This is a genomic window from Streptosporangium sp. NPDC006007 (assembly GCF_040614315.1).
Taxonomy (GTDB): Bacteria; Actinomycetota; Actinomycetes; order Streptosporangiales; family Streptosporangiaceae; genus Streptosporangium.
In genome coordinates, this window is sequence record NZ_JBEXUG010000019.1 from 1 (window position 1) to 57,047 (window position 57,047).

At 71.9% G+C, this 57,047-nt stretch carries 50 protein-coding genes and 1 pseudogene (1 of these 51 running past the window's edge); 40 read left to right on the forward strand and 11 right to left on the reverse strand.

All coding sequences use genetic code 11. The annotated features are described in order from the left end of the window. Positions 1-956: 956 nt before the first annotated feature. Positions 957-1,571: a hypothetical protein gene (locus ABZ194_RS16720; RefSeq protein WP_355597015.1), complete on the reverse strand. Its 615-nt coding sequence runs from the start codon at positions 1,569-1,571 to the stop codon at positions 957-959. After that, positions 1,561-1,839: a type II toxin-antitoxin system HicA family toxin gene (locus ABZ194_RS16725; RefSeq protein ID WP_355597017.1), complete on the reverse strand. Its 279-nt coding sequence runs from the start codon at positions 1,837-1,839 to the stop codon at positions 1,561-1,563. The genes ABZ194_RS16720 and ABZ194_RS16725 overlap by 11 nt, the downstream gene beginning before the upstream one ends. Positions 1,840-2,428: 589 nt before the next feature. On the opposite strand from ABZ194_RS16725, the gene ABZ194_RS16730 reads away from it, so the two are divergent. After that, positions 2,429-2,740 carry a hypothetical protein gene (locus tag ABZ194_RS16730; protein ID WP_355597019.1) on the forward strand — a complete coding sequence of 104 codons (312 nt, stop codon included), beginning with the start codon at positions 2,429-2,431 and terminating at the stop codon, positions 2,738-2,740. A 378-nt stretch (positions 2,741-3,118) separates the two neighbouring features. Here the strand turns inward: ABZ194_RS16730 and ABZ194_RS16735 are convergent, their stop codons facing one another. After that, a complete protein-coding gene (locus ABZ194_RS16735) occupies positions 3,119-3,505 on the reverse strand; it encodes a VOC family protein (protein ID WP_355597021.1) in 387 nt (128 codons plus the stop codon). An 11-nt stretch (positions 3,506-3,516) separates the two neighbouring features. On the opposite strand from ABZ194_RS16735, the gene ABZ194_RS16740 reads away from it, so the two are divergent. From ABZ194_RS16740 to ABZ194_RS16860, 25 genes are all read left to right on the forward strand, one after another. Then, on the forward strand, positions 3,517-4,101 hold the full coding sequence (locus ABZ194_RS16740) for a DNA-processing protein DprA (protein ID WP_355597023.1): 585 nt from the start codon (positions 3,517-3,519) through the stop codon (positions 4,099-4,101). Positions 4,102-4,375: 274 nt separating this feature from the next. Then, positions 4,376-6,442, forward strand: coding sequence for an ATP-binding domain-containing protein (locus tag ABZ194_RS16745; protein WP_355597025.1), 2,067 nt, complete (start codon positions 4,376-4,378; stop codon positions 6,440-6,442). Between the two features lie 733 nt (positions 6,443-7,175). Further along, complete coding sequence (locus ABZ194_RS16750; protein ID WP_355597027.1) at positions 7,176-8,678, forward strand: phage tail sheath C-terminal domain-containing protein; 1,503 nt, start codon at positions 7,176-7,178, stop codon at positions 8,676-8,678. 10 nt (positions 8,679-8,688) lie between these two features. Next, entirely contained in the window at positions 8,689-9,219 is a 531-nt protein-coding gene (locus tag ABZ194_RS16755; protein WP_355597029.1) for a phage tail protein, read from the forward strand. Positions 9,220-9,227: 8 nt separating this feature from the next. Next, positions 9,228-9,863: a hypothetical protein gene (locus ABZ194_RS16760; RefSeq protein WP_355597031.1), complete on the forward strand. Its 636-nt coding sequence runs from the start codon at positions 9,228-9,230 to the stop codon at positions 9,861-9,863. Next, the gene (locus tag ABZ194_RS16765; RefSeq protein ID WP_355597033.1) at positions 9,860-10,594 is read left to right on the forward strand and encodes a hypothetical protein; all 735 of its coding nucleotides are present in this window, start codon (positions 9,860-9,862) and stop codon (positions 10,592-10,594) included. The genes ABZ194_RS16760 and ABZ194_RS16765 overlap by 4 nt, the downstream gene beginning before the upstream one ends. Continuing rightward, positions 10,591-11,778, forward strand: coding sequence for a Pvc16 family protein (locus tag ABZ194_RS16770; protein ID WP_355597035.1), 1,188 nt, complete (start codon positions 10,591-10,593; stop codon positions 11,776-11,778). The genes ABZ194_RS16765 and ABZ194_RS16770 overlap by 4 nt, the downstream gene beginning before the upstream one ends. After that, the gene (locus tag ABZ194_RS16775) at positions 11,775-13,898 is read left to right on the forward strand and encodes an ATP-binding protein (RefSeq protein WP_355597037.1); all 2,124 of its coding nucleotides are present in this window, start codon (positions 11,775-11,777) and stop codon (positions 13,896-13,898) included. Before ABZ194_RS16770 ends, ABZ194_RS16775 begins: the two co-directional genes overlap by 4 nt. Next, positions 13,895-14,122: a hypothetical protein gene (locus ABZ194_RS16780; RefSeq protein ID WP_355597039.1), complete on the forward strand. Its 228-nt coding sequence runs from the start codon at positions 13,895-13,897 to the stop codon at positions 14,120-14,122. Before ABZ194_RS16775 ends, ABZ194_RS16780 begins: the two co-directional genes overlap by 4 nt. After that, positions 14,119-14,799 carry a hypothetical protein gene (locus ABZ194_RS16785; protein ID WP_355597041.1) on the forward strand — a complete coding sequence of 227 codons (681 nt, stop codon included), beginning with the start codon at positions 14,119-14,121 and terminating at the stop codon, positions 14,797-14,799. The genes ABZ194_RS16780 and ABZ194_RS16785 overlap by 4 nt, the downstream gene beginning before the upstream one ends. Continuing rightward, positions 14,799-15,113, forward strand: coding sequence for a LysM domain-containing protein (locus tag ABZ194_RS16790; RefSeq protein ID WP_355597043.1), 315 nt, complete (start codon positions 14,799-14,801; stop codon positions 15,111-15,113). Before ABZ194_RS16785 ends, ABZ194_RS16790 begins: the two co-directional genes overlap by 1 nt. Continuing rightward, entirely contained in the window at positions 15,103-16,212 is a 1,110-nt protein-coding gene (locus ABZ194_RS16795) for a hypothetical protein (RefSeq protein WP_355597045.1), read from the forward strand. The genes ABZ194_RS16790 and ABZ194_RS16795 overlap by 11 nt, the downstream gene beginning before the upstream one ends. A 9-nt stretch (positions 16,213-16,221) precedes the next feature. After that, a complete protein-coding gene (locus ABZ194_RS16800; protein WP_355597047.1) occupies positions 16,222-16,809 on the forward strand; it encodes a phage baseplate assembly protein V in 588 nt (195 codons plus the stop codon). Positions 16,810-16,823: 14 nt separating this feature from the next. Continuing rightward, positions 16,824-17,168, forward strand: coding sequence for a hypothetical protein (locus ABZ194_RS16805; RefSeq protein WP_355597049.1), 345 nt, complete (start codon positions 16,824-16,826; stop codon positions 17,166-17,168). Continuing rightward, a complete protein-coding gene (locus tag ABZ194_RS16810) occupies positions 17,165-17,533 on the forward strand; it encodes a GPW/gp25 family protein (RefSeq protein ID WP_355597051.1) in 369 nt (122 codons plus the stop codon). Before ABZ194_RS16805 ends, ABZ194_RS16810 begins: the two co-directional genes overlap by 4 nt. Continuing rightward, complete coding sequence (locus tag ABZ194_RS16815; RefSeq protein WP_355597053.1) at positions 17,530-20,121, forward strand: putative baseplate assembly protein; 2,592 nt, start codon at positions 17,530-17,532, stop codon at positions 20,119-20,121. The genes ABZ194_RS16810 and ABZ194_RS16815 overlap by 4 nt, the downstream gene beginning before the upstream one ends. A 207-nt stretch (positions 20,122-20,328) precedes the next feature. Next, a complete protein-coding gene (locus tag ABZ194_RS16820; RefSeq protein ID WP_355597055.1) occupies positions 20,329-22,827 on the forward strand; it encodes a putative baseplate assembly protein in 2,499 nt (832 codons plus the stop codon). After that, positions 22,824-24,890 (forward strand): phage tail protein, encoded by a 2,067-nt coding sequence (locus tag ABZ194_RS16825; protein ID WP_355597057.1) that lies wholly within the window; start codon positions 22,824-22,826, stop codon positions 24,888-24,890. The genes ABZ194_RS16820 and ABZ194_RS16825 overlap by 4 nt, the downstream gene beginning before the upstream one ends. A gap of 10 nt (positions 24,891-24,900) precedes the next feature. Continuing rightward, entirely contained in the window at positions 24,901-26,223 is a 1,323-nt protein-coding gene (locus ABZ194_RS16830; protein ID WP_355597058.1) for a DUF6519 domain-containing protein, read from the forward strand. Positions 26,224-26,232: 9 nt separating this feature from the next. Next, entirely contained in the window at positions 26,233-30,450 is a 4,218-nt protein-coding gene (locus ABZ194_RS16835; RefSeq protein ID WP_355597060.1) for a DUF4157 domain-containing protein, read from the forward strand. Positions 30,451-30,575: 125 nt separating this feature from the next. Then, entirely contained in the window at positions 30,576-30,764 is a 189-nt protein-coding gene (locus tag ABZ194_RS16840) for a hypothetical protein (RefSeq protein WP_355597062.1), read from the forward strand. Positions 30,765-30,823: 59 nt separating this feature from the next. Further along, a complete protein-coding gene (locus ABZ194_RS16845) occupies positions 30,824-31,579 on the forward strand; it encodes a BTAD domain-containing putative transcriptional regulator (protein ID WP_355597064.1) in 756 nt (251 codons plus the stop codon). Positions 31,580-31,987: 408 nt separating this feature from the next. Continuing rightward, positions 31,988-32,308, forward strand: a complete 321-nt coding sequence (locus ABZ194_RS16850; protein ID WP_355597066.1) for a hypothetical protein — start codon at positions 31,988-31,990, stop codon at positions 32,306-32,308. Beyond that, the gene (locus ABZ194_RS16855; RefSeq protein ID WP_355597068.1) at positions 32,305-32,829 is read left to right on the forward strand and encodes a hypothetical protein; all 525 of its coding nucleotides are present in this window, start codon (positions 32,305-32,307) and stop codon (positions 32,827-32,829) included. Before ABZ194_RS16850 ends, ABZ194_RS16855 begins: the two co-directional genes overlap by 4 nt. A 416-nt stretch (positions 32,830-33,245) precedes the next feature. Next, entirely contained in the window at positions 33,246-33,425 is a 180-nt protein-coding gene (locus ABZ194_RS16860; RefSeq protein ID WP_355597070.1) for a hypothetical protein, read from the forward strand. 129 nt (positions 33,426-33,554) lie between these two features. Here ABZ194_RS16860 and ABZ194_RS16865 read toward each other — a convergent pair whose 3' ends face one another. Together ABZ194_RS16865 and ABZ194_RS16870 are read right to left on the reverse strand one after the other, a co-directional pair. After that, positions 33,555-34,760 (reverse strand): FAD/NAD(P)-binding oxidoreductase, encoded by a 1,206-nt coding sequence (locus ABZ194_RS16865; RefSeq protein WP_355597072.1) that lies wholly within the window; start codon positions 34,758-34,760, stop codon positions 33,555-33,557. Positions 34,761-34,831: 71 nt separating this feature from the next. Beyond that, a complete protein-coding gene (locus ABZ194_RS16870; protein ID WP_355597074.1) occupies positions 34,832-36,202 on the reverse strand; it encodes an MBL fold metallo-hydrolase in 1,371 nt (456 codons plus the stop codon). 121 nt (positions 36,203-36,323) lie between these two features. Between ABZ194_RS16870 and ABZ194_RS16875 the strand changes: the two genes are divergently transcribed. Genes ABZ194_RS16875 through ABZ194_RS16885 form a run of 3 tightly spaced genes read left to right on the forward strand, consistent with a single transcriptional unit; the run spans position 36,324 to position 38,409 of the window. After that, on the forward strand, positions 36,324-37,118 hold the full coding sequence (locus ABZ194_RS16875; protein ID WP_355597076.1) for a GntR family transcriptional regulator: 795 nt from the start codon (positions 36,324-36,326) through the stop codon (positions 37,116-37,118). Continuing rightward, positions 37,115-37,474 (forward strand): rhodanese-like domain-containing protein, encoded by a 360-nt coding sequence (locus tag ABZ194_RS16880; protein WP_355597078.1) that lies wholly within the window; start codon positions 37,115-37,117, stop codon positions 37,472-37,474. Before ABZ194_RS16875 ends, ABZ194_RS16880 begins: the two co-directional genes overlap by 4 nt. Then, positions 37,471-38,409 (forward strand): sulfite exporter TauE/SafE family protein, encoded by a 939-nt coding sequence (locus ABZ194_RS16885; protein WP_355597080.1) that lies wholly within the window; start codon positions 37,471-37,473, stop codon positions 38,407-38,409. The genes ABZ194_RS16880 and ABZ194_RS16885 overlap by 4 nt, the downstream gene beginning before the upstream one ends. A gap of 97 nt (positions 38,410-38,506) precedes the next feature. Here ABZ194_RS16885 and ABZ194_RS16890 read toward each other — a convergent pair whose 3' ends face one another. Continuing rightward, on the reverse strand, positions 38,507-39,025 hold the full coding sequence (locus tag ABZ194_RS16890; protein WP_355597082.1) for a DUF4396 domain-containing protein: 519 nt from the start codon (positions 39,023-39,025) through the stop codon (positions 38,507-38,509). A 296-nt stretch (positions 39,026-39,321) separates the two neighbouring features. On the opposite strand from ABZ194_RS16890, the gene ABZ194_RS16895 reads away from it, so the two are divergent. Continuing rightward, on the forward strand, positions 39,322-39,690 hold the full coding sequence (locus ABZ194_RS16895; protein WP_355597084.1) for a BlaI/MecI/CopY family transcriptional regulator: 369 nt from the start codon (positions 39,322-39,324) through the stop codon (positions 39,688-39,690). Between the two features lie 16 nt (positions 39,691-39,706). On the opposite strand, the pseudogene ABZ194_RS16900 reads toward ABZ194_RS16895, so the two are convergent. Continuing rightward, positions 39,707-40,423, reverse strand: a pseudogene (locus ABZ194_RS16900) (DUF305 domain-containing protein). 133 nt (positions 40,424-40,556) lie between these two features. Here ABZ194_RS16900 and ABZ194_RS16905 point away from each other — a divergent pair. The 5 genes from ABZ194_RS16905 to ABZ194_RS16925 all read left to right on the forward strand — a co-directional run bounded on the left by ABZ194_RS16905 (position 40,557) and on the right by ABZ194_RS16925 (position 46,300). Beyond that, on the forward strand, positions 40,557-41,558 hold the full coding sequence (locus ABZ194_RS16905) for a hypothetical protein (RefSeq protein WP_355597086.1): 1,002 nt from the start codon (positions 40,557-40,559) through the stop codon (positions 41,556-41,558). A gap of 246 nt (positions 41,559-41,804) precedes the next feature. After that, a complete protein-coding gene (locus tag ABZ194_RS16910) occupies positions 41,805-43,772 on the forward strand; it encodes an amino acid transporter (protein WP_355597088.1) in 1,968 nt (655 codons plus the stop codon). A gap of 85 nt (positions 43,773-43,857) precedes the next feature. After that, entirely contained in the window at positions 43,858-44,790 is a 933-nt protein-coding gene (locus ABZ194_RS16915) for a Ppx/GppA phosphatase family protein (protein ID WP_355597090.1), read from the forward strand. A 71-nt stretch (positions 44,791-44,861) separates the two neighbouring features. Continuing rightward, a complete protein-coding gene (locus ABZ194_RS16920) occupies positions 44,862-45,674 on the forward strand; it encodes a DUF1206 domain-containing protein (protein ID WP_355597092.1) in 813 nt (270 codons plus the stop codon). 164 nt (positions 45,675-45,838) lie between these two features. Further along, positions 45,839-46,300, forward strand: coding sequence for an ATP-binding protein (locus ABZ194_RS16925; RefSeq protein WP_355597094.1), 462 nt, complete (start codon positions 45,839-45,841; stop codon positions 46,298-46,300). 107 nt (positions 46,301-46,407) lie between these two features. Here ABZ194_RS16925 and ABZ194_RS16930 read toward each other — a convergent pair whose 3' ends face one another. Then, on the reverse strand, positions 46,408-47,676 hold the full coding sequence (locus ABZ194_RS16930) for a M20/M25/M40 family metallo-hydrolase (protein WP_355597096.1): 1,269 nt from the start codon (positions 47,674-47,676) through the stop codon (positions 46,408-46,410). A gap of 441 nt (positions 47,677-48,117) precedes the next feature. Between ABZ194_RS16930 and ABZ194_RS16935 the strand changes: the two genes are divergently transcribed. Both ABZ194_RS16935 and ABZ194_RS16940 read left to right on the forward strand, forming a co-directional pair. After that, the gene (locus ABZ194_RS16935; protein ID WP_355597098.1) at positions 48,118-49,089 is read left to right on the forward strand and encodes an ATP-binding cassette domain-containing protein; all 972 of its coding nucleotides are present in this window, start codon (positions 48,118-48,120) and stop codon (positions 49,087-49,089) included. Positions 49,090-49,235: 146 nt separating this feature from the next. Next, a complete protein-coding gene (locus tag ABZ194_RS16940; RefSeq protein WP_355597100.1) occupies positions 49,236-49,997 on the forward strand; it encodes an ABC transporter permease in 762 nt (253 codons plus the stop codon). Positions 49,998-50,026: 29 nt separating this feature from the next. Here the strand turns inward: ABZ194_RS16940 and ABZ194_RS16945 are convergent, their stop codons facing one another. After that, complete coding sequence (locus tag ABZ194_RS16945) at positions 50,027-51,454, reverse strand: DUF2079 domain-containing protein (RefSeq protein WP_355597102.1); 1,428 nt, start codon at positions 51,452-51,454, stop codon at positions 50,027-50,029. A gap of 231 nt (positions 51,455-51,685) precedes the next feature. Between ABZ194_RS16945 and ABZ194_RS16950 the strand changes: the two genes are divergently transcribed. Next, positions 51,686-52,009, forward strand: a complete 324-nt coding sequence (locus tag ABZ194_RS16950; RefSeq protein WP_355597104.1) for a hypothetical protein — start codon at positions 51,686-51,688, stop codon at positions 52,007-52,009. Positions 52,010-52,304: 295 nt separating this feature from the next. On the opposite strand, the gene ABZ194_RS16955 is transcribed toward ABZ194_RS16950, so the two are convergent. Beyond that, positions 52,305-53,432 (reverse strand): DUF5925 domain-containing protein, encoded by a 1,128-nt coding sequence (locus ABZ194_RS16955; RefSeq protein WP_355597105.1) that lies wholly within the window; start codon positions 53,430-53,432, stop codon positions 52,305-52,307. Positions 53,433-53,565: 133 nt separating this feature from the next. Further along, on the reverse strand, positions 53,566-55,176 hold the full coding sequence (locus ABZ194_RS16960; RefSeq protein ID WP_355597107.1) for a serine/threonine-protein kinase: 1,611 nt from the start codon (positions 55,174-55,176) through the stop codon (positions 53,566-53,568). A gap of 106 nt (positions 55,177-55,282) precedes the next feature. On the opposite strand from ABZ194_RS16960, the gene mtnA reads away from it, so the two are divergent. Further along, on the forward strand, positions 55,283-56,263 hold the full coding sequence (gene mtnA / locus ABZ194_RS16965) for an S-methyl-5-thioribose-1-phosphate isomerase (RefSeq protein WP_355597109.1): 981 nt from the start codon (positions 55,283-55,285) through the stop codon (positions 56,261-56,263). Positions 56,264-56,574: 311 nt separating this feature from the next. Next, positions 56,575-57,047: the 5' portion of an N-acetylmuramoyl-L-alanine amidase gene (locus ABZ194_RS16970; RefSeq protein ID WP_355597111.1), read on the forward strand. It continues 298 nt past the right edge of the window; 473 of the gene's 771 nt are visible here — the first part of the coding sequence; its start codon is at positions 56,575-56,577; its stop codon lies beyond the right edge, outside the window.

Genomic DNA, 57,047 nt, shown 5'->3' on the forward strand with positions numbered 1-57,047 from the left:
TTGGCCTCACGATCCAGTGGGGGGTTCGGGGTGGACATGATGGTCTCCGTAGTAGCCGGAGACCCGGGTGTCAACGATGTCTGTCAGTTTTAGAGGTAAGGCGCTGACCTCCTGTTACGACTTTCCATACGTGTTCAAGCCACCGCTGACGCGGTGGGAGCGCCGCCTCAGGTCGGGGGAGCGGGGCGAGGTGAAAAGGGGGAGGGGGACTCTTGGCGAGCGCTGGTCGGGGAAGCAGACGGAGGTTCGCAGGGAAGGGAACCCCGCCGAGGGGCGTGAGGGGTGCGGCGGGAGGCTGAGCGGGTCGTGAGGCTGTCGATCCTGGACACCGGGAGTCGAGTCGCGGGGTGGCACAGCGCAGCCCTTGATGCCATTCACGGCCTGCATGTCCAGAGAACCTGCCCGAAGCACACAGTGGTTTTGGGGGCCGCGCTCGCTCGCCGGCGGCTGCGGCTCTTCAGCCGGTCCGCCGGCGGCGGCGCGCCCCCGCGCCGCAAGCGACGCGGGGGTGATGGCGGCTGCCGATTGCTTGGTGTCGATGGAGTCTCTTCAGGGGTGAAGGGGGAGACGAGCACGAAGGACTGCCGGGGCCGGACATCAGGACTCGGAGAGCACGGCAGACGTCGAGGCGAAGAAGGAGAAAAGGGGGAGGTAAAGGCGGGGGGAAGGGCGGTAGACCTTGGGGCGCTGCCCCAAACCCCGGCCCGGCTGCGAAGATCGAGGGGGAGGGTGCAAAGAGTGCGGGCCGGGAGGGTCGTCGCAGTCATCTCCTTGCCGGTCACCACAAGGGATGCCAGACCGGCCCCACCAGGTCAAGCCGTCATCGTGCACGCAGGGCAACCAGTCGAGCTGGAAGGTCACCGGGGCAGGGACACGCGAATGACGGCCTGACCTGGCGTGTCCGGCCCGGTATGGCTACGCCTGCCCGGCAAGGAGATGACCACAACGCCCCACCCCTAGGTGTATGCCCTAGCAGGTGCTACCGCAGTAGATGTAACGATTTGGATGTTGCGCACGACCTCGGACAGAGTTGTCTCCAAGGTGTATGACTTGTTCGCGATGGACACCATGTCTTCGTGATCTTGAGCGTAGGCGAAGGGCATCGTGACGACCATCGAGTCTGCCACGGAGACAATCACGTTCGCAGTGTCTCCTCTCGAATCGAGCTGCTCCATGATCCAACCGATGGTGTCTGACATCACTCCACAGATGTAGACCACTTCTCCGACAGCGTTAGTTGGCGCAGACACCAGCCCTCTCGCTTGATCAGGATCTTGGATTGCTCGCCCAAGAGCTGCGTAGGCTGCTTGCCTGGCCTTGACGTGCTGATCGCAAGCTAGGCGAGTCACGAGCTCCCCATCAGCGATGTCGTAGTGCCGTTCGTGATGTTCCACAACCTCGAATGGGCCAGGTCGTTCAAGGTGGAAGCTTAAGACGTCTTGCAGACCAGCGCGAAGCTCTTTCAGGGTCGGACGGCCATACATCAGCCCGGGAGCTTGAGGGGAAGTCATGTATAGATCGCGATCATCTGGACCTATCCTGACGATCAGGTGAACGACCTCACTTGTCACCGCGCACCACCTTCAGTGCCTCGTCCTTGTCCAGCCCGACCTGCTTGATCAGTATGTCTCTTACCACTCCGGGGGCGATACTCACCCCATCATGGAACGCGAACGTCAACCGTGGCCTTCCCGCGCAGGTGAGCTTTCGATGGGAGCCGTTGCGGCCAGCTTCCTCGTAGCCCAGAGCGCGAAGGATGCTGAGCATCTGCTGTGTCTTCAGAGATGGGAACGGGTTCGGCACTCGTCTGAGCTCCTCCAGTAAGGACGACGAACTCATCTTCTCGCGCCCGAAGATCGCTTGATGTCAATCGTAGAAGTATGTCTCGAAGCCTGATCAAGTTGATCCTCCTGCCCCGTAAGGGCGGCTCAGACCGGAGCACTGCGCGACAACGGTCATGGACACCTGCGGACATCAGCGGACGATTCCATTAAGGCGAACACGGCTCCAGCGCCGATCAAACGGGTCTCTGAAGTGCTTTCCAAGCAGCAGGTCGATTGGGAACCAGGCGGGGACCACACGTCGTGCACACGGCCGAACAACCCGCACGTCACCAAACGCCACCCATGGCTACCTGAAGGCCGTTGAGCTGCTGAAATGTCTACCCCAACGTCCTGGGGGTCAAGGGGGCGCAGGTTCAAATCCTGTCGTCCCGACCACGTTTTCGCTGGTCGGTAAGGGTGTCTCTCGAAAGGGAGGCGCCCTTTTCGCTTCCTGGGTGACCAACTGAGTGACTATCGCTCCGTTCGTGTGAAGATCCGGTCCATCGCCTCCGCGCCGTTGAGGAGCACCGGGCGGAGCTGCTTCCGGTAGACCGCCTCTGTCGCCGTCTCGGCATGACGTCTCACAGTTTCCCCGCGAACCCGCCATGAGCGCCCGCCCTGCTCGCCGGGTGGCCATGGCCACCATCGACCGGGTACGTCGCTACTACGCGCCCACGCTGGAGCTGGCCGGGATCGTGGCCAACGACCACCGGGCCCAGACGGCCGAGGCCCGCACCCGGCTGGAGGAGCTGCGCGACACCTACGGCGAACTGGTGCGCGATGTGTGCCCGCACATCGAGGTCGTGACGAAGGCCGGCGGGGCGGCCGCGCCCGTGTCCGCCTACGGCGCCGAAGGAGCGGCCGCGGCCTCGTGGTTCCACACGTTCGCCAAGCGTGTGCTCGGCGGGGCGGTGTGATGCCAAGCCAGCCCCCCGGGCGGCCGCCGCAGGGGGCCGGGGCGTCGTGGGCCGGGACCGGCCGGAGAGCCGCAGCCCGGCCCGCGAACGGCCTTTATCTTGGGTCTTCGAGCGTTCTGGCTGGTCAGCGGACTAATGATCAGTAAGGCATGTTAGGCAAGTGGCTGGGCCAGGCACCGACTCGGAGACACCTCCAAGGGGCCGTGGTTGTCGTAGGGCGCTGATAGCGTCAGGCCTCCGCTCGTGGAGAAAGACCGGGATTATCTAGAGTTGGTGCGCGTTCTGGCTGGTCAGACGCATGAAACCGGTTAGGGCACCCCAGGCGAGGAGCCTGTCCCCGCCTGCTATGCGGGATGGGGGTAATCCAATTGAGGGACTTCATTTTTCCTGGAAAAGGCAGAACTCGTTGCCGTCGGGGTCGGCTAGGACGGTGTGCTCCTCATGGCGGATGCGAACGGTCGCGCCGAGTTCGATGAGGCGGAGGATCTCGGCTTCGGTGTCGGCGGCCAGTAGATCCAGGTGCATGCGGTTCTTGGTGCGCTTGGGTTCTGGGACGAGTTGGAACCAGAGGCGAGGGCCTGTTTCTCGTGGCTCCAGGAGCACGGTCGGGTCGTCTTGTGGGTCGGTGATTCCGTTCTCGCGCAGTCGAGCGAGTTCGGTCTCGTCGTATGGAGCGATGGAATAATCGTCTAGGGCTGCTGCCCAGAATCGGGCTGCGGTGGCTGGGTGCGCGGAATCGACGACGATGTCGTGAAGTCGGGCCATTTGGTCATCATGTGGGCCGCACCGGCGACCTGGCGACCGGCATGGCCGACGAAGAACGCATCGTCGTCTCCGGCGGCGCCTACGGCATCGAAGGAGCCGCACACCGCGCCGTGCTTGCGGCCGGAGGCCAGACGATCGCCGTGCTCCCGAGCGGCCTGGACCGCCCATACCCCGCCGCGCACAGCGACCTGCTGCGCCAGGCCGGGGATGCTGGCCTGTCGGTGACCGAGCTGCCACCGGGAGCAGCGCCGACCGAGCACAGGTTCACCGCCCGGAACCGGCTGATGGCCGCACTGTCGGGCGCAACCGTGATTTCCGGGGCCGGTGTACGATCCGGGCCAATCACCACTGTCCTTGTCGCCCGTGACCTCGGCCGGGATGTCGGCGCGGTGCCCGGCCCGGTCACCAGCGCCGCCAGCTCCGGGCCGAACGAACTCATCAGACAAGGCTTCGCCGTACTCATCACCCAGCCCAGCGATGTGACCGCCCTGCTCGACGCAGACGTAGTACCCGGCAAGGCTGTTGTGCGGCCCGTGATCGGATGGGAACTCACCAACCGAGGCCCATCGCGAGGCACGCCGGGACCCACATTGTGACCGCCCTGCCCGCATAGGCCCGATGTAGGTTCGTGCGCTCACCGCCCCTTGGCTGGACGCCATCTCGTCCTGAACGGACTGGAAAGGGGAGTGCCATGTCACCGCGCCGTCGCGACACGTCGAGAGGCCAGTGACGAGTTCTTCGCGTGTTTCCCACACCGGCTGACGCGCCCAAGTAAGTCAAGCCTTACTTTTCAGGTTTTTCCTTCACATACTGGATGGTCCGGGCGGTGAGGAGACAACGCGGATGCAGGTGGACAGTGGGCTGGCACGGGTGGGCGAGCAGCAGATCGAGGATGAGAGAGAGCGGGTGCGTGAGATGTATGACCGGCTCGATGTCGAGGTCGCTGACGCGCTCTCATCCCGTGCCTGCGCGCTCGCGGCTCCGGCCGAAGACCCGCAGGAGTTGTATGCCCGCGATCTCGAAGCCGCCCGCTTGACGCGCAGGGTCTCCGAGCTGCGGGCAGCAGACCGCGCCCTGTGTTTCGGCCGCATCGACAGCATGGCGGGCGAGTCGGTGCATATCGGCCGAATCGGGCTGCGCTCCGAGGATGGTGCGCTGCTGGTGGTGGACTGGCGGGCGAACGCAGCACGTCCATTCTATGCCGCGACGCCGGTCTCTCCGATGGGGACGCGGCGACGCCGCCACCTGCGGCTGCACGGACGCCGGGTGGTGGCGGTCAGCGATGAGATCCTCGACGGTTCCTCGCCCACGCCCGAGGACGTCGTCGGAGACAGCCCCCTCGTCGCCGCGCTCGACCGGGCACGGACCGGGCGGATGCGGGAGGCGGTCGCGACGCTCCAAGCGGAGCAGGACGCGATCGTGCGTTCCCCGCATCGTGGGGTGACCGTGGTCGACGGCGGTCCCGGAACCGGCAAGACGATCGTCGCGCTGCACCGCGCCGCCTATGTCCTCTACGCCTTCCCGAGCATCGCCGACCGCGGCGTCCTGGTGTTTGGCCCCAACCGGCGGTTCCTCGACTACGTCTCCGATGTGCTGCCCTCCCTCGGTGAGAACGACGTGCGTTTGGCGACGGTGGCCGACCTGATCGGCGTCGAAGCCACCGCGGTCGAGCCCGGGGTCGTCGCACGCGTCAAGGGACAGGCGCGCCTCGCCGCGGTTCTGGCTCGCTGGGTGCGCGACCGGCAACCGCACGGGACGCCGCTCAAGTTCAAGGTCGGTCAGGACACGCTCACCCTGGACGCGCAGACGGTGGATGCCGCGCACCGTCACGCCACCCAGGGCGGACTCGCCCACAACCCGGCCAGGGAGCTGTTCAAGGAATACGTGGTCGGCGACCTGGTGAACCTGCTGGAACAACGCACCGCCGAAGCGCTCACCGCGATGGACGACGAGATCGCCGCCCTGCTCGGAGTGGACCTCGATGAGTCCGTCGCCGAAGACCTGCGCTCACTCGGCCTGGATGACACCGTCACCGCCGGCGGCGATGCCGAAGTGGATTGGGACGCCCTCCGCGACGGGCTCCTCGATGACCCTGCGATCGACCTCGCCATCGATCAGGTGTGGCCGAGACTGCGCGCCACGGAGGTGCTCGCACGTTTCCTCGCCGACCCCGGTGCGCTGACGACCGCACTTCCCGAACTCTCCCGCAGCGACATCACGTCTCTCACCCAAGCCCGCCGCGCGGGAAACACCAGTGCCGACCTCGCGCTGCTCGATGAGACGCGGGCTCTGATCGACGGACCTCCCGAGCAGGTGTACGGGCATGTGGTGGTCGATGAGGCCCAGGAGCTGTCGGAGCTGCAGTGGCGGATGCTCATGCGCCGCTGCCCGGCACGCTCCCTGACCGTCGTCGGCGATTTCGCCCAATCCGGATCGGCCACGACCGTCCGATCCTGGGCCGAAGCCCTCACCCCGTTCGTCGGCGAACGGTTCGCGCACCACACCCTGACCGTGAACTACCGCACCACGGCCGAAATACTCCACGGCGCCGCGCCGCTGCTGGCGCGGATCGCCCCGGAGCAGCAGCCCTCGCGCTCGATCCGGCACGGCGAGCACCCACAGGTCATCCCGGTCGCAGCAGCAGAACGGGATGCCGTCATCCGCGAGTTGGTCGCCGAGACCGCAGCCGCTCACCCCGGCGAACTGGTCGGCGTCATCAGCCCCACCGACGATACAGCCCGGCTTACCAAGGCGCTCGACGGAACCGGAGCCGCGATCGTCGCGAGCTCGGAAGCCCGAGGACTGGAGTTCGACACCGTATTCGTCATCGACCCGACGGGGATCGAATCCGCCCGCGACGGCGGTATCCGCGACCTCTACGTAGCCGCGACACGCGCCACGAAACGTGTCATCACCCTCCGGTTGCGGACTCCCTGAACACGGCTCCCGGCGGTGACCGCACACGTGAAGCCTCACGACAGGCCGCACGCCATCGATCCCCGGCCCGTCATGCCTACCCCCGCACTCGTCAGCGATGCCGGTGGGCGAACTCGACTTTGAGCGTGGCGTTGAATGATTCGGCGGCGGCTTAGGGCAGATCTCCACGGTACGAGGGGAGAGCCATTCGCCCTGCTGACGATCCTGTGCGGGCGGGGGGTATCGGTGTCGCGGCTCCGTCGGGCGATGTAGCGGCGGATCACGCTGCACCGCTCGTGGCGGCCGGCGCGGCCGGTGCCGTTGCCTGAGACGATCACACCGGCCGAGGTGGGGTCTCGATCGGTGTGTCTCACGAGACGGGGCAGACCCGGGGTGATGCTGCGGTAGACGACCCCGCAGCCGGGGCGCCGTTCCGCGCCCGGACCTGCCGGCGCCTCGGGTGGACGGCGGGCTCCGGCGGCGCTACGGCACCCGGCCCAAAAACGATCACGCGCTCGCGGGCTGGCCGACCCGTCCCCCTGACGGAGCCGCGCCCGACGTGGAGACGTTCCCGACGGGACCGTGCGCCCCGTCTCACGTCACCGACCAGGGCAGGAGCTCGTCGGCCGTCGGTTGCGACGACGGTCCCGTGATGGCTGGGTGACACGCGGGTGACGGTTTGGATCGATCCTGGCGGCAGAGACTCTACGGCTACGGGGCTCTGCGGCTACGGGACGAGGGAGGCCGAAGGTCGATGGCGACGAAATTCACCTATCCCGGTGTCTATCTTGAGGAGGTCGAGAGCGCGGTCCGTCCGATCGTCGGCGTGGACACGTCCATCACGGCGTTCGTCGGCCTGGCCCTGGAAGGACCGCGCACCCCGACGACGGTCAACAGCTGGACCGAGTTCGACACCGTGTTCGGCGGGGTGTGGGCCGGCAGCGAGCTGAGTTACGCGGTCTACCAGTTCTTCCTCAACGGCGGCGCCAAGGCGATCGTCGTGCGGGTCGGCGCCGACACCCAGTACGCCGTCATCGATCTCGGCGACGGCGTCAAGCTGCGGGCGAGGGCGGCCGGTACGGCAGGCAACACGCTCACCGCGACCGTCAAGCACGACAGCGCGGACCCCAAGCACTACACCCTGACGATCAAGGTCTCCGGTACGGTGGCCGAGACCTACGAGGTGTCGGTCGACCCCAACCTGCGCGGCCGGTGGCTGGACCGGGCGCTGGACACCTCCCGGCTGGTCGGCCTGGCCGACGGCAGTCCGGCGGACAGGCTCCTGGCCGAGGTCACCGACAGGCCGGCGCCGGCGGTCGGTGACGTGACGCTCAATCCCGCCGACGTGATCGGCGACCCGGCCGGGCGCACCGGCATCCAGGCCCTGCTCGACGTACCGATCTTCAACCTGCTGGTGATCCCGCCGCAGCTCGCGCCTCCGGCGGCAGGGGCGGCCGACACCCGCGACACCCTCTGGGCTCCGGTGATCGACGCGGCGGCCCGGTTGTGCGTGGACCGCAGGGCGATGCTGCTGCTCGACCCGCCCTTCGCCTGGACCACCGCAGCCACCGCGACGGCCGGGGCGCAGGCGGGGCTGCCGGTCACCGGCGTCGCCGGGCGCAACGCGGCCGTCTTCTACCCGCGTGTCACGATCTCCGACCCGGCCGGAGGCCCCGACCTGACCGTGGGCCCCATCGGCACCGTGGCCGGGGTGTTCGCCCGCACCGACACCCTGCGCGGGGTGTGGAAGGCGCCGGCGGGAGTGGACGCCTCGCTGGCGGGCGTGCGCTCGGAGACCGTGGCGCTGACCGACGCGGAGAACGGCGACCTCAACCCGCTGGGCGTCAACTGCCTGCGCAGGTTCCCCGTCTACTCGCACGTGCTGTGGGGGTCGCGGACCTGCCGGGGCAGCGACGAGGTGGGCGACCCGTGGAAGTACATCCCGGTCCGCAGGCTCGCCCTGTTCATCGAGGAGACCCTGTTCCGCGCCACCAAGTGGGTGGTGTTCGAGCCCAACGACGAACCGCTGTGGGCGTCCATCCGGCTCAACGTCGGCGCCTTCATGGACGGCCTGTTCCGCCAGGGCGCGTTCCAGGGCCGGACCGGCCAGGAGGCGTACTTCGTCAAGTGTGACAGGGAGAACAACCCCCAGGCCGACATCGACGTCGGCGTCGTGAACGTCGACGTCGGCTTCCAGCCGCTGAAACCCGCCGAGTTCGTGCGCATCCGCATCCAGCAGAAGCGTCCCGACGCCTAGGAGCAGCGACATGGCCCAGTTCTCCGTCAACACCACCCGCCTGGACCCGTACAAGAACTTTAAGTTCCGGGTGAAGTGGGACAACAAGTACGTCGCCGGGATCAGCAAGGTCAGCGCCCTGCGCCGGACCACCGAGGTGGTCGAGCACCGCGACGGCGGCGACCACTCCAGCATGCGCAAGTCGCCGGGGCGCACCAAGTACGAGCCGATCACCCTGGAGCGTGGCGTCACCCACGACCCCGAGTTCGAGCTGTGGGCCGGCAAGGTGTGGAACTACGCCAACGCCCAGGCGGGCCCCGACCAGCGCGACCGCGAGGTGGCACTGGCCGCCTTCAGGAAGGACCTCGTCATCGAGGTCTACAACGAGGCGGGTCAGAAGGTGCTGGCCTACCAGGTCTTCCGCTGCTGGGTGTCGGAGTTCCAGTCGCTGCCGGACCTCGACGCCAACGCCAACGCCATCGCCATCCAGCACCTGAAGCTGGAGAACGAGGGATGGGTGCGCGACGTGAGCGTCCTGGAGCCCACCGAGCCGGACTTCTGAGAGGGGCCGTGACAGTGGTGGCCGGTGCTCCCGAGCTGCTCGACGCGTGGGAGGCGGGCTGGGACCGCACCCCGCTGGAGCGGGGCCTCGCCATGCTCGCGGCCGGTACGGGCCGTCCGGCGGCCGAGCTGGCCCGCCTGACCATCGGGCAGCGCGACCGGGCCCTGTTCGAGCTGCGCGCCGCGCTGTTCGGCCCCGCCCTGGACGGGGTCTCCAGCTGCCCGGACTGCGACACGGACGTGGAGGTGTCCTTCGACCAGGGGCGGCTGCTCGGCCCGCCGCTGCAGGCGCCGTACCCGCTGCCCACCAGCGCCGACGTCGCCGCCGCGCTGGCCGACGGCGACCCCTGCGACGCGCTCGTCGGCCGGTGTTCCGACGCCGACGCCGAGCAGGTGGTGGCCGCCTGGGCCGCCGCCGACCCGCTGCTGGACGTCGAGCTGTGCCTGTCGTGCCCCGACTGCGGCCGGGCCTGGGCCGAGTCCTTCGACATCGTCAGCTACCTATGGTCGGAGCTGGACGGCTGGTGCCGCCGGACCCTGCTGGAGGTGCACGACCTGGCCGCGGCCTACGGCTGGACCGAACCGCAGGTGCTCGCGCTGAGCGCCTGGCGGCGGCAGTGCTACCTGGGCCTGGTGAGATCATGAGCGGCCTGGTCCAGCGGCTGCTCGCGCGCAGCCGGGCACCGGTGAGCGGCGTCCGCCCCCGCCCGGCCTCGCTGTTCGAGCATCATCCGCCGGTGACCCGCGCTCCGGCCGAGCCACCCGTCCTCGACACGCCGCCCCCCGCCCCCACGCGCAGGCCGCCGGGCGTCCCGGCCGGGCAGGCGCTCCGGCGAACCGTCGCCTGGGACACGGCTCATCCGGCGGGCGAGGCGTACGGGGAAGGCGACTTCAGCGTGCGGCGGCTCCCGCACGGCCACAGTGACGGTGACGGTGACGGCGACGGCGACGGCGACGGCGACGGCCGGGGGCCCGCGTCTGCCGCCCCCAGGTCCGGCGCGCCGGACCCCGCCACCGCTGTCAGGCTGCCACCCGCCGAGCGTCCCCCCACTGCGCCCGCTCAGGACCCGGCGCCCGCGCCGCCGTCCCCTCCGCCGCTCCTGCCGTTCCTGACGCGGGCCGCCGAAGCCCGGCGCGGGTCGCCACCCCTGCTCCGGGTCGCCGCGGGGCCGGTACTCGCGGCGCCCGCGTCCGCTCCGCGCGCCCCGGACGTGCCGGACACCCCGCCGCCGGCGGTGGTCGAGATCTCGATCGGGCGGCTCGAAGTACGCACCCCGCCCGCCCAGGCCGCTCCGCCGCCCAAGCCGTCGCGCGGGGATCACGCATCGGTGCTGGAGACCTACCTGCGCAGGCGGGGGAAGGGGGAGCTGACATGAGCAACTCGCTCGCCGTCGCCGCCGTGACCGCCGCGCTGCGCGCCAGGGTCTTCAACCGGCTGGGCGGCCCGCAGGTGACCATCGTGCCGCCGGACCGCGCGGCCGAAGCGGTCAACGGCGACCACGTGAACCTGTTCCTGTACCGCGCGGACATGCACCCCTCCTTCCGCAACGGCGACCCGCCGGGCTCGCCGCCGGGGGAGTCGCCCAAGCCGCTGCTGCCGCTGGTCCTGCACTACCTGCTGGCGGCCTACAGCAACGACGAGGGCACCGCGCACCAGCTGCTCGGCGCGGCCATGCTGGCGCTGCACGACAGCCCGACCCTGTCCGGCGAGGAGATCCTGGCCGCCACGACGATCCCGCTGGCCGGCAGCGACCTGCATCTGCAACCCGAACACGTGAAGATCAGCTTCGAGTCGCTGAGCCAGGACGACATCGCCAAGATGTGGACCGCGTTCGCCACGCCGTTCAGGGTCTCCGCGTCCTACCAGGTGTCGGCGGTGCTCATCGACAACCCCGCCCCCGGCGCCGCGCCGCTGCCCGTCCTCAAGCGCGGCCCCGACGGCAGGTCACCGGTCACCCGCCCGGACGCCGCCTCGCCCTTCCCCGCACTCACCGGGATCCGGTACGGCGTGCCGGACCGTCCCGCGGCGCTGCCCGGCGAGACCGTCACGCTGACGGTGCGCAACCTCCCCACGGGGGTCCTCGTGGCACATCTCCGCCATCTGCGGGTGTCCGCCACGGCCACCGTCCAGGTACCGCCGTCCGGAGCCGCCGAGGTCGCCGTCGCGCTGCCCGCCACGGGACTGCCCGCAGGTCCCTGGGCGGTGTCCCTGAGCCCCTCGACCACGGGCACGCCGACGAACGAGGTCCCCCTGGCCGTCGCCTCCGAGATCGTCGCCCTCACCGCCGTCCCGGCCGGAGGCATCCCGCCCCGGACCACGGTGACCGTCATCACCGCCCGGCCGGTACTGGTCGGCCAGCAGGCGGCCATCCTGGTGGGAGGCCTGCACCTGCCCGTTCCCCTGCTGACCGCCGACACCACCGCCCTGTCGGCCACCGCCGAGATCCCCCCGGGCACCCACAAGGTCCGCCTGCGCGTCGACGGCGTCGACACCGACATCGTGGACCGCGCCACCGGCACCTTCAAGACCGGCCCAACGGCGGAGGTGGTGATCCCGTGACCGGCACCCCCGACTGGGAGAAGGCCAACAACACCTACCTGACGGCGTCGCTGGCCTGGCTGACCTCCCGCCTCGACGCCCTCACCCCGCGGCACCCCGATCCCGGCGAGGGCAGTGTCCCCGATCGGACCTCCGCCCCCGATCGGCCTCCCGCCGAACCGCCGCGTCGGGGGGAGACGGGGGAGCGCCGGGCCCGTGACCACTCCGCCGGCCCCCCTCCGGCGGATGGGGCGGACATCGGGGAGCTGGAGGTCGCGCGGGAGGCGGCCGCCGAGGTGGGTGAGGGGACGGCGCCGCCCGCCCTGGTGCAGGTCGCGGGGCGGCTGGGACTGAGCGACTTCGAACGGGACGTGCTGCTGCTGTGTGTGGCGCCCGCGATCGAGCCGCGGGTCGGCGGCCTGATCGCCGCCGCGCAGGGGGATCCGGGGGCGACCGCGCCCACCTTCGCGCTCGCGCTGCGGCTGTTCGACGACGCCCGCTGGGATGCGCTGTCGCCCGAGCGGGGGTTGCGGTTCTGGCGGCTGGTGGAGCCGGTCGGCGCCGGGGCGCGGCCGCTGGTGACCGTACCGCTGCGGGCCGACGACCGGATCGTCGATCTGGTCCGGGGACTCAACCGGCTCGACGAACGGCTGGCCGAGCTGGTCGAGCATCGGCCCGACCCGGCGGCGGGGCTCGACCTGCCGCCCTCGTCGCGGGCCGTGGCGGACGCCCTGGTCGGTGCCGCGCTGACCGAGACGCCCGACGGGCGATTCCCGGTGATCCAGCTGCTCGGCGGCGACGAGCAGAGCCGCGAGCTGGTGGCCGTACGGGCCATGGCGCGGTTCAACCGCGACCTGTACCACCTGCCGGTCGACGCGCTGGCGGGCGCGGGGGCCGACGTGGACCTGGTGGCCAGGCTGTGGCAGCGCGACAGCCTGCTGCTGCCGAACGCCCTGCTGCTCGACGCGACCGACGCCGATCCAGGGGGTGCGGTTGTACAGCGCTTCCTGTCGCATGTCGGCGGGCTCGTCCTGCTCGCCACGCGCGAGGTGTGGCCGATCACCGGCCGGGCCACCTCGGTCATCGACGTCACCCGGCCTTCCCCGGCCGAGCAGGCCGAAGTATGGGCGGTCGCGACCGGGCTGGCCCTGGAGGGGGCGCCCCGCGCGCTGGCCGGCCAGTTCCGGCTGAGCGTGCCCGCCATCCACCGCATCGCCACCGCCCTGCGCCCCACCCTCGGCCCGCGGCCCGCGGAGGAGGCGGGAGTCGCGGACGGGGAGGGGCCGGAGCGGCTCTGGGCCGCCTGCCGCGCTTCGGCGCGACCCCGGCTGGAGGCGCTCGCCCAGCGGACCGTACCGCGGGCCGAGTGGGATGAGCTGGTGCTGCCCGAGGAGCAGACGAGCCTGCTGCGGCAGCTCGTGGCGCATGTACGGCATCAGGCCACGGTGTTCTCCACCTGGGGGTTCGGGGAGCGCGGAACGCGGGGCAACGGGGTCACCGCGCTGTTCAGCGGCCCGAGCGGGACAGGGAAGACCTTCGCCACCGAGGTCCTCGCGCGCGAACTCGGCCTGGACCTCTACCGCGTCGACCTGTCGGCCGTGGTCAACAAGTACATCGGCGAGACTGAGAAGAACCTGCGCCGCGTCTTCGACGCGGCCGAGGACGGGGGCGCGCTGCTGCTGTTCGACGAGGCGGACGCGCTGTTCGGCCGCCGCAGCGAGGTGCGCGACAGCCACGACCGGTACGCCAACATCGAGGTCAGCTACCTGCTGCAGCGCATGGAGGCCTACGAGGGGGTGGCGGTGCTGGCCACCAACCTGCGTGCCGCGCTGGATCCGGCGTTCCTGCGGCGGCTGCGGTTCGTCGTCGACTTCCCGCTGCCCGCGCACGCGGAGCGCCGGCGATTGTGGTCGGCGGCCTTCCCCCCGGCCGCGCCGCTCGGCGAACTCGACCTCGACGCGCTCGTGGAACTGCCGGTCACGGGCGCGGCCGTACAGGCGATCGCGCTGGGCGCGGCGTTCCTCGCGGCGGGCGACGGCGAGCCCATCGGCACCCGGACGGTGCTGCGCGCCGCGAGGATGGAGTTTCGCAAACTGGGCCTGCCGCTGACGGTCCCGAACGGGGAGCGGGTGAGGCGATGACGCGCGTCGTGCTGCACATCGACAGGGTCGTGCTGGAGTCGGGGGCGAGGCAGGAGTTCCTGGACGCGCTGACCGAGGCCGTACACCATGCGATGGCGGGCAGCCCCGCCGGCCGCCCGTCGCGGCGGCGGTTGAGTGTGGACGCCGCCGACGGCTCCATGCCGGGGCTGGCGCGGGCCGTGGTCTCCGGGATCCGGGAAGCGGCGGGGGGTGGCGGGCGGTGAGCGCGCAGTTCGCGCCGGGGACGCCCGTGGTGCCGCGGGGCGGGCTCGTCCTGCTCGACCCCGGCACCGGCGTGGTCCTGAGGGTCATCACCCTGCAGTACAACCCGGACACCATCACCCGCACGCTCCAGCCCCAGGGTGTGGGAGCCGAGCCGGGTGATCGCAGCGAGGCGCTGCGGCTGCGGGGCCCGGCCCACGAGACCATCAGGCTTGAGGCCGAACTCGACGCGACGGTCCAGCTCGAAGACCCCTTCGCGCCGGGCAACGACGCCGTCGCCGAGCACGGCCTGCTGCCCGTCCTGGCCACGTTGGACCTGCTGGTGAACCCGGCGGCCGACGCGCTGCTGGCGCAGGACGACGCCGCGCGCAACGGCGCCTTCGAGATCGCCCCCGTCGAGTCCCCGCTCACGGTCTTCGTGTGGAGCAGGGACCGCGTGGTGCCGGTACGGCTCACCGAGTTCACCGTCACCGAGGAGGCGTTCGACTCCAACCTCAACCCGATCAGGGCCAAGGTGTCGCTGTCGCTGCGCGTCCTCACCATCGACGACCTGGGGTTCACCCACCGGGGGAGCGGCCTGTTCCTGGGCCACCAGCGCCGCCGCGAGCAGCTCGCCGCGCTGCACCGCTCCGACCCGCTGAGCGCCCTCGGCCTCACCGCCCCGCCAGGAGGCACCTGATGTTCGCCGCGACCAGCCGCTACCACGGGATCGAGACCGCGATCCACCGGCCGGAGGGCGGGGAACCGATCCCCTACGTCCGCCGCAGATTCCTGCCCGCGCGGCGGACGCTCACCGCGGTCGCCGTGCACCTGGTCCGCGACGGCGACCGGCTGGACCGGATCGCGGCGCTGTACCTCAACGATCCCGAGCGTTTCTGGCAGATCGCCGACGCCAACCCGGTGCTCGACCCCGCCGAGCTCACCGCCCACCAGGGGCGGCGGCTGGACGTCGCGCTGCCCGCCGCGACCACGGGGAGCCTCCATGGCTTCTGAGCTGCTGCTGTCGCTCAGGCTCGGCGCGCTGCTGGCCGAGCCGGTGCCGCGCGAGGTGGTGGACGCGCTGCTGTCGGTCCAGGTCAGCGAGGGCGTGGGGCAGCCGGGCGGCTTCCGGCTGTCGTTCGGGACCGGCAGGCGGTCGACGCTCTTTCGCGAGCTGCTGCCGCTGGGGGCGCTCGACCCGCCGGCCAGGGTGCAGGTGGTCGTGACGATCAGGGGCCGGTCCACGGTGCTGATGGACGGCGTCGTCACCCGGCACGAGGTGGTGCCGTCCGCCGAACCCGGCCAGGCACGGCTGACGCTCACCGGGGAGGACGTCTCCCGGATGATGGACGTGGTCGACCTCACCGGCGTGCCGTACGTCGGCCTGCCGCCGGAGGCGCGGGTCGCGCTGATCTGCGCCAAGTATCCGATGTACGGGCTCGTCCCGCAGGTCGTGCCGAGCGTCTTCCTCGACACGCCGAACCCGCTGGAGTCCACCCCGGCCCACCAGGGCACCGACCTGGCCTACGTCAAGGCGCTCGCGGCGCAGGCCGGCTACCAGTTCTACATCGAGCCGGGGCCGGTGCCGGGCGTCAACCTCGCGTACTGGGGGCCGCTGGTCAAGGCCGGGGCGCCCCAGCCCACGCTGTGGGCCAACGCCGACACGGTCACCAACGTCGAGACGCTGACGTTCACCTTCGACGGGTTCTCCGCGACCCGGCTCGTCGCCCTGGTCCAAGAGCCGAACACCAAGTTCCCCATCCCCATCCCGATTCCGGACGTCACCCCGGTCAACCCGCCGATGGGCGCCCGCGGGCCGCTGCCGCTGAAGGTGTCCGTGGTCCGCGGCCTCGCCAAGCTCTCCCCCGTCCAGGCGGCCGGGATCGCCCTGGCCAGGGCCGCCGACAGCTTCGAGGTGATCTCCGGGCGGGGCACCCTGGACGTGCTGCGGTACGGTCAGCCGCTGCGCGCGCGCCGTCCCGTCACGGTGCGCGGCGCGAGCCTCGGCTACGACGGCGCCTATTTCGTCAAGAGTGTCACCCACGACATCAAGCGGGGCGCGTACACCCAGCAGTTCACCCTGACCCGCAACGCGTTCCTGCCGTCGCCATAAGGAGTCGCTATGAACATGGACGACCTGGGGTACGTCGAGTCCCCCGGCTTCTTCGGCCCGGCCGAGCGCGAGGACGCCGACCCGCCGGGCAGCAGGCGCTTCTACGGCAAGTACCGGGGCTCGGTGCTGGAGAACCACGACCCGCTGGGCAGGGGGCGGCTGCTGGTCAGCGTGCCCGACGTGCTGGGCCTGCTGCCGTCGTCGTGGGCGATGCCGTGTGTCCCGCTGGCCGGGCTGCAGATGGGGGTGTTCGCCGTGCCGCCGCCGGGGGCGGGCGTCTGGGTGGAGTTCGAGCAGGGCAACCCCGACCACCCCGTCTGGGTGGGTTTCTTCTGGGGCGGCCCGGCCGAGACGCCCGCCACCGCCAAGCTGCTGACCCCGAAGGCGCCCGCCTTCCTGGTCGAGACCACCGGCAAGAGCAAGATCGCCCTGTCCGACGCCCCGGTGGCGCCCATGAAGGGCAGCGGCGTGCTGCTGCAGTCCCAGTCGGCGGCGATCACGGTCGACACCGCGGGCGTGACGATCACCGCGGCGAACATCAACCTCGTCGGGCTCGTCAACATCAACAACGGCGCGCTCATCGTGAAGCCGGCCTGAGAGGAGTGTTGACGATGCCGGGTTTCCTCCTGACCGTCGCGTCGCAGGTCACCTGCCTGCACCAGGGCAAGGCCACGCTCACCCCCGGCCAGACCCAGGTGCTGGCGGGGGGCGCTCCGGTGGTGACCACCGGCGACCTCGTCGCCGTCGCGCCCTGCGCGCTGTCCTCGGCCACCCCGCCGAGCCCATGCGTCAAGATCGACTTCTCCCTGGCGGCGTCCACCCGGGTCCTCGTACTCGGCAAGCCCGTCGTGCTGGAACCCGCGGGGCCGGGAGCGGGGCTGTGCCTGTCGGCCGCCCAGGCCCCCCAGGGGACCCCGGTGATCACCTCGGTACAGCTCAGGGCGGCGGGCGCGTGACCACCCATCTGGACTTTCCCTTCCACATCGACGCGCACGGCGGGTCGGCCACCACGACGGACGAGGACCACGTGCGTGACATGGTCGAGCAGCTGCTGTTCACCATCCCGGGGGAGCGGGTGAACCGGCCCGACTTCGGCACCGGCGTGCTCCGGCTGGTCTTCGCGCCCAACGGCGCCGAGCTGGCCGGGGCGGTCGAGTACACACTCCAGGCCGCCCTGCAGCAGTGGCTCCCCGACGACCTGCGGATCGAACGCGTGGACGTGCAGGCCGACGAGGGGATGCTGCTGGTGTCGGTCGCCTACGTGCTGCCGCTGACCGGAGAGTCCCGCTCGGTCCTCGTCGAACGGAGGACCGGCCCATGACGGCGGACCGGGGCTGCCCGCCCCGCGAGCGGCGGGAGCGGGACCGCGCCGCCGGGCTCGGCGGCATCGCCGGGGTGCGGGCCGACAACGCGGCGCGCACGCTGCGGCTGCTGCTGTTCGGCAAGGCCCCCGTGCCCGCGCCGGGCGTGGAGAACATCTCCGTCACAGGCCCCGGCCGGGCGGTGCGGGCCGTCGGCGTCGAGGTGATCGGGTCGCGCCTGACAGGCCGCTACGACGAACTGGTCGTCCACCTCGACCGGCTGGGGGACCGCTCGCCGTACGTGGTGGCGCTGGTCGGGGTGGAGGGCTTCGACCCCCGATACGGCCAGGCGGGCTTCACCTTCACCGGCGACCGCGGCCAGGAGGGTGACTGCGGCGCGACCGCGTCCTGCCCGCCGGGGGAGGAGGACCAGGCGGTCATCGACTACCTGGCCAAGGACTACGCGAGCTTCCGGCGGCTCATCCTGGACAGGCTCGCCCTGACCTCGCCCGCCTGGACCGACCGGCAGATACCCGACCTGGGGATCACCCTCGTCGAGCTGCTCGCCTACGTCGGCGACCAGCTCTCCTACCGGCAGGACGCGGTGGCCACCGAGGCGTACCTGGGCACGGCCCGGCTGCGCACGTCGGTGCGGCGGCACCTGCGTCTGGTCGACTACCGGATGCACGACGGCTGTAACGCGCGCACCTGGGTGCACCTGGAGGTCGAGGAGGCCGGTGTCCTGCCCGCGGGCTCCTACCGGTTCGCGACGGCCGTTCCCGCGCTCGACGGCCGCCCCATGGTGTCGGCCGGGGAACTGCGCCGCCTCGCGCCCGGAGGCCACCAGGTGTATGAGCCGCTGCTGGAGCGCGACCTGGCCGTGCGCCCCGCGCGCAACCGCATCCGGCTCTGGACCTGGGGCGGCGAGGAATGCCACCTGCCGCGCGGCGCGACGGCGGCGACGCTGGTGGACGGCTGGCGCGACGAGAAACGGTCGGAGCGGCTGCTCGGCCTGCGCCCGGGCGATGTGGTGATCTTCGAGGAGGTGCGCGGCCCGCTCACCGGTGTGCCGGGCGACGCGGACGTCACGCACCGGCAGGCCGTACGGCTGACCGGCGTGGACGAGATCGACGACCCGGTGTACGACCAGCCGCTGCTCCGGGTGAGCTGGGCCCGCGAGGACGCCCTGACGTTCGCCCTGTGCCTGGCCTCGGTGGGCGGCGAGGGATGCTGCCTCATCGAGGACGTGAGCGTCGCCAGGGGCAACGTGGTCCTGGTCGACCACGGTGGCACCGAACCCGGCGTGCTGGCCGTACCCGAGGGGGATCTCGGCGCGGTGCGCTGCGAGGGGCCGGGACGCCCCGGACGCGATCCGGTGCGGGCGCGCTTCGATCCGGTGCTGCCGCTCGCCCCCCTCACCCGCCGGGCGCCCTATCCCCTCCCGGCGGACATCGCCGCCCGCCAGGCCCTGGCGTTGGCCCGCACCCCCGCCGGGGCCGTACCGCGGGCACGCGAGTCGGCCCGGCTGGCCCGGCTGACCGCGCGGGCGCACATCGGCGTGCCGCTGGACGCCGCCGACGCCGCCGAGGTCGCCGCCACCTGGGGCGGCGACGCCGGGCTCGACCCGTCGGACCCCGCCCTCTCCGGTCCCGCGTCGGCGGCGCTCACCCAGGACCCGCGCACGGCACTGGCCCAGCTCCGGCTCACCTCGGGCGAGGAGACGTGGACGGTACGGCCCGACCTGATCGGCAGCGGGCCGGAGGACCGGCACGTCACGGTCGAGGTGGACGACGCGGGCGGCTCACGCCTGCGCTTCGGCGACGGCGAGTACGGCAGGCAGGTCACCCCGGGGCAGCGATTCGACCTGCGGCTGCGGGTCGGCAACGGGACGTCGGGTAACGTCGGCCCCGAGGCGGTGGCCCATCTGGTGGTCTCCCGTCCCACCGCGGTGCCGGTGACCGGCGTGCGCAACCCGCTGGCCGCCGTGGGCGGGATCGACCCCGAACCCGTCGCGGACGCCCGCCTGCTCGGTCCCACCACCTACCGGCACCGCCTGGAACGGGCGGTCACCGCCGAGGACTACGCCGCGATCGCCGCACTCCAGCCGGGGGTCCAGGGCGCGGCCACCGACCTCGCGTGGACCGGCGGCTGGTACGAGGCCGATGTGGCGGTCGACCCCCTGCGCGGCGGTCGCGGGGATGAGCCCACGCTGGAGAGAGTGCGCGCCCGGCTGGAGCAGGCGCGGCGGATCGGGCACGACCTGCGGGTCGACCCGCCCCGGCCGGTCGCCGTCGATCTCGGGCTCCGGGTCTGCGTGGCGCCGGCCGCGCCCCGCGCCGCCGTCATGATCGCACTGCGGGCCGGGCTCGGCGACGGGCCGGGTGGCGTGTTCGACCCCGACCGCCTCACCTTCGGCACCGGCCTGTACACGAGCCGGATCGTCGCCGAGGCGATGGCGGTGCCCGGGGTCGTGTCGGCGAGCGTCGTCCGGCTGGCCCGTGCGGCCTCGCCGGGCCCGGCCGTACCCGACGGTGGCGCCCTGGCCTTCGGCCCGCTGGAGATCCCCTCAGGGGGGACGTTGACGCTGGATCTCGTGGGAGGACGGTGAGCCGATATGAGCCGTGGTGAGGGGGGTGCCGCCGAGATGTCTCCGACATCGGCCGGATGCTGCGGACAGTGTGCGGCAGGGGTGTCTCCGGCTACGGACGGGTGCTGCGGGAGGTGTGCCGTCGGGACGCCGTCGGCGAGGGCCAATCCGCCCGGGCGGTCGAGTCTGAGCGTCCGCGCGGGCACCCGGGCGGCGTTCCTGGCGACGATGATCGAGCGGCTGGCGTCGTCCGAGCATCCGGAGCTGGCCGGGCTGACCACCCGCGCGCCCGGCGACCCGGCGCTCGCGCTGCTGGACGCGTGGGCCTGCGTCGGCGACGTCCTGGCCTTCTACCAGGAACGGATCGCCGACGAGGGTTATCTGGGGACCGCCAAGGAGCGGAGGTCGCTGGTGGAGCTGGCCGGACTCGTCGGCTACCGCCCCCGGCCGGGGCTGGCGGCCGGCGCCTGGCTGGCGTACACACTCGACCCCGACCCCGCCGACCCGGCCGTCCAGGTGCCGTACGGCAGCAGGGTCCAGAGCGTCCCCGACCCCGGCGGAAAGCCGCAGATCTTCGAGACGGCCGAGGACCTCCTCGCCCGCTCCTCCTGGGGCGCCCTGCGGCCCCGGCTGCGCCGTCCGATGTCGCTGACCCGCTGCAACGTGAGCGCCATACCGGTGGTGTACGTCGAGGGGGTCTCGACCGGGCTCGCGCCCAACGACCGCCTGCTGTTCCACTTCACCGACGGATCGCCCGTGCTGAGGGTCGTCGAGTCGGTGGAGACCGATCTGACCGCCCAGGTGACCGCCGCCACGCTGCGGTCGCTTCCGCGCGGCGCGGCCGGCGGCGACGGCGGTGACGAGGACGGTGACGACGGGGAGGCGGCGTTCGTCCGGCTGGAGGCGCTGCGGGTGAAGGCGGGCACCTTCGGCGCCGCCGCCCCGCTCAAACCGGTGCCGCCCGCCTCCGGCCGCCCGATCGGCGTCACGGCCGCGGCGGCGGACAACCCGGACTGGGAACTCGACGAGAGCCTGTACGACTCCGACGCGGGACCGCGCACCCTGCTCCCGCTCGACGCCGACTACCCGCGTGTCCTCGCCGGGAGCTGGATCGCGGTGGTGTCCGGCGACGGCGACGTGGACGTCAACCTGGTGAGAGAGGTGCGCACGCTGGGCCTGGCCCGCTACGGCGTCTCCGGCAGGGTCACCGCGCTCGTGCTGGCGTCGGCCTGGTTCCCCGCCCGGGACGGCGACGCCACGCGACACCTCACCGAACTGCGCGGCCACACCTTCCACGTCCAGGCCGAACCCCTGACACCGGCCGACGAACCGATCACCGAGCCCGTTGCCGGCAGCTCCATCGACCTCGGCGTGGTGATCCAGGACATGCCCGCCGGCCGCCGGATCATCGTGGCCGGGACGCCGCAGGAGGTGGGCCGGCTCGCCGCCGTGAGCGGTACGGATCTCCGCGCCGCCGCGGACGGCGCGGACCCGCTCGCCGCCGGGGGCGAGGTCGCGCGGGTGCTCGCGACCCGCAGGGCCGGCTCCCACACGATCCTGGACCTCGCGACGCCCCTGCGCGGCACCTACCGCCGCTCCACCGTCACGGTCTGGGGGAACGTCGTGCGCGCCACCAACGGCGAGACGAAGATCGAACCCGCCGTCGGCAGCGGTGACGCCGGTACGACCGGCCAGCGCTTCGCCCTCGGTCAGCGGCCGCTGACCTACGTCGCCACCCCCGACGCCGACGGCGCCGAGGCGGAGCTGACCGTCAGGGTCGGCGGGATCGCCTGGCACGAGGTCCCCGAACTGGCCTGGGCGGGTCCGCTGGAGCGGGCCTACCAGGTGAGCGTGGACGCCGAAGGCGGCGCGACCGTCGAGTTCGGCGACGGCGGACGCGGCGCGCGACTGCCCACCGGCACGGGCAACGTCGCCTTCCGGTACCGGGTCGGCCTGGGCCGGGCGGGCAACGTGCGGGCGGGGCGGCTCAACCAGTTGCAGACCAAACCTCTGGGCGTCAGCGCCGTGACCAACCCGCTGCGCGCCGGTGGGGGCGCCGACCAGGACGCGGACCAGGCGCTGCGCGGCCGGACGCCGCTGCCGACCCTGGCCATGGACCGGCTGGTGGGTCTGCGCGACTACGCGGACTTCACCCTGGCCCGCGCGGGCATCGGCAAGGCCGAGGCGACCCGTCTGGTGGCGGGTGGGCGCGAGCTGGTCCACCTGACGGTGGCGGGCGTGGACGACGCGCCGATCGAGCAGGACTCCGACCTCCTGCGCGGCCTGCTCGCGGCCTGCCGCCGCTTCGGCGACCCGGGAGTGCCGGTCGCCGCCGCGCCGCGCACGCTGTGGAACGTCGTGCTGGAGGCGCGCGTGTGGATCGACGCCGACCGCGCCCCCGAGCTGGTCGGCCCGCAGGCTCGCACGGCGCTGGAGTCGGCGTTCGGGTTCGACGCCCGCGGGCTCGGTCGCGGCGCCTACCTCGCCGAGGCCGTCACGGTACTCCAGCGCGTGCCCGGCGTCACGTTCGCCGACGTCGTACGGCTGGGCGCCACCCGGGGCACCGCCGCCGCGGACGCCGCCTCGGTGACCGGGGTGGCCGACCGGATACCCGCCGGGCCCGCCAGGACGGCGGCCGACGGCGTCCACATCGACCCCGCCGACCTCGTGGTGATCACACCCGGTCTGGACGGGTTCGTCGTCCTGCACGTGGAGGTGGCCCGATGACCCGTGACGAGCTGGCGGCGCTGCTGCCCGCCGTACACCGCAGTCGTGACGAGGAGCGGGGTCACCCGCTGCGCGCGCTGCTGCGCGTCGTCGAGGAGCAGGTGCGCGTCATCGAGGACGACCTCGACGCCTGGTACGACAACTGGTTCATCGAGACCTGTGAGGACTGGGTCGTACCGTACATCGCCGCGCTGGTCGGCATCGACGGGGACGGCGCGTCGCGCGCGGAGGTCGCCGACGCGGTGGCCGCGCGCCGCCGCAAGGGCACCGCCGCCGCGCTGGAACGGCTCGCGTCCGACAGCGCGGGCCTGCCGGCGCGGGCCGTGGAGACCTACCGGACGCTGGTGCGCGACCAGCACGTCCGGCACGTCCTCCTGGACCGGCCGGCCACCTTCGACGTGCGTGACGTCGTCGCCTGCGAGCGGATCGGCGGGCCCTTCGACACCGCCCCCAGGCTCCCCGACGTGCGCCGCATCAACAGCGAGCTGACCCGGGGGCTGCACAACATCCCCGGCCTGGCGCTGTACGTCTGGAGGCTGCTGTCCTTCCCGGTCACCCGGGCCCCGGCGTTCTGCGTCGACCAGCGCTACAGCCGATACCTGGTCAACGTGCTGGGCATCGACACCCAGCTGTTCGCCCGGCCGGTGACCGGACCGGCGCCCGCCCACCTGTCGGGACCGGCCGACGTGCCGCAGCCGATCAGCCGCGAGGAGTTCGCCGCGGCCGTGACCGAGTACTACGGTCCCGGGCGCGCCCTGCGGATCTGGCGCGACACTCTCGACAACCCGGTTCCCGCGAGCCGGATCGTCGGCGCCGACCTGAGTGACTGGGGCTACCGCGCCCAGCCGGGTCAGGTGGTCGTGGACCCGGTGCTCGGCAGGATCGCCTTCCCACCGGACGAGGCGCCGGAGGAGGGGGTCTGGGTGAGCTGGTGCCACGGCTTCGGCGACCGCATGGGCGGCGGCGCCTACGCCAGGGCGACCACGCCGGTCGGTACCCGCCGCCGGTACGTCGTGGGCGGCGGCGGATACGGCTCGATCACGGCCGCGCTCCAGCAGTGGCAGGAGGACAAGGCCGAGGACCCGTCCCTGCGCGACGTCCTCGTGGAGATCGTCGACTCGGCCGACTACACCGAGGCGCTCCGCGTCGAGCTGGACCTGGACGACAGGCTGGAGGTGCGGGCCGCGCCGTACCAGCGCCCGGTCATCAGGCTGCTCAACCAGAAGGCCAACCGGTTCGACGCGCTCTCGGTGCGGGCCAGGTCCAAGAACCCGCCGCCGGGGACGGCGGCGGACTGCCCGCCACCGGCCGCGCGCCGCCCGCGCCTGGTACTCGACGGGCTCGTGGTGTCGGGCCGTAGCGTCGACATCACCGGGCAGGTGGGCGAGGTGACGATCAGGCACTGCACGCTCGTGCCCGGCTGGGAGCTGGATCACCGATGCGGGCCCCGCCACGGCGAGGAGCCGTCGATCGAGCTGCGGCGCACCACCGCCCGGCTGCGGGTCGAGCGGTCGATCGTCGGCACGATCTTCGTCGACCAGGACGAGACCGCGAGCGAGCCGCTCATCGTCGAGGCCCACGACTCGATCATCGACGCGACCGGCCGCGAGCTGGCGGCCGTGACGGGCGTGGAGGACAGGAACGCCTACGCCGACCTGACGCTGCGCCGGTGCACCGTGCTGGGCGAGGTGCGCGTCTACCTGCTCAGACTCGCCGAGGACACCATCGTCACCGGCTGCCTGCACGTGGCCAGGCGAGACATCGGCTGCGTGCGCCACTCCCACGTCTCCTACGCCGGGCACGGCGGCCCGCCGCGCCACCGCTGCCCGCCCGACTCGGAGAACCGGCTGCGGCCCAGGTTCACCAGCGTCAGGTACGGCACGCCCGCCTACTGCCGGCTCCACGAGACCTGCGCCGACGCCATCCGCGCGGGAGCGGGGGACGGCGCCGAGATGGGCGCCTTCCACGACCTGTTCCAGGCGCGGCGACTCGCCAACCTCGTCGATCACCTGGACGAGTTCATCCCCCTCGGTGTCGACGCCGCCGTCATCACCGCCACCTAGAGAGGCAGCCGTGCACGGGGACTTCTCCAACATCACCTTCTCACCGGACCGCAACTACTCGACGGTCTTCGACCTGCAGGGCAGGGTCGGTCTGGACGCCAACCGCAACGAGCAGGCCGCGATCCTGCTGCACCGGCTGCGCGGCGCGCTGGCCGACCTGATGGGGCCCTACGCCGGGCCCGCGGGGCCGCACCTGGGCTTCGCCGTCGACACCCCGTCCGCGGGCGACTTCACCATCGGGGCGGGGCGCTACTACGTGGACGGCATCGGGGTGGAGAACCCGGCCGGCGCCTCCTACGCCAGGCAGCCGCACGCCGTGATGGACGTCGCGGGCGACGACAAGCTGCCCAGGGGCAGGTACCTGGTGTACCTGAAGGTCTGGGAGCGGCACGTCACCGAGGTGGAGGCCCCCTGGCTGCACGAACCCGCGCTCGGCCTGCACCACCCCGACACGAGCAGCCGCGCCCAGGTGGTCTGGCAGGTCCGCGCCGTACCCGTGCCGGCGGGCGACGTGTCGCTGGAGACCTGGGTCCAGGAGTGGATCGCCGCCGCCGCGTCGATGGAGCACACGGGAGTGCTCCAGGTGCGGGCCAGGCGTCCGCAGGAGGCCGACGACGACCCGTGCGCCGCGCCGTCCGACGCCGAGTACACCGGGGAGAACCAGCTCTACCGGGTGGAGATCCGCAGCGGGGGTACGGCTCGCGAGGGGGCGAGCTTCGCCTGGTCACGGGATAACGGCTCGGTGATCTACCCGATCCTGGCAAGTGAAGGGCCCGTGGTCCAGGTGAGCAGCCTGGGGCGCGACCGGCACACCACGCTGGAGATCGGCCAGTGGGTGGAGATCGTGGACGACGCCGTCTCGCTCCGCCGGGAGCTCGGCCTGCCCAGCCCCGCGGCGCCGCTGCGCAAGGTGGTCGACCTCGACGTGGACCTGTCGGCCGTGACCCTGGACGCGCCGCCGCCCGCGACCGAGCGTGGACGCCACCCGTACCTGCGCCGCTGGGACCACACACCGCCGGACAAGTCCCCCGACGGGGCCGTCCCGGTGACCGAGGCGTCCGCGGCCAGGAGGGACGCGGGATGGATCCCGCTGGAGCGGGGCGTCGAGGTGCGGTTCCTCACCGGCGAGCGAGGCAATCCGCACCGGTACCGTACGGGCGACTACTGGGTCTTCCCCGCCCGCCGTACGCTCGGCGACGTGATCTGGCGCCACCCCCAGGGCAGCGGCCCGCACGGCGTGGCCTACCACTACGCGCCGCTGGCCGTCGTCCAGGGCGACGGGGTCACCGGCTGGCGGACGTCGTTCGCCCTCCCGCTCACCCGCGGCCTGTGACGGCCGGTCATGGCGGTCAACGAGCGCGCCAGACACCCCGGGCCCGTCCCCCCGCGGGTCCCGGCCGCCGCGCGCAGGGAGCTGGCCCGGCGGGGCGAGCAACTGGACCCGGTGACGCGCACGGCCATGGAGGAACGGTTCGGGCAGGACCTCAGCGAGGTCAGAGTGCACTCCGACGGGCCGGCCGCGCGGTCGGCGCGCGAACTGGGCGCCCGCGCGTACACCGTCGGTGAGCAGATCGTGTTCGGCCCCGGCAGGTTCGCCCCGCACACTCCCGACGGCAGGCACCTGCTCGCCCATGAGCTGGCCCACGTCATCCAGCAGCGAGGCGGCGCGGGCCCGCATCCGACCCGCCACGCCGGACTTGAGGCCGCGGCCCATGCGGCGGCCCAGGGAACCGGTCCCGCGGTCGTGCGCGGAAGCGCGGCGGTCGGCCTGGCCATGGCCGAGGAGACGGGCGGTCCCGCGAGCCCGGAGGATGTCGCGGCGTACGCCCGGCTGAGAGAATTCCAGGACGCCGCCGACCTGCGGGCGTCCGAGCTGATGGAAGGCGTCGTCCGAAAGAGCCTCGACCGGTGGGAGGCCGCCCAGACGGCGAAGGCCGTTCAGGCGGAGAAGGAGGGGAAGGGGGCGGCCGTCGACCCGCGCACCCCCGAAGAGCGCCGCGCGGCGGCCGAGGGGTCCATCCGGGGCGACGTCACCGTCGCCATCGGCTACGCCGTGGACGAGGAGGGCAACCTCCACCAGCTCGTCACCACCAGCAAGGGCAACCGCCGCAAGCTCGTCGACCTGGGACCGAGGGAACAGTGGGTCAAGGCCGTACGCCGGAAACGCCAGGAGCCGGAGGCCCCCGCTTCCAAGCCCAAGCTCACCCTCGTACCCGCGCCCGCGCCGGGCTCCAAGCCCGCCCCGGCCCCCGCCACACCCGCCCCGGCCGCGCCCCCCACCCCCACCACCGCCCCCACGCCCGCGCCCGGGTCGGCACTCGCGCTCGCCCACGAGCCCGAGTCCGAGTCCGCACCGAAGTCCGAGCCGGTGCCCGCGTCGGGGGTCGTGCCGAAGACCGATCCCGCGTCCACCAAGACGCCCGAGGCCGCGCCCACGTCCGGTCCGCGCCTCGTCGACCAGCACGAGGGCGGGGACGCCACGGGGGAGGACGGGCTGAAGCGCAGGCGTACGGCGCAGCAGGCGCTCAAGGACGCGGAGGCGCGCCTGGCCGCCCACGCAGCCAGGCACGGCCTCAAGCTCGTCGCGGTCGGCGCGAGCTCCAACATATGCCCGCACTGCGCGGCCAAGCTCGGCGTGGCCGGTGCCACCACCGGCACAGCCCGAGCCAAGGACCCGCTGCGCGAACACGTCCCGCCGAACACCACCCCGGCGCTGGAGGCGATCAAGAAGCTCCCGCCCAAGCCGCCGGGACCCGAACCCGTCGTCGAGAAACGCCGCCCCATCCGGCCCGAAGGGGCCCCGCCCGGCGGTTCCGGAGCGTCCCCGGCCCCGGCGAAACCGCAGGCGCCCCCGCCGCGGAACACGGAGGCACCGCAGGCGGAGGCGGGAGAGGCGGGGGAGGCCGACGCTCAGATCATCCAGAGGGCACAGGCGAAGCCCCAGGCGCCCCAGGCCAAGCCGAACCCGGACACGCCGCCGCGGGTGACCGCTCCGCGGAAGACGGGGATCGCGGCGCCCAAGCCGGAAGCGCCCAAGGTGGAAGCGCCCAAGGCGGAAGCACCTCAGGCGGTGGCTCTCGGGCGGGAGAAGCCGAGTGCCGAGACCTCGGGGGACCTCGGCAAGGTGACCAGGAGGCGGGCCGTTGAGGAGAGCGGCGAGGCCGGGCGGAAGGTGACGACGACGGCGACCACCGCGGGGTGGGGGGAGGTCTCGTCCAAGACCGAACGGTTCCAGGAGAGCGGTGGCGCCGGGACCAGGAGCGCGACCGGGACGGCCGTGACGCGGGGGGAGGGCGACCTGGCGGCCACCGGGAGCAAGGACGTCACCCGGGGGACCCTCGACGAGGAGGGCAACCTCCAGAAGGGGACGCAGACCGGCTACAAGGCGGGAGGCGGAGTCGTCGCGGGCCCCGAGGGGTTCGGCGGGCTGGGGTCGGCGAGCGCGCAGCGGACCACGGCGTACGGCAAGGGCTTCACCACGACCAAATCGATCGCCGGCAACGCCCGGGTGGTGGTGAACGCCACGCGGGTGGAGGGGGCGGATCCGCCCCGCTACCAGCTGACGGTGACCATCACGGTCGGCGCGTCCGGCACGCTGGGCGGTGGAGCGGGGCAGAGGGGTACGGCGAGCGGGTCGGTGTCGCTCACCGGGTCGATAACCGGCACCTTCGTCCACCGGTTCACCGCCGAGGAGACCAGACGCTACCTCGGGGATCTGGCCCGCGAGGGGTCTGGGGGCGCGGAGAAGGAGCTGCGGGTCGTCGATCTCGTCGCGCGCGGGGGCGTCGCCGAGGCGCGGCGACTGCTCACCACCCTGGGCGCCGTGTCGTCCGCCGGGGAGGCCGCGGCGCTCACCGAGGGCGACCAGGCGACCCTGGAGGTCCAGAAGGGCGCCGGCGGCTCGCTCGGCGCGAGCTCGGCGGGCAGGTCGCCCGCCGGCGCCGAGGTCTCCTACAGCAGGGGCAAGTCGCTCAAGCGCACCGTGGCGCGTAAGGACGGGGCCGTGCTCGTCACGGTCGAGGTGGTGTCGGAGACCGCCGGGTCCATCGGGGCGTCCGGCTCCTCGGGGGGCGTGGGCGGTGGCCTCGGCTACGGCAGGAGGACATCGGAGGGCCGATCGGTCACCTTCCGCCTGAACCCCGGCGATCCGGACTACCAGCCCAGGTTCGACCGGATACTCGCGGTCGACGACGCCACCGGGCTGACCGCTCTCGCCTCCTTTGACCCGGCCGGGGTGGAGGGCACCGGATTCAGCGCCGGATGGTCGACGACGTTGACCCCCAAGGTCAGCGTCGCCGGGGCGGAGGCGTCGATATCGACCACCCACGCCTACGCGGAGAAGGTGGTCGCCGACGCCGAGGGCAGGCGCAGGCAGTTCACCGGGTCCTCCGGCGGCGGCATCGACGTCGGGGTGGCCTCGGGTCCCAAGCTCGGCTACCGGACCGAGCAGGCCGTCACCGCCGCGGTCGGCCCCGGCGAGAAGGCCACGGGTGACGTCAGCACCACGACGTCGGAGACCGACCTCGGCGCCTCGGCCCGCGCACTGGCCTCGGCCGCGGACAAGACGCCCATCGCCGGTGCGATCGGGCTGGTCACCGGTGGCACCAAGCTGCTGCGGTCCCGCACCGAGGTGATCGGGATGAAGTTGTCGGACGACGACTTCGGAGCCATCGCGGCGGCCTCCCGGGAGCGGGGCAGATGGGACCGCGCCTTCCGGGGCCGGGTGAACCAGAGCTTCCAGGAGTGGCAGCGGCTGGGCCGCAGGATCGCCGCCGGCGGCGGGGACCGGGAGGCGATGAGCCGCGCGCTCGCCCAGTACGCCGCCGAGAACGACCAGGCGTCCGACGCCGTGCAGGCGGTGGTCCGCCCGCAGGGTCAGGCCGAGGGCGGTGTGCGCTACGACTGGCCGTCCGAACTGGCCAAGGAGCGGGAGGCGTTCGAGACCGTCGTGGTGGGTGACCGGGTCGCCCGGCTCAGGGCCCGCGCCGCCGCCGGAGCCTTCGAGGAGGCTCAGGCGGGCCTGAGCGCCGACAACGCCAGGCTCGCCAAGGCGGCCGGGGCCATCACGGCCGCGGCCGCGCGGTTCTCCGATGTGGCGGCGGTGGCCGAGATGCTGCGCAGGATCGGCGGCAAGCAGACGGAGATCCGCGCCGAGCTGCGCAGGCTGAAGGCGGCGCTCGCGCCGGGCGAACCGGCGGCCGGGCCCGTGGCCGCGATCGGTCCCACCCCCGACGTCCAGGCGGCGGAGGAGCGCGACGCCAGGATCCAGAGCCTGATCCCCGCCGCGCTGACGCTGCGCGAGCGCGAGACGGCGATCTTCGCCGAGGTGCGCGGGGAACTCGACCATCCGCCGTGGTATCGAGGCCCGGACGTCATCTCCGTCATCCAGACGCTCAACAAGCTCAGGCCGCTCTACACGCAGTGGGACGCGCTGGTCGCCGAACTCCGCGCCGTCATGCGCGAGCGCGGTGAGGACGGGTCACGCGCCGACGGCTACGGCCCCGACCGCAAGACCTGGGAGGCGCTGCGCCGTCACCCGGAACTGACCAGATACGGCTGAGCCGTACTGAATTTCGCAAAGAGGGACGTTTTTGGACGTCGCGCGACTATCGCCGGAACGTTACTCGGATAAATGTAAATCTTACGAAGATGAATGGGTTATATGGCCGGTGCAAGGTGGGGGTCATGGACGAGCGGGCGGACCTGTTCGTGGTCAGAGTCTGGTTCGAAGGACCAGGCCATGACCGGTTTCGTGCCCGGATCATGGTCTCCGGGCTGAATTCCGAGGCGCCTCCCGCCTCCTTCGTGACCGCCAGTCAGCAGGAAGTCGTCGAAAAACTCCGAGAATGGCTGGCCGAAGTGGCGCTCTATTGACAGCCTTCTCTTGGCAGCATAAAACCATGGAACCCGTTCGTGTATGGGAGGGGCGCCCGATGGACAGCACACCTGCTGTCGCGGCGTACGATGCGCGGCCGGAGGGGTCAGCCAGCCTGCGTCTGCTGGGCGCCTTCGAGGTGTCGGCACGCGGCGAAACGGTGGGTGCGCGGTGGAGCGACCTACCGCACAGCGCCCGGCGGCTGGTCGCCTTCCTCGGTCTGCACGGCACCGCGACCCGAGACTTCGCCGCAGGCAGCCTGTGGCCCGACTCCACGGAGGCACGCGCGCAAGCCGACCTTCGCACCACCCTGTGGCGGGCCGGCAGGGCCTGTCCGGGGCTGATCGTCGCCGGCGGGCCCTCCATGCGACTGCACCCGCGCGTCCGGGTCGACGTCGACGAGCTGCAGGCGCTGAGCAGGCGGCTGCACATGGGACAGCCGGGACAGGCCGAGGCGGACGGCTCCTGGCCGCCGCCGTGTGGCGTGCTGCTGCCCGGCTGGTACGACGAATGGGTCGTCGTCGTCCGTGAGCGCGTCCGCCAGCTTCAGCTGCACACCCTGGAGGCCCTCGCCGAGCAGCAGCTCGGCCGCGGCGCCTACGGCCGGGCGCTGGACCTCGCGCTGAGCGCCGTCGAGTACGAGCCGCTGCGGGAGAGCTCCCAGAGGCTGGTCGTCCGCATCCACCTCGCCGAGGGCAACCTCGCCGAGGCGGTCCGTGCCGTACAGACGTTCCAGAAGCTGCTCTGGCGGGAGATCAGGGTCCGGCCGACCCCCGAGTTCCTGCGCCTGGTCGACCTGGTGGTGCCGCGCTGAGCAGGAGCAGGTCCAAGACCGCTCGCCCCCGGCACGCCCTCGCCGAGCATCCGGCCGGTGCGCTCATGTGAGAAGGGCGATGGCGGGCGACGGCCAAGGCTGGGACCAGCCGGGTACGGGCCCGCTTGAGGAGGAGCCGGCCGTCCGGTGCGGAGCCGTTCACGGAGCACGGTTCGGCCCGTGCTGAGCAGGACTTTTGTGGATTCCGGACCGCTGCTGGCCGCATAGGCTCTGCCACGACGCCTCCAGGGGAGACCCGGGGGACGGCCCCGGCGCGACCGTGGCTGATCGGGTCCGCTCGGGGGTCACCCCAAATGTCATACCGGGCGTGTCTGGCCCGTTCTTCCGGCGCGCCATACGGTCACCCAAACGAATTCCCGATGCGCGCAGAAGAACCTGGAGTACCCCATGTCAACCCTTGCCATCAGGAACGTGACGCTTCTGGACGGGACCGGTGGCATCGCCCGCGCCGACTCGTCGGTGCACGTGACCGACGGGCGGATCGGCTGGGTCGGCGACGCGTCCGCGGAGCCGCGGGACGTGACGGTCAGCCAGGTCATCGACGGTACCGGCCGGACCCTGCTTCCCGGCTTCATCGACAGCCACGTCCACCTGTGCGCGGACCCGGAGCGTCCGGGCCGCTACGACCCCCTCCAGGTCAGCACCGAACGCCTCGCCATGGAGACATCTTCGACGACGCCGGGTTCGCCCACCACGCCCGCTCCGTGACCGCCTACCGGGCCGTGGCCCTGGAGCGTTCCGGCGCGTCCGAGGAGGCCGAGAGCCTACGGTCGCGGGTGACCGGGTGGCTCATCCACTCCGGGACGTCACGGCTCTACTGGCAGGGCGCCGGGACGGCCGACCCGTTGGCGCGCGGCATGTGGTCGCCGGCTCCACGGGCCGGCGCGGAGACCGGAGAAGGCAGCCCGCTGCTGACCTGTTCTAACCCGGAGATCCGCGAACGCATCGAGAAGGCGCTGGCCGCGGGGACGCCGATCCGGTCGGTCGAGGCGCTGCTCAACGGCTACGGGCTCACCTGGCGCGAGATCGACGTCTTCTTCGCGTACTTCCTGCGGGTCGTCACCGAGATGCCCGAGGGCTCGACCTTCCGGGACCGGTGTGCCCGCCACCTCGTCATCTCCGAGCACACCCTCAAGACGCACATCTCGCGGATCCGCAGAAAACTCGGCATCGAGGACGAGGTCTCACCGCAGGTCCTGAGCGCCTGGCTGGCCGGTGTCGAGGGCTGACCGGGCCGTGGCACGCCCGCTGTCCGGCATCCCCTTCGAGCCCTCCGGCCCCCCGAGGTGCGGACAGCCCGGGGGCCAGATCATGAGGATCTGGAGATCAAGGAGTTTCCCGGGAGGCCCCGTTCAGGTGGAGACCCCGGCCGCGCCCGCACGCCGGACGCGCGTATGGCCGGGTCGTGAAGACCTCGGGGCATGGGGGCGGGTTGCGTTCGGTGCGCGGTGATGGTCTCCTGGGGGGATGGATTCCTTCGGCGCGGGAGCGGGGCACAGCTTGATGATGTGCCTGTTCGCGGTGACGCCGCTGTCGGTCGACGACCGGCTGTGTCGCCGCGGCGCCGTCTCGCGCTGACCGGCTCCGCCGGATCGGCCGGACGCGTCGCACGTCGACCAGTCTTCCCGCCGAGTCGAGGATCCCGATGACCGACACCACCTCCGCGATCGTTCCCACGCCCGAGGCTCATGCCCATGTCGAGGCGGACGCGCCGGCGACCCCGCCGGCGCGCCGGCGGAGGTCGCTCACCGACCGGCTGCGCGACACCGGGGGCAGGATCGCCTCGGCCGTCCTGTCCGCCCACGGCGCCGGTGTGCCTTTCTGACCGCCGATCCCGCCGATCCCCGCCGATCGCGCCGGCCGGGGCCGGGTGATCTCCGGTGATCTCCACGTGGCCTGCCCGGAAGCGGCGGTTCGCCCGTCGGGGCCGCCTACCCGCCCCGGGCGACGGCGCTCAGGCCCGGCCCCTGAGCATGAGGTTCCAGTACAGGGCGGCGAGTCCGTAGCGCTTGAGGTACCACATGTCCTTGCGCTCGCGGGTGGTGTCGATGAGCGGGAAGCTGGGCGTGGGGCGCATGGTGTAGTCGAACTCCGCGAGCAGTGTCCTGCCGCGGGCGGTGGTCAGCGGACACGAGGCGTAGCCGCCGTAGGAGGCCGGGAGCGGCTGATTCCTCATCGCGGCGACCACGTTCCTCGCCACCACGGGGGCCTGCTTGCGGATCGCCGCGCCGGTCTTGGAGTTGGGGGTGGATCCGGCGTCGCCCAGGGCGAACACGTTGGAGTGGCGTACGTGCCGCATGGTGTGCTTGTCGACCTCGACGTAACCCGCCGGGCTGCCCGGGTCGGCCAGCGCGGTCGCCTTGATCCAGTCGGGGGCCGACTGCGGCGGCACGACGTGCAGCAGGTCGTAGCCGATGTCCTCGCGGGTGCCGCCGGCGTGATCGGTCACGACGATTCGGCGGCCCTCGCCGTCGATCTCGGTGACCTCGCTGCTGGTGCGGACCTCGATGCCGTACCGGGCCGCGACCCGTTCCAGCTCCTCGGCGAACTCCCTCACCCCGAACATGCCCGGGGTGGGAAGCACGAGCACGATGCGGATGTCGCCGAGCACGCCCTGCCGCCGCCAGTGGTCCGCGGCCAGATAGGCGATCTTCTGCGGGGCGCCGGCGCACTTGATCGGCCCGGCCGGCATGCTGAACACCGCGGTGCCGGACCGGAGGTCACGGATGAGCTGCCAGGTCTTGGGCGCCAGATCGTAGGTGTAGTTGCTCGACACCGCCGGGGTGCGCAGCGCCTCGGCCATTCCGGGGATCTTCTCCCAGTCCAGCTGTATGCCGGGGCAGACCACGAGCTGGTCATAGGTGACGCGGGCACCGGCGGCGGTGGTCACCGTCCGGTTGTCCGGGTCGATGTCCAGCGCGGCGTCCTTGATCCACGCGACGCCTGGGGGCATGATCGACGCCTGCGGGCGGGCGCTCTCCTTCGCCGGGGCGCATCCGCCGCCGACCAGGGTCCACAGCGGCTGGTAATAGTGGGTGTCGGACGGTTCCACAAGCCCGATGTCATCGACGCGGGCACGTCGCAGCCGGGCCGCGACACTGACGCCGGCGCTGCCTCCGCCGATGATGAGGACCCGATGGTGCATCGCGGATGTCGTCATGGAGAGCCTCCCTGCTCTGGGCGTATCGGATGGCGCGGGGGTGTCGGGGCCCGGTGGAGGGCGTCCGGCGCTCAGCCGAGCGCCGTGCCGGTGCCGGTCGCCGTAGCGTACTCGTCGTCGATGAGTACGACGTCCCGCCCGGCGCGGTCGAGCAGGCTCGCCGCGATCGAGGCCCGGAACCCACTGGCGCAGTGCACCCACACCTGCCCCGCGGGTACCTCTGCCAGGCGCTCCAGCAGGGAGTGCAGCGGGATGTGCGCCGATCCGGGCACCATGCCGGCGGCGCGTTCGTCGTCACGGCGCACGTCCAGCACCACCGGGCGCGTGCCCTGCCCGGCGTGTACGGCCGCCAGGTCGGCGAAGGTGGCGGTGCGGTAACCGCGCAGTTCCCGCGCGTCGGCCAGTTCGCCCGGTGTGCCCACCGCGGCGCCGTCGGGCCGGTCGATGCCGATGCGCACCAGCTGCCTCTGGGCGTCGGCGACCTGCTGCGCGGTGTCCCCGATCAACGTCAGCGGGGTCTCCCACGGGATCAGCCAGCCGAGGTAGGTGGAGAAGTGCAGGCCCAGCGCGATCCCGATGGTGCCCGCCACGTGCTCGGCGGCGTAGGCGGTCCGGTCGCGCAGATCCACCACCCACTCTCCGGCGGTGATCCGCTTGTGCAGCTCCTCCGGCGACACCGGTGACGGCGCGGACAGGTCCACGGGCCCCGGCCCCTGCCGGTTACGGGCGCCCATGTGGGCGTAGTAGCGCGGATAGGCGGTCAGCCCGGCGACCAGACGGGCCACGAAGGCGTCCTCGTCGTGCTCGGTCAGCGCGTCGTTGCGTCCGCGTTCCTGGCCGATGGTCGCGCTCTCACCACCGGTGGCCGACCCGGAGGAGCAGAAACTGCCGAAGCCGTGGGTGGGGAACACCCGCGTGTCGTCGGCGCACAGGCCGGCCAGACGCCGCGCGGAGTGGAACTGGGCACGGGCCAGTTCCTCCGTGCGGGCCGGATCGACCAGATCGGTACGGCCCACGCTGCCGTAGAGCAGTGATCCTCCGCTGAACAGGGCCGCCGGCCCCTCGTCGCCGGGGCCGGTGTCGACGACGTACGCCAGATGGGTGTCGGTGTGCCCGGGGGTGGCCAGCACCCGGATCCGCAGGCCGCCCACGGTCAGCACGTCGCCGTCGGCCACCGGCCGCCGGTCGAACCCCACCGCGTCGGCGGCCGCCACCGCGTATGTGGCCCCCGTGGACCGGGCCAGCTCCAGGCCGCCGGTGACGTAGTCGTTGTGGATGTGCGTCTCCAGCACCATCGCACACCGCAGGCCGCGGTCGTCGAGAAGCCGCCGCACGCGGTCCAGGTCCCGTTGTGGGTCCACGACCACCGCGACGGCGCCGTCGTGGGCGATGTAGCTGCGATCGCCCAGCTCGCTGGTCTCGATGACCTCGACCTCCACCACGGTCCTACCCCCTCGATTGCAGAAAAGTCCGAATGTCCGTACATTATTAGGTAGTGGATGCTTCGGCAAGAAGAGATGGGTGAGGACAACGAGTCAGCAGGCTGCCCCGGGGCCTCGGGCGGTGGACCGCGCCAGCGCGCTGCCGCTGTGGGCGCAGCTCCGTGCCGATCTGAATCGCCGCCTCGACAACGGCGAGTTCGGCGACGTCTTCCCCGGTGAGCTGGCGCTGGTGGCCGAGTACGGCGTCAGCCGCCACACCGTGCGCGAGGCACTGCGCCGGCTCCGCGCCGACGGGGTGGTGATCGCCGAACGCGGACGTGCCCCCCGTCTGGCCGCGCCCGCCCAGATCGAGCAGCCGCTCGGCGCCCTTTACAGCCTGTTCGCCTCGGCGGAGGCCGCCGGACAGCATCAGCGTAGTGTCGTGCGCATCCTCGACGTGCGAGCCGACGGGCTGGTCGCGGTCCGCCTCGGGCTTGAGGAGTCCACGCCCCTGCTGTACCTGGAGCGGCTGCGCCTGGCCGCGGAGGAGCCCCTGGCCCTGGATCGGGTCTGGATCCCCTCCCAGGTCGCGGCTCCGCTGCTGGAGGCCGACTTCACCCACACCGCCCTGTACGACGAGCTCGCCGGTCGCTGCGGCGTCCGGCTGACCGGCGGGCGGGAGCACATCCGCGCCGTGGTGCCCACCGCCGCCGAACGCCGCCTGCTCGGAGTCGAACCCGGTGTGGCCGCGTTCGCCATCGACCGCCTCGCCTATCAGGAGAGCCGCCCCATGGAGTGGCGCCGCACCCTCGTCCGCGGTGACCGGTTCGCCGTCACCGCCCAGTTCTCCGCGCGTGACGGCTACCGCCTCGACGTCGCCGGTGCGCCGAGACACCGCAGGACCCCGCGGCCCCGTATCGCAACGGAGCACCGATGACACCCAGATCGCCACATGCCGCCGACACCGTCGAGGTCGCCGAGGCCGCCAGGCTCGTCGCCGACGGTGTCGTGATCCTGCTCGATGTCCGCGAACCCGGCGAATGGCAGGCCGGACGGAGCCCCGACGCCCACCACGTGCCCCTCGGCGCTCTGGGCGCCCTGGATCCGGACCTACTCCCAACCCACCAGGCCGTCATCGTCGTGTGCCGGTCCGGTATCCGCTCGGCGAAGGCCACCTCCATCCTGCGCGCCGTAGGGGTGCCCGCCCGTAACCTCGCCGGGGGAATGAGGGCGTGGGCCGCGGCCGGCCTGCCGGTCACCACCGAAGACGGGCAGCCCGGAACCGTCATATGACAGTCGTCGCCGTGCCGGCCCTCGGCCTGCTCATCGGTGCCGTGCTGGGCGCCCTCGGAGGCGGTGGCGCCATTCTCGCCGTCCCGGTCCTGGTCTACCTGCTCGGCCAGTCTCCCCAGGACGCCACCACCAGCAGCCTGGTCATCGTCGGTCTCACCGCCGTCTTCGGCGCGGTGGGCCACTCCCGCAACGGGCAGGTCCGCTGGCTCACCGGGGGGGCCTTCGGCGTGGTCGGTGTCGCCGCGGCCTTCGCCGGCACGGCCGTCAATCGCCTCATCGATCCCCACCTGCTGCTTCTCGGCTTCGCCGCGTTGACGACCGTCGCCGCGGCGGGCATGCTGCTACGCGCCCGGGGTGGGGGGCGCGGCGACGGCGCGAACGGTGCCGGTCACGGCGCGGACGGTAACGGCACCGGCGGTGTCGGTGCGGGCGGGGACGGGGTGGCGGAGGCCGGGTACGGAACGGCTCCGCCGCCGACGGCGGCGGTGGGCGGTGGGCAGCTCACCCTTACCCGTACCGGCGGGCTCAGAGGCTCCCCGTGGGGCGCGCGTGGCCGTACGGTCACCATGGTGGTCAAGGTCGTCCTCGCCGGCCTGGCGGTCGGATTCCTCACCGGCCTGTTCGGCGTCGGCGGCGGGTTCGTCATCGTGCCGGCACTCGTTCTCGCCCTGGGTCTGCCCATGCCGGCCGCGGTCGGCACGTCCCTGTTCGTCATAGCGATCAATTCGGGCGCGTCGCTGGCCGCGCGTGCCGGGCAGGCGCACTTCGACTGGGGGGTGATCGTCCCCTTCACCCTCGCCGCGGTGGCGGGCACCGTCGCGGGACGGAGGATCGCCGACCGGCTGCCCGCCGCGATCCTGACCCGGTCGTTCTCGATCCTGCTCCTGGGCGTCGCCGTCTACGTCGCGGCCGGCAGCGTTCTCGCGCTCACCTGAGGACGGGCGGACCTGAGGACGGGCGGAGGGGCGACGCTCACCCGGCAAGGGGAGACACTCGCTCGCGAACGGGCGAGTTCCCGGTTCCCGGCGGCTCTCAGTGGTGGTAGGCGTGGATCACCGCGTGTCCTCCGCCCCGCCCGATGATCCACTTGTTGACGGGGGTGGTGACGAGGAAGGCCACCAGCAGTGAGAGGGCGAGAGCCGCCCAGAACAGGCCGGTGGAGAGTCCGGCGTCCATCGCGCCGGGCACCACGAGCATCACGCCGTTGTCGGCGATCTCCATGACGATGATCGAGACCGTGTCGGCGGCGAGTGCCAGCCGTACGGCTTCGCGCCAGCCGACTCCGGCCCTGCGCAGCCCCGTCAGGGTGAGGGCGTAGCCGAAGAAGAAGGCCAGGACGACGGCCAGGACGAGGGTGGGCGCGTTCGGCCAGCCCAGGGCGGTGCCCACCACCATGCCGAGCACCTCGCCGATCGCGCAGCCCGTCAGGCAGTGCAGGGTCGCCGACGCGGCCATCCGCCACGTCGCCTTGGCGGGACGCCCGCTGTGATCGTGTCCCTGGTGATCATGCGTGGGGTCTCCTCCGTGACCGGTGTGGTCCGCAGGTCGCATCGATTCGGACATTTCCTCCTCTTTCTCCTCGTCAGACATCGACACGTTATACCTATGGGGGGTATATGGCAACGGCGGTGTCCACCATGGAGAGGGCTCTACCACCTGCGATCGGTGTACGGCCGGCCGCCGACGGAACCCGGTCCGCCCGGCCGGTGCGAGGCGGAGTCCACCGGAGCCGGGCAGGCCGGGGGCGTACGGCATGAGCACCCCGGCGGCCGGTAAAGGCACTTGGTCGACTGTCTACGATGCCCGGTAGCATCAAATGGTCCTCAGATAGATGGGAGTCGCACGCGATGCGTGGTCTGGGAGACCTGGAAGCCGCGATCATGGAGCGCCTGTGGTCGTACCACCGGCCCGCGTCGGTCAGGGACGTGCTCGAAGACCTCCGCCGCGAGCGGGAGATCGCCTACACCACCGTCATGACGGTGATGGACAAGCTGCACACCAAGGGCCTGCTCCGCAGGAGGACGGTCGGCCGCGCCTACGTTTATGAGACGGTGACCAGCAAGGAGGCCCACACCGCCGAGCTCATGCGCACCACCCTCGCCTCGGGCGGCAACCGGGCGGCCACGCTGGTGCACTTCCTGGAACGGCTGAGCCCGGAGGAGTCCGCCGCGCTTGAGGCCGCGCTCAAGGTGTATCCCCCCGGAGACCGTGCCTGATCCGCCGCCGGGTGGCTCAGAGCCGGCCGAGAAGCCCGCGCATCCGCCGGATCTCGGCCCGCTGGGTGTCCTCGATGGTCTGGGCGAGCTTCCTGGCCTCGGGGTTCACCCCCTCCGCCAGCTCGGTTCCGGCCATCAGTCTCAGGAACATCCGGTCGAACTTCCCGCCCCTCGCCTTCCGTAGTCCGGCCATGTCCGTCTCGGTCACCATTCCGGGCATGTCATGCCCGGCGTGAGACCCTCCAGGGCTGACGGGTTTGCCTCAGGCCGACAGCCAGCCGGTCATGGTGGCGACCTCGGGGGCCTGAGCGGCCCCGATCTCTTGGGCGATCTTCTTCACCTCCGGGTCGGAGGCCCGCCTCCCGGCGAGCCCGGCCATCTCCACGGCCTGCCTGTGGTGCGGGATCATCGTCTGCGCGAAGCCGGTGGCCGGGCCGGTCGGCGTGACCCTCCTACGATCTGGAGTAGTAGCCAGATCCGGGTGAGGGGGCGAGCGGGGGAGACACCCCGGCAGCCGGTGGGGGCGAGCGCCCACCCGGCGTCGATCTCGGAGGATCACCCGCGGTGAACCGGCGGGCCGCGCGGTCTCGTTCTCCTCCGGCGCCTGTCGGACAGGATGGATAGTCGCCCGAGTAACGACCGGTCCTAGGAGAGGCGGAGGCGGCCGTCGCACCGGTCCGCCGGGTGGGGTGCCTCCGCGGGCGGTCGCCGTCCGATTTGGCATGATCGCCATGTTCGGTGCACCATCTCCTACTATCGTCCATCGGACGAGGGGCCGTCCGTCCGGTGACGGGAGGGACGGCGTCCCGTGCCCCCCAGGGGAGAACTCGCCTCCCCGGGCGAAGAGATCGGCGAAAAGGAGAGACGTGGCGGCTCTGTCCCGCGATGATCGGCGGGGCGCGCTTCGGGTCCTGACCGCGTCGATCACCGTCGTGCTGATGTGCGCCGGCCTGGCGTCGGCGGGGTACACGGAGCCGAAGCCCACCGCGCGGAAGCTGCGCAAGGAGCTGGCCCAGCTGCAGAAGCGGTCCAAGACCATGATCGCCGAGTACTACGCGGGCCGGGTCGCGCTGCAGAAGGCCGAGAAGGCGGAGAAGGCCGCCCGGGGCGACCTGCGGCGGGCGCAGCAGGACTTCGAGCAGGCGTCCGAGGAGATCCGTACGATGGCCGTCGAGCGGTATCGCACCGGTGGCCTGGGGGCGGTGACCGTGCTGATGGGCGGGGTCGACCCGGCCACCATGCTGAACCGCATGGCGCTCAGCCAGCAGATCGTGAACGAGCAGGACGCCGAACTCCGGGGGTTCACCGGCATCCGTGACGCGCACCGGCAGGCGCGGACGGCGGCGGCGCAGCGTGCCACCGAGATCCGTACGTCACTTGAGAGGCTGGACGCGCAGAAGAGGCGGACCGAGAAGCTGATCGTCATGATCAAGGACCGGATCGACCTGCTCTATCCAACTCCGGGCCTCAGAAGGGCCGACGGGACATGGGTTCCCCAGCTGCCGTCGGGACCCGACAACATCACCCCCCGGATGCGGCTGGTCCGGCAACTGATCGCGCAACGCTTCGGCGTGCGCTTCGGGATCGGCTGCTACCGGGCCGACGGGGGTATCGCGGGAGGCGGCGAGCACCCCCTGGGCCGCGCCTGCGACTTCATGATGAGCAGCGGCGGCTCGATGCCCTCGGCGGAGAACGTCGGGCTCGGCGACGAGATCGCCGCCTGGGCGATCAAGAACAAGGACCGGCTCGGCGTCAAGTACGTGATCTGGCGCCAGCGCATCAACACGGGCTCCGGCTGGCGCGGCATGTCCAACCGGGGCGGGGTCACCGCCAACCACTACGACCACGTCCACATCTCGATGTTCTGAGAAGGGCGGGTATTCCACCTAGCGAAATACGGTAACAACGGGCTTTGCCCGAACGTACGCCAATGGATTTCGCCGATGGTCGGCCCGGGCCCGGGGCCACGGTGCCGGCGGGCCGGGCCGAGGGGGAGCGGCCGGCGGAGTAGACCGGCTCTCACCTGGGGATATCTCTGTGACACCGCGGGCCTTCGGGACGAAAAGGGGCGGAGGGTCTCCGGAGATCGGAGAGAGGTCACGGGGGTGGCGAGAATGGCGACAGGCCCGAGTCCGAGCGGGGGCCGGGGCGAGGCGGAGCCGGAAGGCGCTCGCGGACCGGGAGGGCTGGCCGGGTGGCTGCTGGAGGGCTCCGCTCCCAAGACGGCCCCGCACGCGACCTCCGACGGGAGCCACCCGTGGTGGCGTGTCATGTGCCTCACCGGTGTCGACTACTTCTCGACACTGGGCTACCAGCCCGGGATCGCCTTCCTGGCCGCGGGAGCCCTGTCCCCGATCGCCACACTGGTCCTGGTCGCGGTGACGCTGCTGGGCGCGCTGCCGGTCTACCGCAGGGTCGCCGAGGAGAGCCCGAACGGCCAGGGCTCCATCGCCCTGCTGCAGCGGTACCTGCCCCGATGGCGGGGCAAACTCCTGGTCCTGGTCCTGCTCGGGTTCATGGCGACCGACTTCATCATCACCATCACGCTGTCGTCCGCGGACGTCACCGCCCACCTCATCGAGAACCCCCTCGCCCCCGAGATACTGCGCGGCCACCGGATCGGCGTCACCCTGCTGTTCATCGGGCTGCTCAGCGCCGTCTTCCTGCGCGGGTTCGGCGAGGCCATCGGCATCGCGGTGGGTCTGGTCGGCGTGTTCCTGACGCTCAACCTGATCGTCGTGGCGGTGTCCGCAGGGCATCTGCTCGCCCGGCCGGAGTACGTGGTCGACTGGAAGGCCGCGCTGACCGCCCACTACTCCAGCCCGTCGGCCATGATGGTCATGGCCCTGCTCATCTTTCCCAAGCTGGCGCTGGGACTGTCGGGCTTCGAGACCGGTGTGGCCGTGATGCCCCTGGTGCGGGGCTCACCGGACGACGACCCCGCGCATCCGGCCGGCCGGATCCGCGACACCAGGCGGCTGCTCACCACCGCTGCGGCGATCATGAGTTTCCTGCTCATCCTCAGCAGCCTCACCACCGCCATGCTCATCCCGGCCCGGGAGTTCGAGCCGGGTGGCAGGGCCAACGGCCGTGCCCTGGCCTACCTCGCCCACGAATACCTCGGCCCCGCCTTCGGCACCGTCTACGATCTCAGCACGATCGTGATCCTGTGGTTCGCCGGGGCGTCGGCCATGGCCGGGCTGCTGACGGTCGTACCGCGCTACCTGCCCCGGTACGGCATGGCCCCCCGGTGGGCGGCGGCGACACGGCCCCTGGTGCTCGTCTTCACCGTGGTCGCGTTCGTCATCACGATCGTCTTCAGGGCGGACGTCGACGCGCAGGGCGGCGCGTACGCCACGGGCGTCCTCGTCGTGATCCTCTCCGCCGCGCTGGCCGTCACCCTGTCCGCGTACCGCCGGGGCGATCGCGGGGCGACGGCGGCGTTCGGCGTGATCACCCTCCTCTTCGCCTACACCACGGTCGCCAACGTCTTCGAGCGCCCCGAGGGAATCAAGATCGCCTCGTTCTTCATCACAGCGATCATCATCACCTCCTTCGCCTCGCGGGCCACCCGGTCGTTCGAACTCCGGGTGGACGAGGTGATCCTCGAACCCGGGGCGCGGACGTTCGTCGAGGAGGAGGAAGCCTCGGGGCAGTTGCTGCTGATCGCCAGCAACCCGGACCTGCGAGACCCCCCGGACTACCGGGAGAAGGATCGGCGGGCCCGCGAGCTGCACCATCTGCCCGGCGACGTCCCGGTGCTCTTTCTGGAGGTGATGGTGAGCGACGCCTCGGAGTTCGGCGGCACGCTGACGGTCCGGGGCGAGGAGCGCGACGGCTGTCACGTCCTCGTCCTCCAGGGCCCCGCGGTCGCCAACGCGATCGCCGCCCTCCTGCTGTATCTGCGAGATCACACCGGCCGCATGCCGCAGATCTTCTTCCACTGGGCCGAGGGCAACCCGGTGGTCGCCCTGCTCGGCTACCTGGTCCTGGGCGGGGGGGACGTGCCCCCGCTGACCCGTGAGATCCTCCGGCGGGCCGAGCCCCGAGTCGACCGCCGGCCGCAGGTCCACGTCGGCTGAGCCGTACGGCGCTCGACCCCGGCCTCCGCCTCCCGGCGACCGGACGGAGGGCGGGAGGGATCGTGAACAGTAGTAATTTCAACCCATGCGACTGGGTGTTCTCGACATTGGTTCTAATACGGTGCATTTACTGGTGATGGACGCGCACCGGGGCGCTCGGCCGCTGCCCGCCTACTCCCACAAGGTGGAGTTGAGGCTGGCAGAGCACATGGAGGAGGGCAACCGGCTCTCCGAACAGGGGGCCGCGCGGCTGCGCGAGTTCGTTGAGGAGGCCCTGCGGCTCGCCGAGGACAAGGGGGTCGAGGACCTGATGGCGTTCGCGACCTCGGCGGTCAGGGAGGCGGTCAACGGGGAGGAGGTCCTCGCGCGGCTCAAGACCGACACGCGGGTGGACATCCAGCTGCTCTCCGGCCAGGACGAGGCGAGGCTGACCTTCCTGGCGGTGCGGCGCTGGTTCGGCTGGTCCTCCGGGCGGCTGCTGGTGCTGGACATCGGCGGCGGGTCCCTGGAGATCGCCTCGGGGATCGACGAACAGCCGGACGTGGCGCTCTCGCTGCCGCTGGGGGCCGGCCGGCTCACCCGGGACTGCTTCACCGCCGACCCGCCGCCGGCCGACGAGGTGCGGGCACTGCGCAGGCACGTGCGGGCGGAGATCGCCCGCACGGTGGGCAATGTGGCGCGGTACGGCCAGGCGGATCACGCGGTGGCCACCTCCAAGACCTTCAGGCAGCTTGCCAGGATCGCCGGGTCCGGCTCCTCCTACGAGGGACAGACCGTACGGCGGACGCTCAAGCACGCCGACCTGGTCGAGTGGGTCGACCGGCTGGCCAGGATGGACTCGCAGGAGCGGGCCGGGCTGCCCGGAGTGTCGGAGGGGCGGGCGCCTCAGCTGCCGGCCGGGGCGATCGTCGCGGACGCCACGATGGACCTGTTCGGAGTGGGGGAGCTGGAGGTGTGCCCGTGGGCGCTCCGCGAGGGCGTCATCCTGCGACGGTTGGACGCGATGCCGGAAGGCTGAGTCGTCCGGCGAACGCCCGATACCGACGTCCCAAGGTTTACCTGCTTTTTAGGCGGTTAGAGCGCGTTGTTATGAACAGCGCTCAGGTGGAAGGCGCCGCGCGCAGAGCGGCGAACAGTCAGACACTGGACAGGCTGGCCCGGATCGGGCTCGCCGGTCGCGGCGTCCTCTACGGGCTGATCGGATTTCTGGCCCTGCAGATCGCCTTCGGAGGCGGGAGCGGGGGCAGGGAGGCCGACAAGACCGGCGCGGTCCAGACGGTGGCCGAACAGCCGTTCGGCACGGTGCTGCTCTGGCTGATGGCCGTGGGCTTCACCGCGCTCACCCTCTGGCAGCTGTCGGAGGCGGTCATGGGCCGGGGGCGGGTCAAGGACCGGGTGGAGGCGGGGGCGCGCACGGTCGTCTACGGGCTGATCGTGGCGACGCTGCTGGGCCTGTTGCTCCGCGGCGACGCGGGCAGTTCGACCGACGAGAGCTCGCACGACCTCACCGCCGGGCTGATGGACCTGCCCGGCGGCCCGGTGCTCGTGGGCCTGGCCGGGCTGGGACTGGTCGCCCTGGGGGGCTACTGGGTTCACAAGGGTTACCGGAAGAGGTTCCTGGAGGATCTGCTCACCGGTGAGATGCCGCCCAGGGCGCGGCGGCTCGCCGAGAAGCTGGGCATGGCCGGATACGTCGCCCGCGGTGTGATCGCCGCAGCCGCCGGGGTGTTCCTCGTCCAGGCCGCGATCACCTACGACCCCGACAAGGCCAAGGGGATCGACTCGACGCTGCGCGCGCTGGCCGACACCCCGGCAGGGCCGTGGCTTCTCGGGGTGGTCGCGGTCGGCCTGCTGCTCTTCGCCGTCTACTGTTTCTTCGAGGCGCGCTGGCACCGGCTGTGACGGGTGGTCCGTACGGGGCCGCCGGTGCGGGTAGGCAGAGAAAGGGCGCCTTGCCAAGGCTGACCTATCTATCTGGTAAGTGACCCCATTCATACTTTTTCGAGACATCTCCCTTCCCGACTCCCGCGTCCTTCCAAAGGCGCGAAAAGCATCGGAGGGGCCACATGGACTCGTCGGAGTACGACGGAGGCGAATGGATTCTCCATCTGGCGGGTTCTCCCGACCAGGTGGCGAGAGCTCGGCGGATGGTCTCGATGGCCCTGGGCAGGGATCACCCCCTCCACGACGACTGCGTGTTACTGACCAGTGAGATCGCCACGAACGCGGTGCTCCACTCCAGGTCGGGGCAGGACGGGGCGTTCACCGTCGCCGTCGCCCGCACCGTGGAGACGGTGCGGGTCCGCGTCCTGGACGAGGGCTCACCCGGGGCCCCCTGCGTCTGCCGGGCCCCGACGGACGCCACGGGGGGCCGAGGCCTGCCGCTGCTGGAGGCGCTGTCACACCGCTGGGGTTTCGTCCGGCAGGCGGGCACCAACGAGGTCTGGTTCGAGCTCGTCCTGGAGCCGGTCGCGATCGCCGGGCCACCCGTGGCAGGCGGCGCGCCAGCGGCCATGGCCCGCCGATAGGGGCCGGGCCTGACGCGCTCCCACGCCTCCCGGCTCAGGTACGGTGGCCCCCGCCTGATCGATTCGCGGGCCGTTCCTCCCCTCCCCCCGGGGTGACAGGACGGCCTTCAGGAGGCGAGGAGACGGTCCAGGACGCGGACGCCGAACTCCAGGCCCTCGACCGGAACGCGCTCGTCCACACCGTGGAACATGCCGAAGTAGTCCAGGTCCGGGGTGAGCATCAGGGGTGCGAAGCCGTACCCCCTGATGCCGAGCGCGGCGAAGGACTTGGCGTCCGTGCCGCCCGACATCACGTACGGCACCGGCCGCGCGACCGGATCCTCGGCGACGATCGCGGCGCAGAGCCGCTCGAAGAACGGCGAGTTCAGCGGCGCCGAGGGGGCGTCCTCAACGTTGACGAACTCGCGGGTGACCTTCGGGCCGAGCAGGCGGTCGATCGTCTCCAGGAACTCCTCCCGGTGGCCCGGCAGGAACCGGCCGTCCACGTGGGCGACGGCGGTGCCGGGAACCACGTTGACCTTGTAGCCGGCCTCCAGCATCGTGGGGTTGGCCGAGTTGCGGATCTGCGCCTCGAACAGCGTGCCGGCCCGGCCGAGCCGCTTGGCCTCCAGCTCCAGGCGGCCGCGGTCGATCCTCTCGCCGAGGATGTCCTCCAGGCTCGTGATCAGCGCCGCCACCCCAGGCGTCAGCCGTACCGGCCATCGGTGGGCGGCGATCCTGGACAGGGCGTGGCAGAGCTCGGCCACCGCGTTGTCCACCGGCGGCCGGGAGCCGTGGCCCGCGACGCCCCGGGCGGTGAGCCTCATCCACGCGGTGCCGCGCTCGCCGACCGCGACCGGGTAGACCCGGGCTCCGGGAAGTTCGACGCTGTAGCCGCCCGACTCGCCGATCGCCTCGGTGCAGCCGTCGAACAGCTCCCGGTGCCGCCGTACCGCGTGCCGCGAGCCGTACTCGCCGGTGGCCTCCTCATCGGCGAGGAACGCCAGCACGACGTCCCGCCTCGGCCGTACGCCGCGCCGGGCCCAGTCACGGACCAGGGCGAGCGTCATGGACAGGGTGCCCTTCATGTCGACGGCGCCCCGGCCCCAGACGCAGCCGCCGGTGATCTCCCCGGAGAACGGGTGGATCCGCCAGTCGGCTGGCTCGGCGGGGACCACGTCGAGGTGCCCGTGGATCAGCAGGGCCTCGGGCGTCTCACCCGGGATCCTCGCGACCACGCTGGTGCGCCGCTCGGCCGACTCGAACACCACCGGCTCGATGCCGGCCTCCGCCAGCAGCCCGGCGACGTACTCGGCCGCCGGGCGCTCCCCGCGGCCCGGATTGGTGGTGTCGAACCTGATGAGGTTCGAGCAGATCAGTGAGACCTCGTTGTCCATGGAAGAGCGCCCCCCGGAGACCGATCGACCACCGGTGCATACCCCGCTGGACCGCGGACGGCACCTCAGGCGACCCGTGCCCCACCCCGTGCCCACTCCGCGCCCTGTGCCCCGGCACGGCCCGTGCCCCGGGCGGGATCGCGGGGGACGAGTCCCGGGCACCCAACCTTTTTTCATCTTTTTTCGCCGTATCGGGGAAAGCGCAGGTCAGCCGGGGCGCCCGGCCTGGGGCGAGGAGGCCGGCGCTCGTTACGTCTCCTTGGAGAAGGCGCGTTTCCGCAGGTCAGCCAGAACATGAACGTACGTTTCACGTTTGCCAGATCCGGACTGCGTGGTCAAGGATGAACCATCTCCGGCTGAGCCCCCGACCTGGGGTTTCCTCACCATGCCCCGGCTTCCCGCCGCCTGCCCGCCGAACGCGCCCGCCCCGAGGAGGGGACGATGATCCATGCCCGAGGACTGACCCGCCGCTTCAAGACCAGGCGAGAGAGCATCGAGGCCGTGCGCGGCCTCGACCTCGATGTGGAGGCCGGCCAGCTCGTGGCCTTCCTCGGCCCTAACGGGGCCGGGAAGTCCACCAGCCTGCGCATGCTGACCTCTCTGCTCCCTCCGACGTCGGGGACCGCGACCGTGGCGGGCCACGACGTCGTCTCCGACCCGGCGGGGGTGCGGGCCCGGATCGGCTACATCGGGCAGAGGAGCGGCGCGGGGGAGAACTTCCGCCTCCACGACGAACTGGTGACCCAGGGCCGCTGCTACGGTCTCACCCGCGCCCAGGCACGCCGGCGGGCCGGGGAAGTGCTCGGCCTGCTGGACCTGGAGCCGCTGGCCATGCGTAAACCCGGCACGCTCTCGGGCGGCCAGCGGCGCCGCCTCGACATCGCCCTGGGGCTGGTCCACCGGCCCGATCTGCTGTTCCTGGACGAGCCCTCGACCGGCCTCGACCCGCAGAATCGCGCCAACATCTGGGGGCACATCCTGCGGCTGCGCGAGGAGTGGGGCACCACCGTCCTCCTGACCACCCACTACCTGGAGGAGGCCGACAGCATGGCCGAACGGGTAGTGATCATCGATCACGGCCGGATCATCGCCGACGGAACGGCCGAGCGGCTGAAGGGCGACCTGGCCGGCGACCGCATCATGATCACCACCCGCGAGGAGGCGGGGGCGGCGCGGGCGGCCGCGATCGCCGAACGGATCGCCTCGCCCGGAGATGTCGCCGTGGACGGGACGGTCGTACGGCTCCGGGTGCCCCAGGCGGGCGCGGCGCTGCCGGGATACCTGCGGTCGCTGGAGGCGGCGGGTGTGGAGGTGACCAACGCCGAGACCGCGAGGCCCACTCTGGACAACGTGTTCCTCGCGCTCACCGGCCGCAGCCTGCGCGAGGCCGACGCCCCGGGCGGCGGCGGGTAACCCCCGCCCCTCCCTGCCACCCTCGTGTTTCCACCGGTTCGGACGGCCTTGTCCCGTCCCTGCCCCCGTCTGCTCTCCGGAAGGGGCCGTCCCCTCGGTCTCCCCGGTGTTTCGTACGCGTTCTTCGGCGCAGAAAGGCATGACACGTGAGCATCCCGTTCGTCCGTGACACCGCGACCGTCTTCTCCCGCGAGTTCGCCCCCGTGCTGCGCGAACCCCTCGGCCTGCTGTTCACCATGGGGCAGCCCCTCATCCTCCTGTTCCTGTTCGGCCCGATGCTCGCCGGCGCCGGGAGCGTCGGGAGCGAGGGTTCCTCGTGGCAGTGGTTCGTGCCCGGGATCCTGATCATGATGTGCCTCTCCGGGCCGATGATGGCCGGATACTCCCTGCTGGTCGAGCTGATCGGCGGCTCGATGGAGCGGATGCTCGTCACTCCGCTGAGCCGTACGGCGATGCTGGTCGGCCGGACCCTGAAGGAGTTCGTGATCCTGCTGGCCCAGGCCATGCTGATCATCGGTCTCGCGCTGCCGCTGGGTTTCCGCCTCCATCCCGCCGGGGCGTCGGCCGGGCTGGCGTTGCTGATCGTGTTCGGGGTCGGCCTGGGCGCGCTGTCCTTCGTCCTCGCGATCGCGTCCCGGCCGAGTGGCACGCTGTTCTTCGGGGTCACCCAGATGGTGATGTTCCCGCTGCTCCTGCTGTCGGGCCTGCTGTTGCCGCTGGACTTCGGCCCGGCCTGGCTCCGGGTCGCCGCCGCGCTGAACCCGGTCTCCTACGTCGTCGAGGCGGAGAGGGCGCTGTTCGCCGGACGGTTCACGGACACGTCGGTGCTGTACGGCGTGCTCGCGGCCGTCGCCGTCGCGGCCGTCGGCCTGGCCCTGGGTGTCCGGGCGATGCGGCGCGGGATCTGACGTTCGGCGCGGGGCCCGGGGACACGTCGTCACCGGGAGGTCTCGCCCCTCCGCAGGACGAGGTAGCCGTCGCGGTCGAAGACGACCTGGTAGCCGCTCCGCCTCAGCAACTCCACCCGGGCCAGCTGCTCGCCGAGCCCCGTGAAGGGGAAGGTCTTCCTGCCGGTCTCGGCGACCACCCACGGTGCCCAGCGGGGTTCGCGGTCCCAGAGCAGGACCCGGGTGCGGGAGGTGAGCGCGGGGCCGAGGTGGTTGGCGGTCTCCACCAGCACGCCGTCCGGTACGGCCGCCGCCGCGTCGGCGGCGGCTCGCGCGCGGCCGTCGGGGGTGGACAGCCGGCCGTAGGCGAAGAAGGGCAGCAGCACGACGGCGACCCCCAGCAGGGCCGCGGCCAGCGGGGTTCTCAGCCCGGACCGCAGGCGGCCCATGCCGTCCACCGCGGCACAGAAGATCACCACAACAAGGAAGGCGTTGTAGTGGTACTCGACGCCCCACCAGTTCGGGAAGGAGCTCGCCATCATGCGGGCGGCCAGCGGCGGCACCACGACCAGCGTCAGCGGCGAGAGCAGGCAGAGGAACAGGACCATCCCGCCGAGCAGGAGCACGGTGAGCAGCTTCTCCGGCGGGGTGCCCAGCAGCGCCAGCGCGCCCGGAGGGTCGCTCAGCGCCTGGGCCGCGGCCGAGGGCAGGTCGGGGCCGAGGGCACCGTAGGCCCAGTAGTAGTCGGCGCGTCCGCCGAACGCCGGGATGAGCACCCGGGTGGTGAGGATCACGGCTCCGACCCCGCAGCCGGTCAGCAGCACTCCGGCGGCCAGGCGCCGGGTGGCCAGCAGGAACAGGCCGTATCCCGCGACGATCAGGCCCATGTCCTCCTTGACGCACAGAAGGAGCGCGCCCGCCGCGACAGCCTGCCCCGCTCTCCCGGCGTCGTGGCGTTCGATCATCCACGCGGTGAGCACCGGGGCGAAGGCCACCTCGTGGAAGTCGAAGGCGGCGGCCTCGGCGATCGGCCACGACAGCGCGTAGGCCACCGCGATCTGGTGGGCGGCCGTCGTCCCCAGACGGCGCCGGGCGAAGAGCCAGAGCGGGGGGATCGACGAGGCCAGCAGCACGCCCTGCAGGACGAGCAGGGTCTCGGGCCCGTCGTGCACCCAGTAGAACGGGGCCGGCAGGGCCAGGATCGGCGACCAGTGGTCCCCCAGGACGGCGAAGGTCCAGCCCAGGTCGTTGTGGACCCCCTTGGCGATCGACACCGGTGCCTCGAACCGGGAGTAGGACCGGACGGCCTGGTCGAAGATGACGAGGTCGTAGGTGCCGAGCTGGAAGGCGCGCAGGCGTGTCAGGCCGACGGCGGAGTAGAGCACCGCGGAGAGCGCGGTCAGCACGCCCAGGACGCCCGCCGCCGAGCCGATACGGGCAAGGGTGTCGGCCGTCGCCGATCGGATCGTGCTCTTCACAACGGGTCAGACTAGCGGTTTTGCCGCATTACCTGCGGCGGTCCTTTCTGGAGTCGATCTTTTGTTGGCTCCGGCTGGATATAACACAGGTGACTCAGATATAACATCTGTACTCTCGGCAGGAAATTTCTTGTCCGTTTCTTATGTCAGGGATAAGTTCTTTCACGCACGGATATGCGGGCGCCCGTCGCCCGGAGATCGATTTCGCACTCTGATCGGAGGTATCGGCGCGTGATTTCCCTGAAGGCGGCGGTGGCCCTCGCCGCCGGCGTCCTGGTGGCCGGAGGGCCGGTGTTCCCCCAGGCCCCCGCCCTGACCGGGGCCTCCCCGGCCGGCCCCCTGGCCAGCTGCTGGTCCTACACCAACGCCGCGGTGACCATCGGGTACGGCGGCTGCAACGTCGTGGCGGGCTGGGAGCGGTGGCGGCTCGGCGTGAAGTGCACGACCAGGAGCGCCAACTACTACAGCGCATGGCAGTACGCCTCGCTCACGAAGAGCTACCTGTGCCCTTCCGGGGGCAGGGTGAGCAACGTCTGGACCGACAGCCAGTCCTGATCCTCCCGGCCGGCGGGCACGCCGGCCCTCGGCGCGGCGCCGATCGGCGTCCCCCCGAGTCCGCGACCGCGGGGCGGGAGAGGTGTGACCGCTGTGAGAACGGAGGAATCCCGCGCCGGAGGCGGCCGGGGTCGCGGAGCGCCGGAGTTCCTCCACGGTGAAATTGAACCATCGATAATGAGAATATATATCGCCATACATAAAAATATGGACCGGTGATGTCTCCCGCAGTCCCGCTCCGCGAACCACCCGGTTTCGGCCGGGAATCCCTGTCTTCTCAGGGCAGGTGAGGACGTCAAAGATAGAGACCGATGCCCTCCGGGGCGGTGGAGCCGTGGGTCACCCCCTCGCGCAGGGCGAACAGCTCGGCGAGAGTGGCCCCGGACGCCGGAACACCCTCGGAGGTGCCGAGCCAGCGGGACGCCTCGTCGTGGGGGAGGGCGCCCACCTCGACCTGGGCGAGGCAGCGGCCCGGACGGACCACCGCGGGGTGGAGGCGGGCCAGGTCCTCGTTGGTGGTGATGGCCACCAGCACGTCACGCCCCTGGCCGAGCAGTCCGTCGGTCAGGTTGAGCAGCCGGGACAGCCCCTGCCCCGTCACCTCCTTGGCGCCGGACCTGATCAGCTCGTCGCAGTCCTCCAGCACGAGCAGCCGCCACTTCCCGCCCTTGCCGTCTCCTTCGTGGCCCTCGTCGGTGTCGAAGCCGACCGCGACATCCATCAGGTATCCCGGTGAGTCGAACAGCCTCTCCGGATCGAGCACGCAGTCCACCTGGCACCACGACCGCCACTCACGGGCGAGTGCGCGCAGCAGTGTGGTCTTGCCGGTGCCCGGCGGGCCGTGCAGGAGGATCAGGCGGCCGTGTACGTCGGCCGGGGTGACCGACATCAGCCGGGAGAGCGAGTCGTTCAGGGAACGGGCGTAGTTTCCGGAGATCCGCGCCCACGGGGAGGCGGTGATGGGCTTGTCGGAACGCCGGGGGCTCTGCGGACCGTGCCACCAGAAACCCATCTCGACGTGGTCGCTCTCGGGGACGGGCTCCACCGCGTCCTTGACGGTCTCCTCGATCACCGCGCGGGCCAGTTCGTCGTCGACCGCCGTCACGCCGACCGTGGCGGAGCGGTTGCGGTAGCGGATCACGCGCAGCGTCCAGCCCTCCCCGCACACCAGCCGCGACTCCCGGCCGTTCTCCTCCCGTGCCGCCCGGACCAGCGTCCCGCCGGCGGGGGTGAGCGTGGCCTCGCGGCGGACCCGCTCCAGCTCCGTGACGCGCGACCACGGCTGCGCGCCCGTGACGAACGGCGACAGGGCGAGCGCGTCGATCACGTCCATCGCCGAGTCGGAGTCGTCGAGCCAGAGCGCCGTCGGCAGTCTCGCCGGGAGCGGCTCCGGCGAGAAGTGGACCTCCCTGAGTGTGGACATGACGGCAATGATCCCCTTTGCCGGTACGGAGGTCGAAGGGTTTTCCCCGGGGCGTGGCGGCCGGAGAACTCCGCCCGTGCCGTCTGCGCCGGCGTTCCGCCGCCGGCGGGGGGCGTGGCCTGGCGGCGGACGGTCAGCCCCTGGACAGATCGCCGTCGTAGGAGACGAGCCCCAGGCCGTCGATCCAGTGATAGGCGAGGACGGCACCTCTGCGGGTGAGGGTCAGCGTGCCCGGGACGCAGTTGAGCGGGTCGTCCGGCCGCAGCTCGAAGTCGAGTGTCCCGGCGCCGGCCTTGGCGAGGTCGAGGGCGGCGGTGCAGCCGGAGGTCGGCTCCTCCCACGTGCCCGAGCTCTTTCCGGCGATGAGGTCGATCTTCACGTCGTGTTCCCGGAAACTGCCGTACGAGATGCTGGGCTTGATGTGTCCCGACCAGGTTCCGGCGAAGGAGGCGGGGATCTTCCCCGCGCCCCCGGGCCGCCGGGATGCGGTCGTCCCCGCCGGGGTGGGCTCACCGGTGTCGACGACGTCACCGGGGTCGGCGACGCCGTCGGTGTCGCCGCTACCGTCGGTGTCGGCGCCGCCGTCGGGGGAGGGGGAGGGGGAGGCCGTACCGGCCGGGGGCAGGGCGGGGCCGGTCGGGGGGCGGGAGGAGGGGCCGCTGGAGGAGGGGGAGGCCGTGTGGTCGCCGAGTAGGAACCAGCCGGCGACGCCTCCGGCGATCACCAGCGACACCGCGACGAGGACCGCGCCGCCGACGGCGCCCCGGGACCGCCGGGACGGCCGGGTGCCGAGACCCGCCGCGCCCGTGCCGCCCCTGCCGTCCGTGTCGCCTGTGTCGCCTGTGCCGTTCGTGTCGCCGGTGCCGGTGCCGGTGCCGTGCGGGGGTGCGGTGCCCGGGGCCGCGATCCGGGTGCCGATCCTGGCCAGGTCCTCGGTGGAGGCCGCGCCCCGGGTGTCCGGGTCCACCAGACCGACCATCAGGGAGCGGGCCGTCGGCCGCCGGGTGGGGTCCTTGTCCAGGCAGGAGCCGATCAGGCCGGCGAACCTGGGCGGCAGGACCGACAGGTCGGGGTGGGCGTGCAGGATCCGGTGCAGTACGGCGGGCAGGGTGTCGGCCCCGAACGGCGATCGGCCGCTCGCCGCGCAGAGCATGGTGGCCGCCCAGGCGAACACGTCGGAGGCGGCCGAGGCCGGGGCCCCGCCGATCTGCTCTGGGGCCAGGTAGGCGGGGGTGCCGACGATGCCGGAGGTCATCGTGGCCGCGCCTTCCGCCCTGGCGATGCCGAAGTCCACGACGCGGGGACCGTCCGGGCCGAGCAGCACGTTGGCGGGCTTGAAGTCCCGGTGCACGACCCCCGCCGCGTGGATGGCCGCCAGGGCGGTGGCCGTGCCGATCACCAGGCGCTCCAGCTCGCCGCCCCGCAGCGGCCCGCGCTCCTTGATCCGCTGCTGCAGGGACGGCCCGTCCACGAACTCGCTCACCACGTACGGCCGGGGCCCGTCGACCGAGGCCGCCAGCACGCGGGCCGTGCAGAAGGGGGCGACGCTCTCCAGGGCCGACAGCTCGCGCGCCAGCCGCGTCCGCGTCTCGGGGTCGCCGCGGAGCAGCAGCTTGAGGGCGACCGGCTCGCCGTCCGGCGGGTAGGCGAGGTAGACCACGCCCTGGCCGCCCTCGCCGAGCCTTCCCGCCAGCCGGTATGCCCCGAGGCTGGGCGGATCTTCGGAAGTCAGGGGGGCGGCCATGCGGGCAAGGCTACCGACACCATCACGTCATGGGCATATCTCTTATGTACGTATAAGACCGCACGTACAGGCCCGGTACCTGAGTTTTATCGGCATATCTTGAGATATGCGGACGATCGACTGGGTTGACGGAGCCGTCGAGCTCGTGGACCAGACAGAGCTGCCCGGCAGGTTCCTCGTGCTCCGGATCGACACGGTGGACGGGCTCGTCGACGCCGTCCGGCGGCTGGCCGTACGGGGGGCTCCCGCCCTGGGCGTCGCCGGGGCCATGGGAGTGGCGCTCGCGACGCGGGGCGAACCCGATCCGGTCGCCGCCGCGGCCCGGCTGCGGGCGGCCAGGCCCACAGCGGTCAACCTCGCCTGGGGCGTCGACGAGGCGCTCAGCTGCCTGGGCGGCGGATTCGGCGCGGTTCTCGGCCGGGCGCTGCGGATCCGGGACGAGGACATCGCGGCCTGCCGGGCGATGGGGGAACGGGGCGCCGGCCTGGTGCGCGAGCTCACCGGGCGCGACCGGGTGCGGATCATGACCGTCTGCAACACCGGAGGTCTCGCCGCCGTGGAGCGCGGTACCGCCCTCGGCGTGGTGCGGACCCTGCACGAACGGGGACAGCTGACCGAGACACTGGTCCTGGAGACCCGGCCGCTCCTCCAGGGCGCCCGGCTGACGGCCTGGGAGCTCGATCGGCTGGGCGCGCCGTACCGCCTGGTCGCCGACTCCGCCGGACCGGCCCTGCTGGCCAGGGGATACGCCGACGCGGTGCTGATCGGCGCGGACCGGATCGCCGCCGACGGCGACACGGCCAACAAGATCGGCTCTTACGCCCTGGCCCTCGGCGCCCGTCGCGCGGGCGTGCCGTTCGTCGTCGTCGCCCCGGAGAGCACCGTGGACCCGGCCACCCCCACCGGGGCCGGAATCGAGATCGAGGAGCGCGACCCCGATGAGGTGCTCTCGGTGCGCGGGGTACGGCTGGCACCCGAGGGGGCCCGCGCCCTGAACCCGGCCTTCGACGTCACCCCGCACGACCTGGTCACCGCCATCGTCACCGAACGCCGGGTGATCCGGCCCGGCATGGGGGAACGCCCCTGAGACCTCCGGGGAGCGTTCGAAGGCCCGTGCGGGGGCGCCCGTGGTTCCGGGCGGCGGGCCGGAGCCCGGCGGGAGGCCGGGGAGGACGCCCGGGAAAGAGCGGACGGAGGCCTTCGAGGGCCGGACGGAGCCGGGAAAGAGGTTTGGCCGGTCGGCTCCGGGGAAAAGGACGCCCGTCCCGATACCGGCCATCCCAGGAAACTCGCGGCGCGCCGGGATACTGGTAGATCGTTTGGCGAGCCGCATCGTATGGTGATAGACGAGCTTTACGCTCTGGTTAGCATTCGTTACCCAAACCGTGGAGAAGTCTCGTGGCCATTGATCTCGTTACCCGTCGCGAGTGGGGTGCCCGGGAACCGCGTGGTTCCTACGGCCGGCTCACCTCCACCCGGGGAGCCAAGGTCCACTACACCGGCGGTCAGGTCAGCCCGGACATCGTCAGCGACCACGCCAAATGCGTCGCCATGATGAAGGCCATCCAGAAGTACCACATGGACGGCAACGGCTGGATGGACATCGGCTACTCGATGGTGGCCTGCCCGCACCGCAAGGTCTTCGAGGGCCGGGGCCCCGGCAGGCTGCCGGCCGCCAACGGCGCCGGGCTCAACAGCGACCACTACGCCGTGCTCGGCCTGGTCGGCTCCTCCGGGCTGATCCAGCCGAACGACGCCATGCTGCACGCCATCCTCGACGCCGTCGAGTATCTCCGTGCCAAGGGCGGCGCCGGCACGGAGATCAAGGGGCACCGCGACGGCTACTCCACCGACTGCCCCGGCGGCCCGCT

What these genes read in the sequence shown, in the direction of transcription:
- ABZ194_RS16915 (WP_355597090.1), top strand. Translation starts at nt 43,858, where the DNA reads ATGCGACTGGGTGTTCTCGACATTGGTTCTAATACGGTGCATTTACTG.
- ABZ194_RS16725 (WP_355597017.1), bottom strand. Translation starts at nt 1,839, where the DNA reads ATGAGTTCGTCGTCCTTACTGGAGGAGCTCAGACGAGTGCCGAACCCG.
- ABZ194_RS16840 (WP_355597062.1), top strand. Translation starts at nt 30,576, where the DNA reads ATGGACGAGCGGGCGGACCTGTTCGTGGTCAGAGTCTGGTTCGAAGGA.
- ABZ194_RS16880 (WP_355597078.1), top strand. Translation starts at nt 37,115, where the DNA reads ATGACACCCAGATCGCCACATGCCGCCGACACCGTCGAGGTCGCCGAG.
- ABZ194_RS16835 (WP_355597060.1), top strand. Translation starts at nt 26,233, where the DNA reads ATGGCGGTCAACGAGCGCGCCAGACACCCCGGGCCCGTCCCCCCGCGG.
- ABZ194_RS16805 (WP_355597049.1), top strand. Translation starts at nt 16,824, where the DNA reads ATGCCGGGTTTCCTCCTGACCGTCGCGTCGCAGGTCACCTGCCTGCAC.
- ABZ194_RS16790 (WP_355597043.1), top strand. Translation starts at nt 14,799, where the DNA reads ATGTTCGCCGCGACCAGCCGCTACCACGGGATCGAGACCGCGATCCAC.
- ABZ194_RS16860 (WP_355597070.1), top strand. Translation starts at nt 33,246, where the DNA reads ATGACCGACACCACCTCCGCGATCGTTCCCACGCCCGAGGCTCATGCC.
- ABZ194_RS16845 (WP_355597064.1), top strand. Translation starts at nt 30,824, where the DNA reads ATGGACAGCACACCTGCTGTCGCGGCGTACGATGCGCGGCCGGAGGGG.
- ABZ194_RS16815 (WP_355597053.1), top strand. Translation starts at nt 17,530, where the DNA reads ATGACGGCGGACCGGGGCTGCCCGCCCCGCGAGCGGCGGGAGCGGGAC.
- ABZ194_RS16885 (WP_355597080.1), top strand. Translation starts at nt 37,471, where the DNA reads ATGACAGTCGTCGCCGTGCCGGCCCTCGGCCTGCTCATCGGTGCCGTG.
- ABZ194_RS16800 (WP_355597047.1), top strand. Translation starts at nt 16,222, where the DNA reads ATGAACATGGACGACCTGGGGTACGTCGAGTCCCCCGGCTTCTTCGGC.
- ABZ194_RS16930 (WP_355597096.1), bottom strand. Translation starts at nt 47,676, where the DNA reads ATGGACAACGAGGTCTCACTGATCTGCTCGAACCTCATCAGGTTCGAC.
- ABZ194_RS16955 (WP_355597105.1), bottom strand. Translation starts at nt 53,432, where the DNA reads ATGTCCACACTCAGGGAGGTCCACTTCTCGCCGGAGCCGCTCCCGGCG.
- ABZ194_RS16935 (WP_355597098.1), top strand. Translation starts at nt 48,118, where the DNA reads ATGATCCATGCCCGAGGACTGACCCGCCGCTTCAAGACCAGGCGAGAG.
- ABZ194_RS16820 (WP_355597055.1), top strand. Translation starts at nt 20,329, where the DNA reads ATGATCGAGCGGCTGGCGTCGTCCGAGCATCCGGAGCTGGCCGGGCTG.
- ABZ194_RS16765 (WP_355597033.1), top strand. Translation starts at nt 9,860, where the DNA reads ATGAGCGGCCTGGTCCAGCGGCTGCTCGCGCGCAGCCGGGCACCGGTG.
- ABZ194_RS16910 (WP_355597088.1), top strand. Translation starts at nt 41,805, where the DNA reads ATGGCGACAGGCCCGAGTCCGAGCGGGGGCCGGGGCGAGGCGGAGCCG.
- ABZ194_RS16795 (WP_355597045.1), top strand. Translation starts at nt 15,103, where the DNA reads ATGGCTTCTGAGCTGCTGCTGTCGCTCAGGCTCGGCGCGCTGCTGGCC.
- ABZ194_RS16895 (WP_355597084.1), top strand. Translation starts at nt 39,322, where the DNA reads ATGCGTGGTCTGGGAGACCTGGAAGCCGCGATCATGGAGCGCCTGTGG.
- ABZ194_RS16750 (WP_355597027.1), top strand. Translation starts at nt 7,176, where the DNA reads ATGGCGACGAAATTCACCTATCCCGGTGTCTATCTTGAGGAGGTCGAG.
- ABZ194_RS16825 (WP_355597057.1), top strand. Translation starts at nt 22,824, where the DNA reads ATGACCCGTGACGAGCTGGCGGCGCTGCTGCCCGCCGTACACCGCAGT.
- ABZ194_RS16850 (WP_355597066.1), top strand. Translation starts at nt 31,988, where the DNA reads ATGTCAACCCTTGCCATCAGGAACGTGACGCTTCTGGACGGGACCGGT.
- ABZ194_RS16960 (WP_355597107.1), bottom strand. Translation starts at nt 55,176, where the DNA reads ATGGCCGCCCCCCTGACTTCCGAAGATCCGCCCAGCCTCGGGGCATAC.
- ABZ194_RS16780 (WP_355597039.1), top strand. Translation starts at nt 13,895, where the DNA reads ATGACGCGCGTCGTGCTGCACATCGACAGGGTCGTGCTGGAGTCGGGG.
- ABZ194_RS16865 (WP_355597072.1), bottom strand. Translation starts at nt 34,760, where the DNA reads ATGACGACATCCGCGATGCACCATCGGGTCCTCATCATCGGCGGAGGC.
- ABZ194_RS16755 (WP_355597029.1), top strand. Translation starts at nt 8,689, where the DNA reads ATGGCCCAGTTCTCCGTCAACACCACCCGCCTGGACCCGTACAAGAAC.
- ABZ194_RS16770 (WP_355597035.1), top strand. Translation starts at nt 10,591, where the DNA reads ATGAGCAACTCGCTCGCCGTCGCCGCCGTGACCGCCGCGCTGCGCGCC.
- ABZ194_RS16890 (WP_355597082.1), bottom strand. Translation starts at nt 39,025, where the DNA reads ATGCGACCTGCGGACCACACCGGTCACGGAGGAGACCCCACGCATGAT.
- ABZ194_RS16920 (WP_355597092.1), top strand. Translation starts at nt 44,862, where the DNA reads ATGAACAGCGCTCAGGTGGAAGGCGCCGCGCGCAGAGCGGCGAACAGT.
- ABZ194_RS16925 (WP_355597094.1), top strand. Translation starts at nt 45,839, where the DNA reads ATGGACTCGTCGGAGTACGACGGAGGCGAATGGATTCTCCATCTGGCG.
- mtnA (WP_355597109.1), top strand. Translation starts at nt 55,283, where the DNA reads ATGCGGACGATCGACTGGGTTGACGGAGCCGTCGAGCTCGTGGACCAG.
- ABZ194_RS16730 (WP_355597019.1), top strand. Translation starts at nt 2,429, where the DNA reads ATGAGCGCCCGCCCTGCTCGCCGGGTGGCCATGGCCACCATCGACCGG.
- ABZ194_RS16735 (WP_355597021.1), bottom strand. Translation starts at nt 3,505, where the DNA reads ATGGCCCGACTTCACGACATCGTCGTCGATTCCGCGCACCCAGCCACC.